General features: G+C 31.0%; 47 protein-coding genes and 2 riboswitches. Of the genes, 6 read left to right on the top strand and 41 right to left on the bottom strand.

The window, feature by feature from the left end; translation table 11 throughout:
* Nucleotides 1-772 precede the first annotated feature (772 nt).
* The 23 genes from eno to Q326_RS0107415 all read right to left on the bottom strand — a co-directional run bounded on the left by eno (nt 773) and on the right by Q326_RS0107415 (nt 27,323).
* Nucleotides 773-2,065, bottom strand: a complete 1,293-nt coding sequence (gene eno, locus Q326_RS0107540) for a phosphopyruvate hydratase (protein WP_026894825.1) — start codon at nt 2,063-2,065, stop codon at nt 773-775.
* Nucleotides 2,066-2,081: 16 nt separating this feature from the next.
* Nucleotides 2,082-3,611, bottom strand: a complete 1,530-nt coding sequence (gpmI, locus tag Q326_RS0107535) for a 2,3-bisphosphoglycerate-independent phosphoglycerate mutase (protein ID WP_026894824.1) — start codon at nt 3,609-3,611, stop codon at nt 2,082-2,084.
* Nucleotides 3,612-3,643: 32 nt separating this feature from the next.
* Nucleotides 3,644-4,390, bottom strand: coding sequence for a triose-phosphate isomerase (gene tpiA, locus Q326_RS0107530; protein WP_026894823.1), 747 nt, complete (start codon nt 4,388-4,390; stop codon nt 3,644-3,646).
* A gap of 12 nt (nt 4,391-4,402) precedes the next feature.
* Nucleotides 4,403-5,596, bottom strand: coding sequence for a phosphoglycerate kinase (locus Q326_RS0107525; RefSeq protein WP_026894822.1), 1,194 nt, complete (start codon nt 5,594-5,596; stop codon nt 4,403-4,405).
* Nucleotides 5,597-5,675: 79 nt separating this feature from the next.
* Nucleotides 5,676-6,689 carry a type I glyceraldehyde-3-phosphate dehydrogenase gene (gene gap / locus Q326_RS0107520; RefSeq protein WP_026894821.1) on the bottom strand — a complete coding sequence of 338 codons (1,014 nt, stop codon included), beginning with the start codon at nt 6,687-6,689 and terminating at the stop codon, nt 5,676-5,678.
* A gap of 54 nt (nt 6,690-6,743) precedes the next feature.
* Entirely contained in the window at nt 6,744-7,781 is a 1,038-nt protein-coding gene (locus Q326_RS0107515) for a sugar-binding transcriptional regulator (RefSeq protein WP_051531297.1), read from the bottom strand.
* Nucleotides 7,782-8,115: 334 nt separating this feature from the next.
* Nucleotides 8,116-9,501, bottom strand: a complete 1,386-nt coding sequence (gene rpoN / locus Q326_RS0107510) for an RNA polymerase factor sigma-54 (RefSeq protein WP_026894819.1) — start codon at nt 9,499-9,501, stop codon at nt 8,116-8,118.
* A 266-nt stretch (nt 9,502-9,767) separates the two neighbouring features.
* Complete coding sequence (locus Q326_RS0107505; protein ID WP_026894818.1) at nt 9,768-10,694, bottom strand: ABC transporter permease; 927 nt, start codon at nt 10,692-10,694, stop codon at nt 9,768-9,770.
* The gene (locus tag Q326_RS0107500) at nt 10,684-11,823 is read right to left on the bottom strand and encodes an ABC transporter permease (RefSeq protein WP_026894817.1); all 1,140 of its coding nucleotides are present in this window, start codon (nt 11,821-11,823) and stop codon (nt 10,684-10,686) included. The genes Q326_RS0107505 and Q326_RS0107500 overlap by 11 nt, the downstream gene beginning before the upstream one ends.
* Complete coding sequence (locus tag Q326_RS0107495; protein WP_156936269.1) at nt 11,813-13,318, bottom strand: ABC transporter ATP-binding protein; 1,506 nt, start codon at nt 13,316-13,318, stop codon at nt 11,813-11,815. Before Q326_RS0107495 ends, Q326_RS0107500 begins: the two co-directional genes overlap by 11 nt.
* 118 nt (nt 13,319-13,436) lie before the next feature.
* Nucleotides 13,437-14,531, bottom strand: coding sequence for a BMP family lipoprotein (locus Q326_RS0107490; RefSeq protein WP_026894815.1), 1,095 nt, complete (start codon nt 14,529-14,531; stop codon nt 13,437-13,439).
* Between the two features lie 116 nt (nt 14,532-14,647).
* Nucleotides 14,648-15,826, bottom strand: a complete 1,179-nt coding sequence (gene grdD, locus Q326_RS0107485; protein WP_034601544.1) for a glycine/sarcosine/betaine reductase complex component C subunit alpha — start codon at nt 15,824-15,826, stop codon at nt 14,648-14,650.
* Between the two features lie 11 nt (nt 15,827-15,837).
* Complete coding sequence (grdC, locus tag Q326_RS0107480) at nt 15,838-17,376, bottom strand: glycine/sarcosine/betaine reductase complex component C subunit beta (RefSeq protein WP_026894813.1); 1,539 nt, start codon at nt 17,374-17,376, stop codon at nt 15,838-15,840.
* Between the two features lie 101 nt (nt 17,377-17,477).
* Complete coding sequence (gene grdB / locus Q326_RS0107470; protein WP_084489574.1) at nt 17,478-18,788, bottom strand: glycine reductase complex selenoprotein B; 1,311 nt, start codon at nt 18,786-18,788, stop codon at nt 17,478-17,480.
* Nucleotides 18,789-18,832: 44 nt separating this feature from the next.
* Nucleotides 18,833-19,309: a glycine/sarcosine/betaine reductase complex selenoprotein A gene (gene grdA / locus Q326_RS0107465; RefSeq protein ID WP_084489573.1), complete on the bottom strand. Its 477-nt coding sequence runs from the start codon at nt 19,307-19,309 to the stop codon at nt 18,833-18,835.
* Nucleotides 19,310-19,338: 29 nt separating this feature from the next.
* Nucleotides 19,339-20,625: a glycine/sarcosine/betaine reductase component B subunit gene (locus tag Q326_RS0107455; RefSeq protein WP_026894809.1), complete on the bottom strand. Its 1,287-nt coding sequence runs from the start codon at nt 20,623-20,625 to the stop codon at nt 19,339-19,341.
* 42 nt (nt 20,626-20,667) lie between these two features.
* Nucleotides 20,668-20,988 carry a thioredoxin TrxA gene (trxA, locus tag Q326_RS0107450; RefSeq protein ID WP_026894808.1) on the bottom strand — a complete coding sequence of 107 codons (321 nt, stop codon included), beginning with the start codon at nt 20,986-20,988 and terminating at the stop codon, nt 20,668-20,670.
* A gap of 57 nt (nt 20,989-21,045) precedes the next feature.
* Complete coding sequence (trxB, locus tag Q326_RS0107445; RefSeq protein ID WP_026894807.1) at nt 21,046-21,993, bottom strand: thioredoxin-disulfide reductase; 948 nt, start codon at nt 21,991-21,993, stop codon at nt 21,046-21,048.
* A 59-nt stretch (nt 21,994-22,052) separates the two neighbouring features.
* The gene (locus tag Q326_RS0107440; RefSeq protein ID WP_026894806.1) at nt 22,053-22,412 is read right to left on the bottom strand and encodes a GrdX family protein; all 360 of its coding nucleotides are present in this window, start codon (nt 22,410-22,412) and stop codon (nt 22,053-22,055) included.
* Nucleotides 22,413-22,584: 172 nt separating this feature from the next.
* Nucleotides 22,585-22,687, bottom strand: a riboswitch (glycine riboswitch).
* 141 nt (nt 22,688-22,828) lie between these two features.
* A complete protein-coding gene (locus Q326_RS0107435) occupies nt 22,829-23,938 on the bottom strand; it encodes a DUF362 domain-containing protein (protein WP_026894805.1) in 1,110 nt (369 codons plus the stop codon).
* 186 nt (nt 23,939-24,124) lie between these two features.
* Entirely contained in the window at nt 24,125-25,726 is a 1,602-nt protein-coding gene (locus Q326_RS0107430) for a Na/Pi cotransporter family protein (protein ID WP_026894804.1), read from the bottom strand.
* Between the two features lie 138 nt (nt 25,727-25,864).
* Entirely contained in the window at nt 25,865-26,335 is a 471-nt protein-coding gene (trmL, locus tag Q326_RS0107425; protein ID WP_026894803.1) for a tRNA (uridine(34)/cytosine(34)/5-carboxymethylaminomethyluridine(34)-2'-O)-methyltransferase TrmL, read from the bottom strand.
* A gap of 169 nt (nt 26,336-26,504) precedes the next feature.
* Entirely contained in the window at nt 26,505-27,323 is an 819-nt protein-coding gene (locus Q326_RS0107415; RefSeq protein WP_026894802.1) for a Cof-type HAD-IIB family hydrolase, read from the bottom strand.
* 184 nt (nt 27,324-27,507) lie between these two features.
* Here Q326_RS0107415 and proB point away from each other — a divergent pair, with 184 nt between their 5' ends.
* From proB to cobT, 3 genes are all read left to right on the top strand, one after another.
* Entirely contained in the window at nt 27,508-28,299 is a 792-nt protein-coding gene (gene proB / locus Q326_RS0107410; protein WP_245592071.1) for a glutamate 5-kinase, read from the top strand.
* Nucleotides 28,300-28,314: 15 nt separating this feature from the next.
* Nucleotides 28,315-29,568, top strand: a complete 1,254-nt coding sequence (locus tag Q326_RS0107405) for a glutamate-5-semialdehyde dehydrogenase (RefSeq protein WP_026894800.1) — start codon at nt 28,315-28,317, stop codon at nt 29,566-29,568.
* Between the two features lie 9 nt (nt 29,569-29,577).
* A riboswitch (cobalamin riboswitch) is annotated at nt 29,578-29,766 on the top strand.
* A gap of 99 nt (nt 29,767-29,865) precedes the next feature.
* On the top strand, nt 29,866-30,912 hold the full coding sequence (cobT, locus tag Q326_RS0107400) for a nicotinate-nucleotide--dimethylbenzimidazole phosphoribosyltransferase (RefSeq protein ID WP_026894799.1): 1,047 nt from the start codon (nt 29,866-29,868) through the stop codon (nt 30,910-30,912).
* Nucleotides 30,913-30,938: 26 nt separating this feature from the next.
* Here the strand turns inward: cobT and Q326_RS16970 are convergent, their stop codons facing one another.
* The 9 genes from Q326_RS16970 to Q326_RS0107355 form a co-directional block, all read right to left on the bottom strand.
* On the bottom strand, nt 30,939-32,234 hold the full coding sequence (locus Q326_RS16970) for an esterase/lipase family protein (RefSeq protein WP_051531295.1): 1,296 nt from the start codon (nt 32,232-32,234) through the stop codon (nt 30,939-30,941).
* 200 nt (nt 32,235-32,434) lie between these two features.
* On the bottom strand, nt 32,435-32,965 hold the full coding sequence (locus Q326_RS0107390) for a methylated-DNA--[protein]-cysteine S-methyltransferase (RefSeq protein WP_250160322.1): 531 nt from the start codon (nt 32,963-32,965) through the stop codon (nt 32,435-32,437).
* A complete protein-coding gene (locus Q326_RS0107385) occupies nt 32,965-33,645 on the bottom strand; it encodes a DUF2225 domain-containing protein (protein ID WP_026894797.1) in 681 nt (226 codons plus the stop codon). Before Q326_RS0107385 ends, Q326_RS0107390 begins: the two co-directional genes overlap by 1 nt.
* Nucleotides 33,646-33,654: 9 nt before the next feature.
* Nucleotides 33,655-34,005: a G5 domain-containing protein gene (locus Q326_RS0107380; RefSeq protein ID WP_026894796.1), complete on the bottom strand. Its 351-nt coding sequence runs from the start codon at nt 34,003-34,005 to the stop codon at nt 33,655-33,657.
* Complete coding sequence (locus Q326_RS0107375; RefSeq protein WP_026894795.1) at nt 33,989-34,990, bottom strand: VanW family protein; 1,002 nt, start codon at nt 34,988-34,990, stop codon at nt 33,989-33,991. The genes Q326_RS0107380 and Q326_RS0107375 overlap by 17 nt, the downstream gene beginning before the upstream one ends.
* A gap of 112 nt (nt 34,991-35,102) precedes the next feature.
* The gene (locus Q326_RS0107370; protein WP_026894794.1) at nt 35,103-37,085 is read right to left on the bottom strand and encodes a cell division FtsA domain-containing protein; all 1,983 of its coding nucleotides are present in this window, start codon (nt 37,083-37,085) and stop codon (nt 35,103-35,105) included.
* A 20-nt stretch (nt 37,086-37,105) separates the two neighbouring features.
* The gene (gene nth, locus Q326_RS0107365) at nt 37,106-37,738 is read right to left on the bottom strand and encodes an endonuclease III (protein ID WP_026894793.1); all 633 of its coding nucleotides are present in this window, start codon (nt 37,736-37,738) and stop codon (nt 37,106-37,108) included.
* A gap of 38 nt (nt 37,739-37,776) precedes the next feature.
* Nucleotides 37,777-38,058, bottom strand: coding sequence for a DUF503 domain-containing protein (locus Q326_RS0107360; protein ID WP_026894792.1), 282 nt, complete (start codon nt 38,056-38,058; stop codon nt 37,777-37,779).
* Nucleotides 38,059-38,264: 206 nt separating this feature from the next.
* The gene (locus Q326_RS0107355) at nt 38,265-40,001 is read right to left on the bottom strand and encodes an ABC transporter ATP-binding protein (protein ID WP_026894791.1); all 1,737 of its coding nucleotides are present in this window, start codon (nt 39,999-40,001) and stop codon (nt 38,265-38,267) included.
* A 136-nt stretch (nt 40,002-40,137) separates the two neighbouring features.
* Here Q326_RS0107355 and Q326_RS0107350 point away from each other — a divergent pair, with 136 nt between their 5' ends.
* Nucleotides 40,138-41,310: an MFS transporter gene (locus tag Q326_RS0107350; RefSeq protein ID WP_026894790.1), complete on the top strand. Its 1,173-nt coding sequence runs from the start codon at nt 40,138-40,140 to the stop codon at nt 41,308-41,310.
* A gap of 186 nt (nt 41,311-41,496) precedes the next feature.
* Here Q326_RS0107350 and Q326_RS0107345 read toward each other — a convergent pair whose 3' ends face one another.
* From Q326_RS0107345 to glnA, 9 genes are all read right to left on the bottom strand, one after another.
* Complete coding sequence (locus tag Q326_RS0107345; RefSeq protein ID WP_026894789.1) at nt 41,497-43,065, bottom strand: Na+/H+ antiporter NhaC family protein; 1,569 nt, start codon at nt 43,063-43,065, stop codon at nt 41,497-41,499.
* A 254-nt stretch (nt 43,066-43,319) separates the two neighbouring features.
* A complete protein-coding gene (locus Q326_RS0107340; protein ID WP_026894788.1) occupies nt 43,320-45,158 on the bottom strand; it encodes a hypothetical protein in 1,839 nt (612 codons plus the stop codon).
* 19 nt (nt 45,159-45,177) lie between these two features.
* Entirely contained in the window at nt 45,178-45,390 is a 213-nt protein-coding gene (locus Q326_RS0107335) for a hypothetical protein (RefSeq protein ID WP_026894787.1), read from the bottom strand.
* Between the two features lie 65 nt (nt 45,391-45,455).
* On the bottom strand, nt 45,456-48,788 hold the full coding sequence (locus Q326_RS0107330) for a UvrD-helicase domain-containing protein (protein ID WP_026894786.1): 3,333 nt from the start codon (nt 48,786-48,788) through the stop codon (nt 45,456-45,458).
* Entirely contained in the window at nt 48,775-51,945 is a 3,171-nt protein-coding gene (locus Q326_RS0107325; RefSeq protein ID WP_026894785.1) for a PD-(D/E)XK nuclease family protein, read from the bottom strand. The genes Q326_RS0107330 and Q326_RS0107325 overlap by 14 nt, the downstream gene beginning before the upstream one ends.
* A gap of 125 nt (nt 51,946-52,070) precedes the next feature.
* The gene (locus tag Q326_RS16965) at nt 52,071-52,331 is read right to left on the bottom strand and encodes a DUF5320 domain-containing protein (protein ID WP_034601538.1); all 261 of its coding nucleotides are present in this window, start codon (nt 52,329-52,331) and stop codon (nt 52,071-52,073) included.
* Nucleotides 52,332-52,447: 116 nt separating this feature from the next.
* On the bottom strand, nt 52,448-52,915 hold the full coding sequence (locus Q326_RS0107315; RefSeq protein ID WP_026894784.1) for a DUF134 domain-containing protein: 468 nt from the start codon (nt 52,913-52,915) through the stop codon (nt 52,448-52,450).
* A 21-nt stretch (nt 52,916-52,936) separates the two neighbouring features.
* Nucleotides 52,937-53,506 carry an ANTAR domain-containing response regulator gene (locus Q326_RS0107310; protein ID WP_026894783.1) on the bottom strand — a complete coding sequence of 190 codons (570 nt, stop codon included), beginning with the start codon at nt 53,504-53,506 and terminating at the stop codon, nt 52,937-52,939.
* A gap of 141 nt (nt 53,507-53,647) precedes the next feature.
* Complete coding sequence (gene glnA, locus Q326_RS0107305; RefSeq protein WP_026894782.1) at nt 53,648-54,985, bottom strand: type I glutamate--ammonia ligase; 1,338 nt, start codon at nt 54,983-54,985, stop codon at nt 53,648-53,650.
* A 262-nt stretch (nt 54,986-55,247) separates the two neighbouring features.
* On the opposite strand from glnA, the gene Q326_RS0107300 reads away from it, so the two are divergent.
* Nucleotides 55,248-57,332 (top strand): ATP-dependent helicase, encoded by a 2,085-nt coding sequence (locus Q326_RS0107300; RefSeq protein WP_051531293.1) that lies wholly within the window; start codon nt 55,248-55,250, stop codon nt 57,330-57,332.
* Nucleotides 57,333-57,441: 109 nt separating this feature from the next.
* Nucleotides 57,442-57,671, top strand: a 230-nt coding sequence (locus Q326_RS0107295) for a transposase (protein WP_026894780.1), incomplete at its 3' end; no start/stop codon positions are given.

The following is a 57,671-nucleotide window of genomic DNA, read 5'->3' as shown; positions in this document are numbered from 1 at the left end:
TAATATCATTAAACTCAGATATATTTCTAGCTTGTATTTCTGAATAGCATTTATGTTAATGCATAAAGTAAGAAAAACACTTCTAATCCTTTAGCAATAAAATCTCTAATAGCAATTTCTTGTGGGTAAGTTTAAAATATCATTTTGACACTGCCTAAGCTTGTACTAATCTTTTCTATTATAGTTACAATAATTATTTTTTCTATATATTTCTAAAAATGTAATGTTTATCTTGTTTAAAGAATAACATTTTTTTACTTTATATGTCAAGTATTGTGAAATATATTTAATTATTCATTTTACTATAACTATTCATTTATTTATATTAGAATAATATATGTTTTTTATACATAAATATCATGATTACTACTTACCGACCCCTACCAATAATATGAGTAAAAGTCCTTTAATGATTCTAAAAGCCTCCTGTTACATTTAATTTAATCCATCTAAAAAACTTCGCAATATTTTCATATTTATCTTTACTTAAAATAAGACCAAATACAGGTTTCCATAAAACCAGCAAATTATGAAGTAAAAAAGACAAAAGGTATAAATCTGTTTTAAGTTGAAATTTTTACTTTGAATTTTATATACTTTATTGTAATTACTTTAAATTGCTTATAAATCAATAGAGTATCGCCCTTAAAAATTTTAAAATGCTAAATATCTATTAGCTACTTTAAAAAATATAATTCCTATAACCATAAAAATAATGAGGGCATCGACCCTCATTATTTTTATTCCCATTTATGATATTTTATATAACCATTTATTTCTTTAAATTATAAAATACATCCATTCCATTATATTGAGATACAATATCCAACATATCTTCTATCCTTAATAATTGATTATATTTAGCTACCCTATCAGTTCTTGAAGGAGCTCCCGTCTTTATCTGTCCTGCATTTGTAGCTACAACTAAATCTGCAATTGTAGTATCTTCAGTTTCTCCAGATCTATGGGATATAACTGCAGTATATCCAGCTCTCTTTGCCATTTCTATTGCATCTAATGTCTCTGTTATAGTGCCTATTTGATTTAATTTTATTAAAATAGAATTAGATATATTATTTTTTATCCCCTTTGATAACCTCTTAGTATTAGTTACAAAAAGGTCATCTCCAACTAATTGTATCTTCTTGCCTAATCTGTCTGTTAATTCCTTCCATCCTTCCCAATCTTCTTCATCTAGTCCATCTTCTATAGATATTATAGGATATTTTTCTACTAATTCCTCATAAAAATCTATCATTTCACTAGATGTTAACTTCTTATTTTCACTGGCAAGATTGTATACCTTACTTGCCTTATCAAAAAGTTCAGTAGCGGCAACATCTAATGCCAATGCCACATCTTCACCTGGTTTATATCCCGCCTTATTTATTGCTTCAACTATAGTAGACAATGCCTCTTCATTTGATGCAAGATTTGGAGCAAATCCTCCCTCATCACCTACTGACGTATTAAGTCCCTTTCCTTTTAATACTTTTTTAAGATTATGGAATATCTCCGAACCCATCCTCAAAGCTTCTTTAAAATTATGGGCACCTACAGGCATTATCATAAATTCTTGTATATCTACATTATTATCTGCATGTTCCCCACCATTTAAAATATTCATCATAGGTACAGGCAATACCTTTGCATTTACCCCACCTATATATTGGTATAAATCTAATCCTAAATAATTTGCTGCAGCTTTAGCTACTGCCATAGATACTCCCAATATAGCATTTGCCCCTAATCTGCCTTTATTTTCAGTTCCATCTAAATCTATCATTAATTTATCTATAGCTACTTGATTTAATACATCCATACCTATTATTTCTGGTGTTATTATTTCGTTTACATTTGTAACAGCTTTAGTTACCCCTTTTCCTAAATACTTTTGATCATTGCCATCTCTAAGCTCTACTGCTTCAAAGGCTCCTGTAGATGCCCCAGAGGGAACTGCCGCTCTACCAAATGCTCCACTTTCAGTTAATACTTCAACCTCAACAGTTGGATTACCTCTAGAATCTAATATCTCTCTTGCATATACATCTGTAATAATACTCATCTAAAAATTCCTCCTTTTATTTTATTATAAGGGACTTTCCTGTCATTTCCCGGGGAATACCTAATCCCATAATATCAAGTATTGTAGGTGCTAAATCTGCCAATATACCTTCCCTAAGTGTAATATTGTCTTCACCTACCAATATACAAGGTACTGGGTTTGTAGTATGGGCAGTTATAACTGAGCCAGTTTTTTCATCTAACATTTCTTCTGAATTTCCATGGTCAGCTGTAATAATAGCCTTGCCATCAAACTTTAATATCTCATCTATTACTTCTCCTAAACATCTATCTACAGTTTCTACTGCCTTTACAGCACTATCTATTACACCAGTATGACCAACCATATCGGAATTGGCAAAATTCAATACTATAAAATCATATTTATCTTTATTAATTCTATCTATTAATTCATTCTTTACTTCTATAGCACTCATTTCTGGCTTTAAGTCATATGTGGCAACTTTAGGTGATGGAATAAGTGCCCTGTCTTCTCCAGGATTTGGTGTCTCTACTCCTCCATTAAAGAAAAATGTAACATGGGCATATTTTTCAGTCTCAGCAATTCTTAATTGATTTAACCCATTTTTGCTCAAATATTCACCTAGAGTATTTTTATATTTTTGAGGTTTGTATGCGATTACCACATTTTTTATAGTCTTATCGTACTGAGTCATAGTTACAAAATATGTGTTTACTTTCTTTGTTCTTTCAATATAATCAAATTCTTCATCGACAAAAAATCTAGTCAACTGTCTTGCCCTATCTGGTCTAAAATTAAAAAATATTATGGAATCCCCATCTTCAACAGTGGCTATTGGGCTTCCATCTTTTTTTATAACAGTTGGCACGATAAATTCATCGGTAATATTTTCTGCATAAGAATCTAAAACAGCCTTTTCCGAAGAATCAGATTCTCTACCTATTCCCATGGTTATGGCATCATATGCCAGTTTAGTTCTATTCCATCTTGTGTCTCTATCCATAGCATAATATCTTCCTGATATTGTGGCTATTTGCCCAATGTTTAATTCCTTCATCTTGTTTTCAAGTTCTATTATATCACCTTTTCCTGCATTGGGAGATACATCTCTTCCATCTAAAAAGCAATGTACATACACATCTTTTATTCCTTGTTCTTTGGCAGTTTCCAACAATCCATATAGATGATCAATATGACTATGAACCCCTCCATGAGATACAAGCCCCATCAAATGAAGACTTTTTCCATTTTTCTTTGCACTATTTATAGCTGCTATGAATTCTTCTTTTTTCTGAAATTCTCCATCTGCTATAGCTTTGTTTATTCTAGTCAATTCTTGATATACTATCCTACCAGCTCCTATATTTAAATGACCGACCTCTGAATTCCCCATTTGTCCTTCAGGTAATCCAACAGACAATCCACTGGCAGTTAATTTAGTATGGGGATATCTTTTCATAAATCTATCAAAGTTTTTTGTTTCAGCTAATTTTACAGCATTTCCCTCATACTCTTTACCTAATCCCCAACCATCGAGTACTATTAATGCCACTGGTTTTTTCATTTATATCCTCCTCACTTATGAGCCAATATGGATCAAAAGTCCACAAGTTTTCTAAAATCATCAGCCTTTAAACTAGCTCCTCCAACTAATGCCCCATCTATTTCAACTTGATTCATAATTTCTGTTACATTATTAGGTTTTACACTGCCACCATATTGAATCCTAATCTCCTCAGATATCTCTTCTCCATACTTTTCTTTTATTATATTTCTTATATATCCTATCATCTCATTTGCATCTTCACTGGATGCTGTCTTTCCAGTCCCTATTGCCCATATGGGTTCATAAGCAATAACTATATTCTTTAAATATTTCTCTTCCACACCATCTATTCCTTTTAATATCTGATTTTTAACTATCTCCCTCTGAATCCCTGATTCTCTTTGCTCCAATGTCTCTCCCACACAAACTATAGGATTTAAACCATGAATAAATGCAGATTTTATCTTTTTATTAACCGTTTCATCGGTCTCATTAAAATATTGTCTTCTTTCTGAATGTCCAATTATAACATAGTCTACGCCTATGTCCTTTAGCATAGTTGGAGAAATTTCTCCCGTATAGGCACCCGATTCTTCCCAATGCATGTTTTGAGCTCCTAATTTCACATTGGAATCTTTTAGTATTTCACTTACACCTACTAAAGATATAAAAGGTGTACATACCACTACCTCAACATCAGTATTATTTGCCACATCTTTTATCTCATTTACTAATTCTATGGCATCAGTAACAGTCTTATTCATTTTCCAATTACCTGCTATTAAAGGTATCCTCATTTTAAATCCCCCCTATTTATCATCAACTGCATCTATTCCAGGTAACACTTTGCCTTCAAACAATTCTAAAGAAGCTCCTCCTCCAGTAGATATATGGCTCATTTTATCTTGGAATCCTGCTTTTTCTACAGCAGAGGCACTATCTCCTCCTCCAACTATTGTAGTTCCTTGAGATTCTGACATAGCCTTGGCTATACTATTGGTACCTTTAGCAAAGTTAGCCATCTCAAAAACTCCCATAGGCCCATTCCATATTATAGTTTTACCAGCCTTTATCTCATCACTAAATAATTTTATGGTTTCGTCTCCTATATCTAATCCCATCATATCTTCAGGTATATTTTCAACAGATACAGTTTTATATGCTGTATCATTCTTAAATTCCTTAGCAACAACAGTATCTGTAGGAATTAAAAGCTTAACTCCCTTTTCTTCTGCTTTTTTCATTAATTCTTTTGCTAATTCCAGTTTATCTTCTTCTAATAATGACTTACCTATACCAAATCCCTTTGCCTTAATAAAGGTATATGCCATACCACCACCTATCAGCAAAGTATCTACTTTATCCATAAGATTCTCAATAACTGCTATCTTATCAGAAACCTTGGCCCCCCCCAATATGGCTACGAAGGGTCTTTCTGGGTTAGCCATGGCCTTTCCCATAACATCCATTTCAGCCTTTACAAGATATCCCATAGCTGAAGGTAGGTACTCAGCTACCCCAACATTTGAAGCATGGGCCCTGTGTGCCGTTCCAAATGCATCATTCACAAACAAATCACCTAGTTCAGACAATTCTCTTGCAAAATCAGCATTATTGTCCTTTTCTTCCTTTCTAAATCGAGTATTTTGTAGTAAAATTACTTCTCCCTTATTCATTTTAACAACCATATCTTTAGTTTTATTCCCCACAACCAAATCATCGTCAATAAAATTGACCTCTATTCCCAATAATTGAGATAACCTTTTAGCTACTGGTTCTAAGCTATATTTCATATCTGCCTTTCCTTTAGGCCTTCCCAAATGAGACATCAATATAGGCATACCACCATTATCTAATATGTATTTTATAGTGGGTAATGCACTCCTTATTCTTCTATCATCAGTAATATTTAATGCTTCATCCATTGGAACATTAAAGTCACATCTAACTAATACTCTTTTACCTGTCATGTCCACATCTTCTATAGATTTTTTATTTAGCATATATTTTTCACCTCTTTAAATCAATGTATTTCATTAAATACCGGCCTTGTATATATTACAAAGCCGGTATTTATGTTGATTATTTCCACTGATTAGCCATATATTTAGCAAGATCTACAACTCTTGCAGAGTATCCCCACTCATTATCATACCAGGATACTATCTTTGCCATATTTCCAATAACCATAGTTGACAATCCATCTATTATAGATGAATTAGGATCTTTTCTATAGTCTATAGATACCAATGGTTCATCAGAATATGCCAATATACCCTTTAATTTTCCTTCTGCTGCATTTTTTAATGCATTATTTATTTCTTCTGCTGTAGCTTCTTTTTCTAATTCAAATACGATATCTACTACAGACACTGTAGGTGTAGGCACCCTCATTGCCATACCATCTAATTTACCTTTAAGCTCTGGTATTACTAATCCTACTGCCTTTGTAGCTCCTGTTGTTGTTGGAATTATAGATTCCGCAGCTGCTCTTGATCTCCTTAAGTCTTTTTTATGTCTACCATCCAATATCTTTTGGTCATTAGTATAAGAGTGAACTGTTGTCATAAGTCCTTTTTTGACACCAAATTCTTCAACTATAATCTTAGCAAAAGGTGCAAGGCAATTTGTTGTACATGATGCATTAGATATAATTGTATGTTTATCATGGTCATAATCTTGCTCATTAACTCCCATTACTACAGTTACATCTTCTCCCTTTGCAGGGGCAGTAATCAGTACTTTTTTAGCTCCAGCTTTAATATGCTTAGACGCACCTTCTCTATCTCTAAATGCACCTGTAGCTTCAATTACTAGATCAATCCCTAACTCTCCCCATGGTAAATTTTCTGGGTTTCTATCTCCTAATATCTTAATTCTATGACCATTTACTATCATATGGTCTCCTTCAACTTCTACAGTACCTTGAAACTTTCCAAAACATGAATCATATTTAAATAAATGAGCCAAATTTTCAGGCTTTCCTGAGTTATTAATAGCAACTATTTCAAAATCCTTAACATCATTTTCCATAGCAATTCTCATAGCATTTCTTCCAATTCTTCCAAATCCATTAATCGCAACTTTCATAGTCATTTAAAACTTCCTCCCTTATTTATATTTAGCTACTTTAAAGTATATGTAGCATTTTTAACTATTTTTCAATATAGACATTGCAGCACCTTCATCAGTAACCAATATCATATTACTATTTAAAGAAGATATTGCCATTATAGCCTCTGCTTTTTTCCCTCCACAGGCAACTCCCACTACAGTATGTATATTCTTGAAGTCGTCAAGGGAAATCCCCACAGTCTTAGATGTCCTTACAATATTGCCTTTCTTGTCAAAATAATATCCAAAGGCTTCAGCTACAGCTCCATTATTCATTAACTCTGATATCACATCAGCAGGTAATTTTCTCCTTTTAGCCATTTCGTCTGCCCTGCCCATTCCAAATATAAGTATATCCATATTTTTTATAGAAGTTATAAGTTCTTTTATTTCTTCAATCTTCATAAGTGTTTTTAATGCCTCTTTACTTATATTATCAGGCACATGTAAGAGTTTATAGTTTCCTTTTAATCTTTGTGCCAATTGAGCTGCAATATTATTGGCTTGTATTTCCACATTTTTACCTATTCCACCCCTAGCAGGCAGTACTAATATACCCTTATCTTTTTTTGCACTGGGCATCTCTTGGGCTACTTTAGCCATAGTAGTACCCCCAGTTATACCTATTATAGACTTATCTTGTATTAAATGCTTCATATAATTGGCTGTAGTTTTGCCTGCATCCTTTAAAACATACTCTTCATTGTCACTATCTCCTGGGACTATTATAACTTTTTTCACACCTAGTTTTTCCTGTAATCTTTTTTCTATCCCCGTTAATCCTCTCATTTTATGTATAAATTCGTTTAATTGCTCTATTATTTTTTTTCCATCTTCAGTTATATTCATACCCACAGTTTTTATTTCTAATAATTCTTGTTCTTTCAATATGTTAACTTCATTTCTAATTATTCTCTCTCCAATTCCCATAATATCTGATAATGTTCTTCTGCCTACAGGCTGATGATAATTTACCTGTCTTAATATATTATATCTTTTTTCTAATATTTCAAGCATCTCTGGTATCACCTTTTGCTGCAATTTCAAAATGTCATCTATAACATTTTCATCCATAAACATACTCCCTTCACAGACTCAATAAATCCCTGATACACAATTAGAGTCCCTGCTGATTAAGATAAATGGTTGTTTCCCAGTATTGTTCTTTTTAATTATATATAATATTATTAAATTAAGTATATATTAATATTCACATATTGTTATAATACTTTGGGACTCAAAATGTCCCTGTAGTTTAAATCAGTCCCATCAAAGACAAAAAAAATTATCTGTTACGTATATTATAAGATAATCAATGTAAAATATCAACCCTTTAAAGGTTTTAATTGGTAATAGATTTATATATTAGATTAGTGGTTAGCACTTGGCAGATACTAACCACTATTTTTTAAGAGAATCTCCTTCTACCTGTTGAAGAAGGTATATTAAGCTCATCTCTATATTTAGCTACGGTCCTTCTAGATATTTTTATATTTTTCTTTTTTAATAAATTTGCTATATTTTGATCGCTTAATGGCTTTTTAGAGTCTTCGTTATCTATTAAGTCTTTTATCATATCTTTTATACTAGTAGATGCAATGCCACCACCTTGACTAGATACTCCACTGGAAAAGAAAAATTTCAATTCATATATACCTACAGGGGTCTGAATATACTTGCCATTTGTAGCTCTACTCACTGTAGATTCATGGACGCCTATATCCTCCGCCACATCTTTTAATGTCAAAGGTTTTAACGCCTTTTTTCCATCCTTAAAAAATTCCCCTTGAAATTTCAATATAGATTTAACTACTTTATATATAGTCATTCTTCTTTGCTCTATACTCTTTATTAACCACATTGCAGAGTTTAATTTACCATTTATAAATTTAGATGTATTATTGTCTTCTGAATTGTTTAACATGTCTTTATAAAAATTACTAATAGTTAATCGAGGTGCTGTTATATCATTTATTATTATTATATACTCTCCATCTACTTTTTGTAGCACCACATCAGGAGTAACAAATTTTATATCATCACCTTCATCAGGAAAACCTCTTCCTGGTTTGGGTTCTAAAGACTTAATTAAGTCACATATCCATTGGACTCTCTTTACAGATATATTTAGTTCTTTAGATATTTTGCAAAGTTTATTACGAGCTATATCTTCCAGATATGAGTCTACAACTTTATATACATTTTCATCTTTTATTTCCTTTGACTCCAATTGTATTGTTAAACATTCTCTAATATCTCTACTTGCTACTCCTAAAGGGTCAAATGTCTGTATTGTTTTTAAAACTTCTTCAACCTCTTCTAAATTTATATTTAATTGTGTTGCAATGTCTTGAACTGAGTTATCTAAATATCCATTCTTATCCACACTCTGTATAATCATTTCTCCTATTTGTTTCTGGCTTTTGTCAAATATTGTCAAGTCCAGTTGCAATAAAAGATGATCTCGTAAAGACTCCTGTGTAGAAATAAAATTTTCAAAAGAATATTCCTTTTCCTTGTAGTTAACTGCCCCTCTATATCCCGAAGAATATTCATCATGTTTAAAATACTCTTTCCAGTCTATCTTTTCAAGCTTATCATTATACTCATCCACGCTCTCATGATCATTTTTACGATCCATAACCTCTAGTAATGGGTTTGCCTCTGTCTGTTTGTCTATATACTCCCAAAGTTCTTGACTATTGAATTGAAGAAGCTTTATAGCTTGTCTAAGCTCAGGTGTCATTATTAATTTTTGTGCTTGTTCTAAAGAAAGATCAAAACCCAACCTCATACACTTCACCCCAAATATTTGTTTTTTCAAGCAATATTTATTCCAATTTTAAAAATTGTAATTTAGTATAATTTCAAATATATGTCTTTTATTAATATTTATATGATAGTTCCTACTGTTATTATACCAGATATTTGTACTTTACTACAAATATAATAGAGATTATTCGACATATTTTTGTTAATTATTCTTAATATATTTTAGGGCAAAATAGGTCTTTAGTCCTATAATTTGTACAAAAAAAAGGATGACATTTGATGTCATCCCTAATTACCATCTTTCTCATATGCCTCTCCACTGGCCGCTGGTGCAACTGATTTTCCTACAAATCCCATTAGTATAATTAATGTTAATAGATAGGGTATCATAGCCAATAGCTGAGAAGATATTGCTATACTTGTACCTCCCAAATATATGACTAGTCCTTGCGCCGCTCCAAACAATAAGCATGCAAACATAGCCCCTTGGGGTTTCCAATTTCCAAATATCATAGCCGCTAAAGCAATAAATCCCTGTCCCGATATAAGAGTAGGCCTAAAATTTGAAACAACGGCTATACTCATTGCAGCGCCTCCAAACCCAGCAAAAATCCCTGACATAATAACTGCAAAGTATCTTATTTTATATACACTTATACCTAATGTATCTGCCGCTTTGGGATGCTCTCCTACCGATCTTATTCTAAGTCCCAATTTAGTCTTATACAACAGATACCATACAATAGCTACCAATACAAATGCTAAATATACCGTTGCATACTGATTAAATATCTGATCCAAAAATGAATTTCTAGGAAACACACCATTCAACGGTCTAGGAATTTTAAACTCTATAGATTTAGTATCGGTGGCACCTTGGAAAAATATACGACTTAGAAATAATGCCACTCCAGGTCCTAAAAAGTTTATTGCTACTCCAGAGACTACTTGATCTGCAGCAAATGTTACCGATGCCAATGCATGGAGTAATGCAAAAAAACCTCCTGCTAAACCCGCACATAAAAAAGCTATCCAAGGATTTCCTAGATAATATCCCACTGTGGCACCAATAAATGCCCCTATGGTCATCATACCTTCCAGACCTATATTAACGACTCCAGAATTCTCAGACATTACACCTCCTAATGCTGTATATATGAGAGGGGTGGAATACATAAGTGTAGTCCCTAATATAAAACCTAAATCATTTAACATCCTTATCACCCTTCTTCCTTTTTATATATGCAGTAGCCATAATAATTAATTTAGGTATAGCCACAAAAAATACTATAGTTCCTATAATTATATTAATCATCTCTGTGGGAGCATGGAGGATCGGTTGTATCTTAGGGCCTCCATATTTAAGGGCTCCAAATAAAAATGCAGCTAATACACATCCTATAGGACTATTGCCTCCGATCAAAGACACCGCTATACCATCAAATCCATACCCTTCCATAAAAGCCAATGAACTTACACTTTTCGATACCCCTAATACCTGTAATGCACCTGCTGAACCTGCCAATATCCCTGCTATAAACATTGACATAATTATGCTTTTCTTTACTCCTATACCTCCGTATTCAGCTGCATATTTGTTTAAACCTACTGTCCTTAATTCGTATCCTAATGTAGTTTTGTTTAATATATACCATACAACTATTGCCAAGATAAAAGCAAATATTATGCCTAAATTTATAGGTGCCCTCAATATATCCTTTATTATTTCATGATTAGCCAGCCATGCCCGTCCCTCTTCTGACCTCTTCCAACCTTCTAATAGCATTATACTGGCCGAATCCATTATCTCATGAGAAGACTCACTCTCTCCCCTTCTAAATCCTTCTGTCAATACTATATAATTATTTGTATAAAAGGCTATCCAATTTAGCATTATAGTTGCTATTACTTCGTGAATACCAAATTTGGCCTTTAAATAACCTGCTATTGATCCCCACAGGCCCCCTGCCAATGCTGCCAAGAAAAACACAACTATAAAGTGTATTAATGGAGGCAATTTCAAAAAATATCCTGCTAATGTAGCAACTAGTGCACCTATGATAAATTGACCCTCTGCTCCTATATTAAATAATCCTGTCTTAAACGCAAAGGCTACAGATAATCCAGTCATGATAAGAGGAGTAGAATATATTACTGTCCATGCAATATATTTAGGTTTGCTAAATATACCCTTAATTATTATCTTATAGGCTTCCAATGGACTAAATCCTGATATCTTAAGTGCTATACCTCCTACTAAAAGCCCAATAATTATTGAAAAAAAAGTAAACCCCAATTCCTTTGATATAAAATTCTTTTTTATTTTTACTTTATTATTTTCCACTGTTCACACCTCCTCCTGCCATCATCAAACCTAAGGTGTTTTCATCTACATTCTTTGCATCAACTACTCCAACTATTTTTCCTTCATATATAACAGCTATTCTATCGGATACATTTAATATTTCATCTAATTCAAAAGAAACTAATAAGACTGCCTTATTTCTATCTCTCTGTTTAACTAAAGATCTATGCACATATTCTATGGCTCCTACATCTAATCCCCTAGTTGGTTGAGCTGCTATGAGTAAGTCTGGGTCATTTGAAACCTCTCTAGCTATTATTGCCTTCTGTTGATTTCCACCTGATAATGCCCCTGCCTTTTGATTTTCATTCCTTGGTCTAACATCAAATTTATCTATAAGTTCTATGGTATATTTTCTAATCTCTTCATACTGTAATATACCATTTTTAGCAAAGGGAGGTTTATTGTAATTCTCTAATATCATGTTTTCTGATAAAGAAAAATCAAGTACTAACCCTCTTCGTTGTCTATCTTCTGGTATTGTAGATACCTTACTATCTATTATCTCCCTAGGTGTCTTATTAGTTATGTCTTTGCCATTAATATAGACTTTTCCTGATTCCACATGTCTAAGCCCAGTGATTCCCTCTATAAGTTCGCTTTGACCATTTCCATCTATCCCTGCTATTCCCAATATCTCCCCAGCATGTACCTCTAGTGAAAGACCTTTAACTGCATCTAAATTTCTATTGTCTTTAATTACTATATTATCTATTTTTAAAACAGATTTTCCCTTTTCCTTATCCTCTTTTTCCACTTCGAAGTTTACTTCTCTACCTACCATCATAGAGGCCAGTTCCAATTCAGTAATACTATCTACTTCCACTGTATCTATTTTCTTCCCCCGTCTGATAATGGTACAGTAATCTGCCGCCTTCTTTATTTCCTTCAATTTATGAGTGATTATTATTATAGTTTTACCTGTCTTGGTCAAATTTCTAATGATTTCAATTAAATCATCTATCTCTTGAGGAGTTAATACAGCTGTAGGTTCATCTAATATAAGTATTTCTGCCCCCCTATACAATGCCTTCAATATCTCTACCCTCTGTTGCATTCCAACAGATATATCTTGTATCTTTGCCATTGGATCCACATATAACCCATACTTTTCAGATATGTCTTTTACATGTTTAATTGCCTTATTCATATCTATATATCCCATCCTATTGGTTGTTTCCATTCCCAATATTATATTCTCAGTTACAGTAAAGGGTTGTACCAACATAAAGTGTTGATGTACCATACCTATTCCCTTTTTTATGGCTACATTGGGATCTACTATATCTACCTTTTGGCCTTGTATATGTATCTCTCCATAAGTAGGTCTATAGAGACCATATAATACATTCATCAATGTTGTCTTTCCTGCTCCATTTTCTCCCAGAAGGGCATGGACTTCTCCTCTATGTACTGTCAGGTCTATGCTGTCATTGGCAGTAAAGTCTCCAAACTTTTTAGTTATGCCCTTCATTTCCACGACTTTTTCTCCAAAATCAATATTGCCCAACAAAATAACCTCCAATCAAGTAAGAGTTAAACAGCTCAGACAAAGTGCCTGAGCTGTAACTTAATATATTTATATTTTGTTATTATTTTAATGTTTCAATATATTCTTCATACTGGTCTTCATTTTCAGGCACTACTATCTCGCCATCTATAATCTTTTGTTTAAGCTCTTCTACCTCTGCCAATATCTCTTCAGGTACATGTTTGTCAGATGTTGGAGCAATACCTACTCCACCTTCCTCAAGACCATAAACTATGGTACTTCCACCTTCATATTTTCCTTCTTTCAAATCTTCTACTACATGATATATACCATTACCTACAAATTTCATTGCAGAAGTTATAACATGATCAGGGGCCTTATCATTTTGATCCCTGTCAACTCCTATGGCATATTTATCTTGCTCCTTAGCAGCCTCTATTACACCTATACCAGCTCCACCAGCTGCATGGAACACTATATCTGCTCCATCTTGATACATCTTAGTAGTAATGGCCTTAGCTTTTGCTGCATCACCAAAAGACTCAGCATATTGTCTCATGATTTCAACATCAGGATTTGCATATTTAACTCCAGCTTGATAGCCATAATCAAATCTACTTATAACTACACCTTCCATACCACCAACGAAACCAACCTTATTAGTTTCTGTCATTTTACCTGCTATATATCCCACTAGGAATGAAGACTGTTGATCTTTAAACACAACCCCCAATACATTATCGGGAGTTTTATCACCATATGTAAAGTCAACTATGGCATATTTTTGGTCTGGATTTTGCTCAGCTGCATCTCTCATAGTATTTTCAAACTTATATCCAATACCCCAGATCAAATCATAATCTCCATCTAATGCAGTGTCTAGATTTGGCGCATAATCAGCCTCTTGATGTGATTCTATATAATCGGCTTCTATTCCTAAATCTTTTTCAGCCTTTTGTAATCCTTCCCAAGCAGATTGGTTAAAGGATAAATCATTAACTCCACCTATATCTGTTACCATAACTACTCTCAATGGATCCTCAGCTGATTGATCATCACCTTCATCTGGTTGTTCTTGTTCTTCACCATTTTCTGTTCCAGGATCATTGTCATCAGTTGCACCACCGGAACACCCCACAGCCATTGTTAATACTAAAACTACACTTAGTATTAAAGCTAAAAATTTCTTAAACATATAAACCCTCCTCAAAATATTATATTCTCTGGACTAAATTACCAGTAATAAGTACTATATTTCGATATTTTTTCTTAAAATCCTTCTTTTTTAAAGTTTAAGATTTTAAAAATATTTTAACAAATATCATTGTCTTTAGCTGTATATCCTTTGTTATTCAATATTTCAGTTGCCTTAATCAATTTTTGGTCATTGACCATTATTATAGGTCCTGTGCAACCCATACCGCTTTCAGCATATATTCCTTCATTCAAAAGTTCCTTGACGGCATCTTCCAATTCCATTATATCTATACCTGCTATAGAAGCTGTAACAACCTCCTTATCTGGCATTTTATCAGTATTATCTATTTCTCTACCTTTTTTCTTAGTTGCTTCTACTAATAATTCATTTATACCAGCATTCTTGGAACTTTCAAATTCCTCTTTAGCCACTTTAGATATATTGCCCTTGGCTACTTCGGCAGCAAATTTTAATGCATTAGCAACAACTGGTATGCCAGATGCCCTAGATAGAATCAATATATTTCTATTATAATTTTCTCCTATTCCTGGTCCATATCCATATCCTATAGATTCATAACTCCCTCCAGTAGTATATGCAGAAAACATCTTTATAAGAAGATTGCCTGTAAGGCTATCAGTTACCATAACATCTGGAGTTCCCAATAATAAATCATTGCCTCTCATTATATGTCCTCCATCAGACCTCATAGACTCTGCCAATTCCATTTTATAGCCACTATCTTTTAATGATATTAATATCCTTTCTACTTGCCTTGCTCCATCTACATTCAATATACCTACTTTGGGGGCAATAATTCCTGTACTTTTTGCTGCTATAATACCATATATGGCATTCTTAACCATGGCTTCGACCCTATTAGATGAAGATGTCCCAGTAGTAGTAGCTATAAACATATCTCTTCCCTTTCCAGGCGTTACAACCCTTCCCACAGTAGAAACTCCAATGGGAAAATTATAGTGCATAGTTACTGCACCTTGGATTATATTTTCATCTAACAATTTTTCCATATTTTGATGGGCCTCTTTTAGATCCTTTGCCTCTATAGTTTTTAAACTAGAATTGTTTGGTGGACCTATCAAAAGAACTTCTAGATTATCATCCTTTTTCTGAGCCATTTCAGCCCCAGCTATTATATTGTCTATACCATGTTCACTCTCTAAAGTAGTTATGCCTATTTTAATATTCTTACCAGCATTACCAAATTCCAAATTATCTGCTATTTCATTCAACACATTTCCAATTACTTTTTTCATAATTTTTTCATCCATTTTTTTCACCCCTATTCCTCTAGTAGGTGTGATGCTATATCTCTCATCCCCTGAGCTATAATCCTTTTTATTTCATTTTCCGAAACCTCTATACCATCTTTTTCTTTACCATCGTTCTTTTCCATTATTATAGACACTCCATCAAACAGATTGGTCATTCTACCCAAAAATAGACTGCCCTTACCTACTATCATGGCCCTCTTTATATTTCCATTTTTCATATCATCAATAGCAAAACCAATATAAGGCACACCTGATGGTATATGGCCTTGAGTTGGAGCCCATCCGCATAGACCATGTTTCTTTACAAAATTCATCAATTCTTTTCTCTCTATTTCTTTTCTCTTTACTCCCAGTGCTCCAATCATTTTATAGTTAGAAAGGGGCACATCTCCTGCTCCAGCAGGTTTTGTTACATCAGGGTTCTGCATCTCAACAGAGTATTTATCTACATCTGTTATTTTTAACTCCCCTTTATCTAATGGCGCAGTAATCAATGATGTAATTACTGCTTGAGGAGATGAGCCAGTTCCCACAGTATGCCTTCCCACTAAATCTGTTCTCAATATTGGACTTTCACCATCATTTTTACTTATTAATATAGCAAATCCACCTAATACATCCTCAAGTATAGGTATAGATTTTTTCACATGATCTTTACCATTCATGCCTAATTTAGCTGTAGCTCCACCAGCAGCAACTATTACATTGTCATAGACACCTGCTTTAACTAACGCTGCTGCTTCTATCAATGCATGGGTAGGAGCTGCACAGAATCCTCTGATATCGGAACCTGTAGCATTTTTACAACCTGCTATTTCCGCTATAGCCTTTGCAAAGTTTCCTCCACCTCTCTGATTCATGTCTCCACATGCTTCTTCTGAACACTCAATTACATAATCTATATCCATAGGATTTATATTATTTTTATTAAAGAGGTTTAATAGCGCTAACACTCCCGATGCCTTTACAGATAGATTTTCCATAATCGTATGGGCATTTAGATTAAAATCTATGTCATGGGCCCTTTTTATACAACCTACTAAGACATCATTACTATAAAGGGGTTCTGCATTTTGTTCTTTTATATATTTTTTTATAGTTTCTTCCTTTTCTCCTTCCTTTAGCCTTTCTATTAATCCATTATCCATTAATGGATGATCACTAAACTTTTTCTTTATCTCCTCTGTAAAATCTTCTTCCAATAACACTAGATCAAATACATCAGAAATTTTAATTAATCCATAAAACTCATCTTGAGGCATGATCTCCCCTAATTTCCCATATCTTTTGGCATTTTCTACAACCTTATCATGCCAAGGCATCTCATATTGAGCTAAATCTTCTGGAGTAATATTGCCTATATAGACTTGATTAGGAGGGTACTTCATAGCTTCATCAAAGCTTCTCAAAAATTCTGGTAGTTTTTTTAGGTATTCTGAAGTCGGATTTATAAGTCTTTCTGAAGTTTGCGTCGTACCATTGTGTACTACTAAATCTGGAGTATGAGCCAAGATATAGCTAGCACCTTTAACTACTGCATAGGACATAAACACACCCCCACACTATTTTTTTGTTTTTCCATGTTAATTAGTTAAATATAAAGGGTGACAAAAATATCACCCTTTATATTTTATCATATATTTAAAAATCAATCTTCAAAAACTGTCTGACCATCAACTTCTGTTTGTAAAGCCTCTAAAGCATTTTCTACTAATTTTCTCCTCAATGACTTTTCTTCTTTAGCATCTAAAGAAGGATTGCCCAATGGATGAGGAATTGCTATTGTAGGCACTATTCTGTTAGCACCCACTGTAAGGGAAATAGGCACAACAGTACACATATGCACCACAGGTATACCTGCCCTCTCAATTTCCTTTACCATCGTTGCACCGCAACGAGTACAGGTGCCTCAGGTAGACGTCAATATAACCGCCTCAATTCCATCGGCAACTAATTCTTTTGAAATCTCTTCTGCAAACCTTTTCGCATTCGCTACTGAGGTTCCATTTCCAGTAGTAGTATAAAAATATCTGTGTAATTTTCCTATTACCCCTTCTCTTTCTAAATCCCTCATTACATCTACAGGTAATACCCTATCTGGATCTTCGTTGGCATATACTGGATCATAGCCTCCATGGGCCGTTTCATGAGTTTTATCTGTTAAGTCTTCAAACTGAGATATATCATATTTCCCATATTTAGAGGCACTAGAAGATTCTATCCTATCTGGATTTCCCTTTGGAACAATCCCCCCAGAAGTTACAAGGGCTATTTTAATTGACTCCAATCCTTTAATTGGATGATTGGGAGTTACCCTATCAAAGTCTGGCATAGGGAATTCTGTTTCATATGGTTTCCCATTAATCTTTTTAATCAACATATCTACAGCCCTTTGAGAGCCTCTATTTTGGGCAAAATAATTTCTTCTTATACCTCTAGAAATATATCCTTCTTCTTTAGGGGTTAATATTTTTTCATTTTTTACAATTTTCATTCCCAATTTAACCATGTTTTTAACTGCTTTTCTCATACCCGCAGCATTATTCTTAGTTTCTACAATGTATACCTTCTTTTTAAACATGTCTGCTCCTGGATTTTCAGGAAACATTCCCGTTATTACAGGTATATTCAACTGAGATTGAACCTCTTCTGATATTGCACCACAAGCAATACCATATCTTCCCGCATTAAATGCAGGTCCTGCTATAAAAAAGTCTGGCTGATATTTTTTTACCATCTCTATTATTTTTTCTTTAGCTTCATCCATATTTTCATTAAAATATGAATCTCCACATATTACAGTAGCTACTATATCTCCATTATCTCCTAACCTCTTATTAAATTCCATTCCTGGTCCTACAAAACCTTCTCTTATTTCTGGCCCTATATCCGCCTTTTCTTCACCACCAATACCTGCAAAAAATTGGTTGATATAGTGCACAACTCTAATTTTATCCATCATTTCCCTCCCCTCTATATTGTAGGGAACTACTTTAACATATACTAATCATTAAATTTGCAAAACTCATCCCTAATATCAGTCATTTCTTCTATTATTTCATCTACTTCCAACACCATTTCCATCATACCTATTTGTTCATCATATACCTCTGAATCTACCTCATCTTTAAATTGAGGCTCTACTGCATGATATACTCTAAGTCCTAACTGGACTCCTGCCAATGGACCTGCAAAAGTAGGGTCTCCTGCTGTAACTGTTTCCGCCGCTAATCCTGCAGCTTCAGCTTCAGCTGCGCCTAAAACTACTACTACATTTTCAGCGCCATGCTTCTCTGTCATTTCTTTTACCCTTCTTTGATTTTCAAGATCCATTGCCCCTGCAGCAGTTCAGACAAAACACTCTGTAGAAGAAAATACTACATCTGCTTCAGTAGATTTTAAGCACTCTTCTATGGCAGGACCCGGTATACCATCTCTATCGCCTATGATAATTACCTTTTTGTTATCATACAATCCCATTATTACACTTCCTTTCTTATTTTTATTTTCTAATAACTCTTAGCTGATAATTTATTGAATCCCAGTTCATTAGTTGCTCCAGTTATAGCTTGAAGCTCAACTACTATGGAACCATTATCTTTTAAACTTCCCTCAAATCCCCCTGCAATCCTATCTACATAATCTATATGGCCAATTATCTTTTCCATTGGAGGAAGTTCTATAGTTTCATTGGCATTTCCCCCAGTAACAACTGCATCGGCCTTTGAATCTGCATCAGCCAATGACTGGGAACCTCCATCTCTTCCAGCATACTCATCAGTTACTATAACTGTCTTTATACCTTTTTCTTCTATTTTTTTGCAATTCATTATTAAATCTGTATCTGGATTTCCAAATCCCTCTTGAGATATAATAACTCCATCTACTCCTAAATATTCAGCTAATCTAGCTGTCCAATTAGATGATCTCTCCTTATCTGCCAAATATACATTTTCATTTGTTATAATAGCCCCTACAAAGTTCAATTCTTTTCCATGCTTTTTATATAAATCATGGACTATAGGATTATTTAAATGATGATATGTTGTGTTCTTATCACAAGCAGATACACAATTTCCACTAATTATTGCACCATCCATAATCTCAGTAGGTGATATTATAGTTGGCACTATATTTTTCACATCTACTCCATATACATATGTGTCATGTAATAACCCTTGACTTTGGAGCATTAATACATATGCAACTTTGGGAAGCTCAGGATATTTAGATATTGAATCTAAAAGTGACAAAGATTCATAGGTTAATACCTCATCAGCATCCACATCTTTGGCAAACTGTGCTAAATATCTTGATGCTTTCAGCCCTGCCATTCTTACTATTTTTTCATGTTCATGCTGCTTTATTCCTTCTTTAGGTTGACAAACCAATACAACATTATTTAATTTAGAAAAAGGTGTATAGTCTGCACCTGTCCCTGCCATATCTATAATTCCTTCTTGAAATCCTACTATCTTACCAGTAGTTACAACAGCTGCTCCCTTTAAAACATTGGTTCTTCCACTGCCTACAGTATCCACCTTTGATAGTATGCCAGGAAATATCCCCCCTGGGCCATTGACCTTTACCCTAGGTTCAATTACATCTTTAACAGGTGTAATTCTTACACTTTCCCCTGGTCTTGCCAAATGAATTTCTACATTTGCAACATTGTCATCTTCCATAATAAGTTCCTGCAATTCATTTTTATTTACATAAAGCACACCTTCTTTTACCTCGGTACTTTCTGCAAACTGGACATCCTTTATGAAAATATTTCCAATTTCAAGACCCATATTAATTCACCTCCCCTAATTATTTAAAAATTTATATTGATTTTATTGAGCATACTTTTTGATCATACTTTCAATATTTTCAGCTGTAGCATCATCTTTAGTCAATTCATCTATTTTTTCTCCATTATTATAAATAGCTATAGTTGGCAATCCCAATACCTTTTGTTTTATAGCTAATCTTCTAGCAGCTGATGTATCTAATTTGCAAAATTTCAATTTGCTGTCATACTTTTGTGCCAATTCTTCAACATGGGGCATCAATGCCTTACATGGTTCACAACTTTTTCCCCAAAAATCTACCAATACATAACCCTCAGCGTTTAACACTTCTTCCTCAAAAGTCTTTTTATCTACTTCTATCATTTTAAAACCTCCCTTTTTATTTTATTAAATTTTGTAATCTATACTTACTAAATCATACTATTCCTCAAAATTATCTTCTATATATTTTTCAGCTTGGGTTGCAGCTATAGCTCCATCTGCACATGCAGTAACCACTTGTCTTAAAGATTTAACTCTACAATCTCCTACCGCAAAAACTCCATCTATATTTGTATGCATATTTTCATCAGTTATTATATACCCTCTATCATCCATATTTATAACATCTTTAAATAAATCTGTTTGGGGAATATATCCTATAAATACAAATATTCCAAAAGTCCCATCTTCTTCATTTGCTCTAACAACTACATTCTCCCCTGTTTTCTTATTTTTAAGTATCATTTCTTCAACAATACCTTCACCTTTTATTTCCTCTACTATTGTATCCCACATAAAATCAATTTTTTCATTCTTAAATGCCTTCTCTTGAATAGATTTTGCCGCCCTCAATTTATCTCTTCTATGAACTATAGTTACCTTTCTAGCAAATTTTGATATATATATAGCCTCTTCAACTGCAGAATCTCCTCCCCCTATTACATATACATCAAATCCTTCAAAAAATGGTGCATCACATGTGGCACAATATGAGATACCCTTTCCTGCAAACTCTTTTTCTCCAGATATCCCCATAGGACGTGGTTTTGCTCCTGATGATATTATTATAGATTTGCATTTATATTCACCTTTTTGTCCTTTGATTATTTTAATCTTATTATCTAAATTTACTGATATAACAGTATCTATTACTTGCTTTACACCAAAACCCTCAGCTTGCTCTACCATTCTATCTACCAAAGCTGGTCCTGTAGCATCCTTCATTGCCCCTGGATAATTTTCTACATCCTCTGTAGTTACTATCTGTCCACCAGCTCTTTCTTTTTCTATTAATAATGTATCTAATCTAGACCTACCAGCATAAATTCCAGCACTAAGACCACCGGGTCCTCCTCCTATTATTATCAAATCATAAATTTTTTCCATGATATCATCTCCTCTATATTTTTATTTCTTAAAAATCTTTATACCCTCTTCCACTCTTTTTAAAATTTTTCCGATATTATAGTATAGTCAATAAATTTAAAATCCTCTAAAATTTCATCAGAGTAGCACTTTATTTCAGAATTTTTTAAAAATTTAGATGCTACACTAATACTATTTTCTATTACTTTTAAGCCATTTATATCTAGCTTTCCCTTATCTTTTGAAATAATTATAGTCTTATAGGGATTTTCATTGGGTTTTACACTACTAAACAATGGATGAGATATTAATTTATGACCTTGATGAACTCTATCTCTAGCTAAAATTAATATATCCATTATATTTACATCATAGTACAATATTTCTCCATTGACATAATCCATATTCCTTATCAATGGATTATTAGTTATTATAATCATAATTTATCACAACCTAATTTTTTTATGAAAATGATTTCTTTTAACGGTAAATAAAAAAACAGAGAAACAAGCACTAGAATTCCAGTGCCTTATCTCTGTTTTAAACCTGAGAGTTTCTTCTTTAATAAAACCTCAAGAATTGCCCCTTCGGTGCTTTCGCTCTTCAGAGTACTGTCCAAATACGGTCCTTTTGCCTGAGAGTATCATCACAGGTCGGCAATACCTCTGATTTACTCCTTCGGCGCCAAAACTTTGAACTCTCCCGCATTTTTCCTCCAGTTATAATTTATTCAATTTATGTATAATTCTTTAGTACTATTATAATATAGAGTGTGCTATTATACAATAAATCTATAATTGTTTTTTATTAAATTTTTTTATTATTTATATAACAAAAATAACCTACATTAACAAAATTACAACTCTATTAACTCATATTCCCTAGATCCCATTCCTATGCTTTCAGCATATTCTAAAACCGTTCTTCCATTTTCTCCTGAAGGTAATCCTCCAAATTTATCTTCTCCTGCTCCATGATTGCATTTCAAATTACTATTACTATGGCCAATTTGTGCATCTATAAGGTCTAAACTTGCCTGATCTATTGCTACAGGATCATAAGATGCCAAAATTCCTACATCATTAATTATAGGCTCATCACTCCATGGTACACAATCACATAATGGTGTTACATTCATAACAAAATTAAAGTATACTACCTTATTTTTTTTATTCTTTATGGCACCATAGGCAAATTCAGCCATTTTCTCTAAAAATACAACTCTATCTGTCTTCCACTGTACTTTTATAGCCCTTTTAGGACAGACAGTAACACATTCTCCACACCCTATACATATTTCAGGACTTATCTCTGCCTTTCTTTGGTCCAATGTTATTGCATCTACAGGACAGTTTTGGACACAAGCACTACATCCTACACATTTCTGTTGATTAACCTTTGGCTTTGCATCTGAATGTTGCATCTGTTTTCCTGCCGCACTAGCACAGCCCATAGCCAAATTCTTTATAGTCCCTCCAAATCCTGCCAACTCATGACCTTTTACATGGCTCAATACTATCATAGAGTTGGCATTATATATCTCTCCTGCAATCTTAACTTCATCAAAGTGCTTTAAATTTACATTTACACCTATAGAATTTTTACTATATAATCCATCGGCTATAATTATGGGAGCATTTACCACTGGATATGCAAATCCATTTTCTATAGCAGTCTGAATATGGCTTATGCTATTGGTTCTACTTCCAGTATACAATGTATTTGTGTCAGTCAAAAATGGCTGTCCTCCTACTTCCTTAACCTTACCTACTATCTGTCTTACAAATATAGGGTTTAAAAAAGTATTCATCCCTTTTTCTCCAAAATGTAATTTTATAGCAGTCATATCATTGTCTTCTAAAATCTTATATGCTTCTACCTTGTCAAAAAGCCTTTTAATCTTATTGGGAATATTATTCTTTTTACTCCCTGTCTTAAAATCAGTAAAAAATACTTTGCTTGCCATTCTATAATTCCCCCTTTTATATTAAATATTATACTAAAAAAATAGATATAAAATAAGGGAGAAAATCATTAGAATTACATTGCTATTTGCAACTCTATTTTCTCCCGACTCTACAATCTTAAAAATATTAAAATTCTTAAGGCTTATATAGTAGATTAACAATAAGACTATGTTTATTATAATAATCTACTTTAGCGCATCAAGTATGGTTAGTGCTATATTAGACGAATGGTCTGCTATTCGTTCAAGGTTACTTATAATATCTAAAAATATTACCCCTGATGTGGGCTCACATGACATAATATTTAATCTCTCTATATGATTAGATCTATATTTCTTTTCTAACAAATCAATTTCTTCTTCATATCTGATAACATCTCTGGCTATATCTCCATTGGCACTTTTAAATGCCACCATAGATGCCTTAAAGGCATGTTCCACATTTTCGAACATATTTTCTAATTCTTCTATAGCATCTTCAGAAAAATCTGAATTATCATCTATACTGTATTGGGCCAATTCAGCTATATTATCTGCATGGTCTCCTATTCTCTCTAAGTCATTTATAGTATTAAACAAGGTCTTAACTGTTTCATTCTGTCCCTTAGTCAATGGTGCATTAGAGAGCTCAATTAAGTACTTAGTAATATCCTTCTCTAGTCTATTTATATTTTTTTCCCTTTCAAAAACCTGTTTAATTAAATTTTCATCCTTTTTCAAAAATGCATCCCTCGATATTTCAAAGGAAGATTGTACTATCTTTCCCATCCTCAATACTTCTTTAGAGGCTTGACCTACTGCTATTGATGGTGTTTCAATTATCCTTGAATCTAGATATTTTAATCCTTGAGGTTCTGGCTCATCTCCTGGTACAAGTCTCTTTGCAGCCATTACTATAAAACCTGCAAATGGAAATTGTATAGCAACATTAGATATGTTAAAGAATGTATGTGCATTTGCTATCTGCCTCTGAATATCATTAGGACTTAACCGCTGCACAAGGGATTGTATTGGGTACCTCAATATAAACATAAATATAGCAGTTCCTATAAGATTAAATAATAAGTGCATTATAGCTGCCCTTTTGGCAGTTGTACTTGCCCCAATACTAGACAATAAAGCAGTTACACATGTCCCAATATTATCTCCAAACAATATTGGAAGGGCCATATCTATTGTTATAAAACCTTCACTGGCTAATGCCAATAAAAGAGCCATGGAAGCACTACTACTTTGTACTGCAGCAGTAATACCAAATCCTACTAAAATCCCTACAAAAGGATTTTTAAGACTAATCATAATATCCCTAAATACTGGAGAAGTTCTTAAAGGTTTTAACGCCCCTGACATAAAACTCATACCTATAAATAATATACCAAAACCTATTAATATTTCAGCCATTTCTTTGTGTTTCTTTTTTGAAGAAAATAACCATATAGCCACACCTATTGCGATTACCAGTGGTGCAATATCTGTTAATTTAAATGCAATAAGCTGTGCTGTAACAGTAGTTCCTATATTAGCTCCCATTATAACCCCTATAGCTTGGGATAACTGCATCAATCCTGCATTAACAAAGCCCACTACCATAACTGTGGTGGCACTACTACTTTGAATAATCATAGTGACAACAGTACCAACTAATACTCCCATAAACCTATTATTAGTTAGAATTTCTATAAGTCTTTTTAATCTTTCACCAGCAACTTTTTGGAGACTCATCCCCATAAGATTCATTCCATAAAGAAATAAACCTAGACCACCTACTACACCAAAAGCTATGTCCATTACAAATCCTCCCATGTTTTCTTGTTTTAAAAAACACATACCAAAATGCGCACAATAAATATAATATAATAATTTTTATATACTTTTGTTAAATCCATGTTAAATAGTTCATATATATTTAATATTTTTTTGGTGTCCTCATACAAGGTTTGGAAACTTTATTTGTCTCAATGCTTCATATATAATTATCCCTGCTGAAGTAGCCAGATTTAATGATCTAGCATCTTTGTTTTCTATCATAGGTATTCTCATACACCTTTCCTCGTTGGCATTTAAAATTTCCATAGGTATACCTGCTGTTTCTTTTCCAAACACTAAATATGCATCATCGAAAAAATCCATGCTTGTATAAAAATTCCCTCCTTTCGTTGTAGCATAAAAAAATTTTTCTTCCCCTACTTTATTTAATAATTGCTCAAAATTATCATAATAATTTATATCTAATAAATGCCAATAGTCAAGCCCTGCTCTTTTTAAATACTTATCATCTACAGAAAAACCCAAAGGCTTTACCAAATGTAAAGATGTACCTGTTGCTGCACAAGTCCTTGCTATATTCCCTGTGTTCTGAGGTATCTCTGGCTCAATTAAAACTACATTAAGTGACATAATAACATCTCCTACCCTTCATCGAATATTTCTAATAAAATTTCCTAAGACAGTGAAAAACCATGGAATCTTTCAAAATACAAATTCTCATATTTTCTCCATGGATTTTAAAATTTCTATATTTTCTCTAAAAATACTTTCAAAAAAATTATACCATATTTTTTGTTTTCTAAAATATCTTTTCAATTATTTTTGCAACTCCATCATTATCATTTGTATCAGTAATTATATCTGCAAAATCCTTAACCATTTTTTCTCCATTACCCATAGCTACACTCATGCCTGCAAACTTTAACATAGATAAATCATTCTCGTTATCTCCTATAGCCACTACTTCCTCAGGTTTTATACTATATAAATTACATAACTCCTTTAATGCATTACCTTTAGATACGCCTTTGTTCATTATATCAAGACTGCCTCTCCAAGAACTTACTATTTCTATGTCTTGATTAATAGAAAGTTGTCTTCTCACATCCTCTAATTTATATTCCTCTTTATCCATTGTAACTATTTTATAGACATCTAATTCTTTATTTTCTAAAATTTCCTCAATTTTATCTATAACCTTTATTTTTATTTTATCCTCTTTAGGTTGTTTTTTATTCCAATTATAGTACTTTAATGCATTATATTTTAATTCTTTGGCATAAAAGGTATCACTATCATAAAAGTGATAATACATATTTTCTTCTTCAAAACAATCTAATATTTGTTTTAAATCCTCATAATCAACTGGATTTTCGTATAATATCTTTCCATCCTCATGGGATTTTATATATGCACCATTACACGCTATAATGGGAGTTTTAATTCCCAGTATTTTACTATAGTGTAATGCAGATGTAAAGATTCTTCCTGTTGATATTACCACATCTACATCTTTCTTAGATAATTCCTTCAATACAGTCTTATTCCTTTCAGATATTTCATTGCTACTACTAAGTAGTGTTCCATCCATATCAATGGCGACCATTTTATAATTCAATTAAATACACCTCATTTTTTTCTAATATATCCTACTGTATTATACCTTAATACTAATTGAAATTGAATACAAGATTTATTTATGATATAATCCTTTTAAAATTACAATATTAATATATTTTAATAAAATGGAGGGAAATGCTGAAAATCAGTTATTTATTATGACTAATTCTAGAAAAAAATATTTGAAAAATATAAAAAAAATAGTAGTAAAAGTTGGAACTTCTACTATAACACATCCTACAGGACTTTTAGATTTAAATCGTATGGAAAGTATAGTACGCCAATTGGTCAATATTCATAATCAAGATATACAAATTGTACTGGTCAGTTCTGGTGCCATAGGTGCTGGAATGGGAAAATTAGGATTGAAAAAAAGACCTAAAACCATACCTGAAAAACAGTCTATAGCAGCTGTAGGACAGGGGATACTTTTGCATATGTATGAAAAACTCTTTTCAGAATATGGTAAAACTATAGCTCAAATCTTACTGACAAAGGACGATATAGATCATCAAACTCGTTTTTTTAATGCTCGAAATACATGCTTAACCTTAATTGATAAGCATGTTATTCCCATCGTAAATGAAAATGATGCAGTGGCTGTAGATGAAATCAAAGTAGGAGATAACGACACTTTATCAGCATTAGTAGCTAAATTGATTGGAGCTGATTTACTAATAATTTTATCTGATATAGATGGTCTATATGACTGCAATCCTAAAGAGTATGATGAGGCTTGCCTTATTCACTATGTAGATAGAATAACTCCTCAATTAGAGGCTATGGCTGGTAATCCTGGTAGTATTTTGGGTACAGGTGGTATGGTTACCAAAATCAATGCAGCAAAAATAGCTACATCTGCTGGTGCTTCTATGATAATTGCCAACGGTTCCATTTATAATGTGATCAATTCTATATTAGAAGGCGAAGAAATAGGAACTTTATTTGACGCAGATTGTAAGATTTTAAAATAAAGAAGGAGGGTTTCTGTGGACATTAAAAATTATGTATTAGAAAAGGCTAAGAAAGCTAAAAAGGCATCAAGAATACTTGCCACTATGGATACCAATACAAAAAATAAGGCCCTTTTAAAGATGTCCGATGCACTTATTAGAAAAATGGATTTCATTTTAGAAGCAAATAGCAAAGACATAGAGGCTGGTAGACATAAAGGATTATCTAAATCTCTAATTGACAGATTGCTTCTTACAGAAGATAGAATTAAAGACATATCTGATGGATTACGAAAGATTGCCGACCTTAAAGATCCCATAGGAGAAGTAATATCTATGTGGAAAAGACCTAATAACCTTAAAATAGGACAAGTCAAAGTACCTTTAGGGGTTATTGGTATGATTTATGAAGCTAGACCAAATGTCACTGTGGATGCTGCTGCCTTATGTCTTAAGTCAGGAAATGTTGTTATTTTACGTGGTGGGTCAGAAGCAATCAATTCCAATATAGCCCTATCTAATATTATAATTGATGCTGCTATTTCTTCAGGCCTTCCCGAGGGATGTATTCAATTATTAGAAATCCCTGACAGAGAAGCAGTTAATGAAATGATGAAATTAAACAAATATATTGATATTCTTATACCTAGAGGTGGCGCTGGACTTATACAAAATGTGGTAAATAATTCAACAGTTCCAGTTATACAAACTGGTGTTGGTAACTGTCATATATATATAGATAATTATGCAGATCTAGATATGGCAGAAAAAATAGTTATAAATGCTAAAACTCAACGCCCTGCTGTTTGTAATACTATGGAAACTCTTTTGGTTCATAAGGATGTGGCAAAGGATTTTTTACCTAAAATATATCACTCTCTAACTAACTTAGATGTAGAGATACGGGGATGTGAAAAAACTAAAATTATAATTCCTGATGTTATTGATGCCAATGAAAAAGATTGGAATACAGAATACTTAGATCTCATACTAGCTGTTAAAGTGGTAGATTCTATAGATCAAGCTATAGATCATATATATCAATATGGTACTGGTCATTCAGAAGCTATAATAACTGATAACTACACTAATTCTCAAAAATTCTTATTAGAAATAGATGCCGCTGCTGTCTATGTAAATGCATCTACTCGTTTTACAGATGGAAGTAGATATGGATTTGGTGCTGAAATAGGCATAAGCACTCAAAAACTTCACACCAGAGGACCAATGGGATTAGATCAATTAACTACTATCAAATATATAGGATATGGTGAAGGACAAACTACTTAATTTAAGTGAAATTAAATTTTAACTATAGGTGCCTATGATATTATAGGTGAAAAGGGAATGGAGTGAAAGTCTCCAGCGGTCCCACCGCTGTAATGGTGAGTTCTGTTATGTTAAAACCACTGTCTTATTCATAAGATGGGAAGGTATAAGAGAATTATGACCCAGAGCCAGAAGACCTGCCTTTAGTTATTTGTTTTTAACGAATGATGGAAAAGTTCGTGGTGTTTTTGTTATACAAAAACACCACGAACTTTTTTTATTATAAACATATCTTATAAAAAATGAGGAGGTCAAAATATGGAACTTTTAAATCAAACTATCAATAATATTAAAGATTTAGACTCAAAAATGATGAAAAAATCAAGAGAAAGGGTAGATAATTTAATAAAACCTATAGGAAGTCTAGGTAAACTAGAAGATATCCTTATACAGCTTTGTGGTATTACAGGTAAATTATATCCAAAAGTAGATAATAAAGCTGTAATAGTTATGGCTGCAGATCATGGTGTTTTTGAAGAGTCTGTAGCATCTACTCCCCAAGAAGTGACTTATATACAGACATTAAACTTTGCTAGAGGAGTGACAGGCGTATGTGCTTTAGCTAAACAAAACAATACTAAGGTAATCCCTGTAGATATTGGTGTTATAAGAGATATAGATTCCTCTAAAGTTATCAATAAAAAAATAAGGTATGGTACTGCCAATATGACAAAAGGACCTGCAATGACTAGAGACGAGGCCATAAAAGCAATAGAAGTAGGGATAGAAATTGCTCAACAAGAAATAGATAATGGAATAAATTTATTAGCTACTGGAGAAATGGGGATAGCCAATACCACTGCTAGCACAGCTGTTTTATCTGTATTGGCTAGCTTAGATCCCAAGACAATTGTAGGAGTTGGTGCCAATCTCCCTGTAGAGTCTCTGCCAACCAAAATCAATGCCATAAAAAAAGCTATTGATAAAAATAATCCTGATCCATTAGATCCCATAGATGTTCTCCATAAAGTAGGTGGACTAGATATTGCAGGTATGACCGGTGTAATGTTAGCAGGTGCCGCAAATAGAGTTCCTATAGTCATAGATGGTACTATAGCTACAGTCTCTGCTATAATAGCTTCTAAAATAGCTCCTAAATCATTAAAATACTTTTTCCCATCTCATGCATCTGCAGATAAAAGTGGATATGCCGCCTCTACAATATTGGGCCTAGAACCTATGCTCCATATGAATATGAGACTAGGAGAAGGTTCTGGTGCAGTTTTAGCATTTAATATTATAGAGTCATCTACTTTCATGAATAAAGAAATGATAACATTTGAAGAAGCAGGAATATCATTATAATAAAAACTATGGCATAAATATTATAATTAGTGGTACAATACTGTTTTATAAGAATTGATTGAAGTTTTTTCCAATATCTTTTTTACACCTTCAAACTCTTTTTTGTAAACAACTATTGTACCTTTTTCATTTTCTATATAATCAATAAATATATCAACAAATTCCATATTACCTTCTTCTATCATTATCCAATAATCATTTTCGCTTAATTTTTTAAATAATATCTTCTCACTTTCTATATCTCCTTTTCCATTACATATATTCATATTTATATTATTTAATTTTATATTTATGTTTTTTGCATTCTTTATTATTATGCTATATAAAGGAGATATTCTATTTTTCATATTAGTCATAATAGCGTAAGGTGAAATTGGTCTATTCAATATATCTCTAATAATAGGCAAACTGTCATATAATATATCTGTATGATCACTCTCCAAGAAATGTTTTCTTCCACACATATTACATGCACTTTCTATGGTCACAGTTCCATCTCCAAAAATAGTATTTATATTATTATATGGCTGGCCATCCCACCATTTCTCCTCGGTGTTACTTTTACTCACTTGTATATATTTATTAGTTTTTTTGTCTGTACCACATATTAGATCTGTTAAAACTCCATAGCTATGGCTTAAATCTTTATATCTATTTAATATATTTAAAAATGTATTTTTACATTTCATACTATTTATAGGCACAAATGTACTAGCCCCTTTAAATATTAAATAATCTCCATATTCTTCTGATGGTAAAAGCTCTTTTACAGATGGAAATTCACTGTGCAATATACACATATCATCCTTTTTTTTCGATGCTTTTAAATACCAAACAAATCCTTTCCACAACATATTTAAAAATGGATTATCACCCACTGTACTTTCAGGTAACTGTCCTCCTTCCCAAAAATAATATGCATTAGCAGACCCTGCATTGGGAGTCGCTATCATTATAATTTTATCTATATCATACATATATAATTCACTTTGTATATATGCCCTAGCCAATAAGCCTCCCATACTATGACATAACAAGTCTACATTTTCTACTCCTGTTCTTTCCTTGGCTTTTTCTATTATGGGCAGTAAATATTGCTTTGCAGAATACCTATTTTCTTTTCTCCAATCATAAAAACATATATATAAATCCTTTTCCTCTTCATACCCCATATTTATAAGCCCTTCTATAAAGGGCCTATAAATATATTCTGCAATCCCAAAATCAAATTTCCCATATCCAGGTATAATATCTTCTCCCAATGACCCTAATATACCTGGTATAAAAATTAATGGTTTATTTACATATTTATAATAACCCATCAAATCACATCCTAATAAAAAATATAAAGTATATATTATCTATATGCAAAACATAAACTTTTAGAGACTTATAAAAAAAGTTAGTATCTATTAGTTAGTGGTTAGCAGTTAATGAAAAAATCCTATAGATTTTATCATTGAACTACTTACTACTAACTATTATCTACTAACTCTTTAATAATAGTTAAAAGAAAAGACTTCTATCCATCTATATAAGCTATCCCATTTCTACTATATTTTATTTTATGGCCTTCTAATTCCAAAAGTTCAATCTTGTATTCCAGTCCCCCACTATATCCTACAAGTTTTCCATCCTTTCCTATAACTCTATGACAAGGTATTACTATAGGTATGGGGTTCTTGCCATTTGCCATCCCTACTGCCCTCATAGCTTTAGAATTACCTATTTTTTCAGCAATATATCCATAACTTCTAACTTCTCCATAAGGTATATTTAAAAGTTCACTCCAAACATTTTTTTGAAACTTTGTTCCTTGCATGAATATAGGATATGTAAATTTTATCTTTTCACCTTTTAAATAACGGTCCAGTTGATCTGTAAAATATATGTCTTCTTTCTTTTTTTCTACTTTATTAAAATTATCATTGAGCCAAACCAATAGCTTGTCTTCATTTTTCTTATTTAATTCCAAAGCTACCAATTCATCTCCATTATATGCAATAAGCATATCACCTAATACAGTTTTAACGTCCCAATATTTTATATTCATCAGATTGCTCCTTTTAGCTCCCCTTTAGTTATCTGCCATTGCTCCCTTGCCATTTTTTCCAATCTGGGGTTATTTCTTATTCTCCTATCAGATACTATATTGCCAAACCATTTAATAGATTCATTCTTTTCTCCCAACCGTCTCAGTATTTCACCTATTAGATATCCTACCGTTAATTCGTCCATTCCACCATAAGACAAGTCTTCATTAGAGTATGCATCTTCATATAAATCTAGAGTGTATTTTAAAAATCTATTCTCATTCTTTTCTTCATGCTTCAATCTATATAACCATGCTATCCTTAATGTTATACCTCCAATCTCATATTTTTTATAATTCAATAGTTCCCCACAATATAACGCAAGTTTATACCCTTCAATCGCCGCACCTAATGTCCTTTCATTACAATAATTTTTGCCTTTCCAACGTGCAAAAACTTTTTCTTTTATAATATTTATATCATTAAAATTCATAGATTTGAACCGCTTATCCATAGCTGAATATCCACAATTTGGGCATACATTTACATTATATTTTATAGGATTTTCTCCTTTATAATATTTCATAAAATCTGTATCTATTTTATCTACCCTAGCCCTTGACCTTTTTACTTTTAATGTCTTAAATTCATTTTTACATACCGGACAATTTATCGTTTTGTAATATAATTCTTCTAGCATATTTTCCTCCTACTCCTGTTCTTTACCTACTTTTATTACTTCTTTTCTTCCTTTATATACATCTTTAGATATAAGTTCCTTAGATAGTATATCTTTTCCTTGTTTTATGATTTTATATGTATTTACTTTATAGCCCCATCTTCCCTTTTGAATTACTTTCCTTTCCCCTGCTTTCATATTGGGATCAACAACAACCTCTTGCTTTGGTTTTATGCTTTGGACTACACTAGGCACTATCTCTATATCTTTCTTAAGTTTTTCATTACCATATATATTTATCTCCATTTTTCCTTTTTCAGATATTGCTTCAATATATATTGCCTCAGGCAAAGAATTTTTAAACTTAAAGTCTAAATACATCGTAAACCACCGTAGCATCTCTACCCTTTCCTATATAAGATAATGGCAAGGAATGATTATGCCTTTCTAATATGTCTAATCCTGACAGCAATACTGCATTATATAATGTAGAAGATACCTGACATACACCACCACCTACCTCTGGCACTAATTCTCCATTTATAATTACAGGGGCTTTTTTATACCCATTATCTGAATTTCTAACACCAGTTGCCTTATTGAATGAAAATTTTTCATTCGGCATCAATATTTTATTATTTATAGTATTGGTAGCCTGAACAATATTATTAACCCTATTTTTTTTACTTGTATTATATCTAGTAACAAAGCTGCCTAGAACACTATTTATAGTTTCAATATCTTTCTCAACTATTGTAGGGCTTTTTTCCATTACAGGTATATCTATAATACTATCTTTTCCTATACTATTTATTAATATCTCTTTCAAGCTATCGCTATCCACTTTTTTACCTATTATCTCAGGTACAATATCTATTCTGTCATTATCGATTTTCACACTGGCATTTTGGGCTTCCGAATTTATATCTTTCTCCATAGATTTTACAAACTCTTCAAGTTTAGATATATCATATGTATACTCCATATCATAATCCCTCTCATTAATCAAGCCAGTTAAAAATGTCTTTATTTTATTTATATTTGTTTTCGTGTCTATATCTTGATAAATTTTTTCTATCGTCTTGTCATAATCATAATTTATTCCTAATTTTTCATAATCATGTACATATTCATCTTCTTTATATTTTAACTTAATATATCTATCTTTTAATTTATTATGTAATTGATCCCTCAAATGTTTCTTTGCTTCTTCTTTATTCATACCCTCTATTGATATACCAGACACATTTACTCCATTAATCATATCATCTATTGATAAAATATAGATTACTGTTACAGCGGTCATAATAAAAAAAATTATACATATGTATATAGCTAATTTAGTTCTTCTATTTGAATTTGGCATACTATATTTAATCCTCCTTTAAATATACATACAGTTATCTTTCCCTATATTAATTAATATTACTAGTACATAGGAATATTACTGAGTATATTTACAGGAGGTTATTTTTTTTCTATTTCCAATAAATTTTAACATTATCTCCACTATTAAGTTTTTGATAATAATCGGCCTTTAAGTCATTAACTAAAAGCACCAAAGAACCTTTAGGTTTAGACAAATCGAAGTTTATATAATTAAATATATCTATAAATACAAATTCGTCTTTTTCATATTGAAAAATCTTTTCTTCCCCATTGATATATAATTTTATACTATTACCTTCAAAATTATCTTCTCCCATATCTATATTATTAAATGTTATAATATCATCATCTTTTATTGGAGTATCATTGCTTGCTAATTCATTGTTTTTATAGACATTTACACTATTTTTTATGTCCATATATTCCAATAATTCTTTTATATTAGTTATTTCAATAGTTTCTACACTATCTCCATCATTTAATTTTGTATTCTCATCTGCAATATCTCCATTTATTTTTATAGCCCTTATAGTCTTTATTTTCTTTCCATTAACAAATACCCTTTTATCAGTATTTATTATCCTTTTTATATTACATGAAGCATCTTCACCTACAGTAGCTTCTATAATTTTAATTACATCTTTATTTTTCAAACTACATTCTAAACTTTCAAGTTTATCATTAACATATATTTTAGCTGGCTCTCCTATTTCCCCCTTTATAATTTCTTTTTTTCCATTTATTGTAATTGCTAAGCCTTTTCCCCTTTTAGGAATTAATTTCCTCGGGTTAAATCCCATAAGTACTAGTGCATCGGATACCTTCATACTCTTTGAATTAAACAATTTAATCTTTTTATTGTTTACATTAACCTCCAAAAAATCTTCTTTTTTATTTTCTGCAGCTATTGATGCAATTCCTATTACAGTTATCGAATGGGGACCTATCATCTTATTTTCAAGACCCTCTACTCTATCTATTATATCTACATTTCTTACTACTACCCTTTCTTTAGGTAATTCTAATTCTTGGGCTATGTAGTCTGTAATTCTAGGCACTTGACTCCCTCCACCAATTAGAAACACCGCACTGGGAGGTCTCTGATTATTTTCTATTATTGCCTGAGATATGCTCTTAGCAAGGGATATTATAGCTTCTTCTATGCTATCCAATATATCTTTAGTATCCAATTCATGCTTTATTCCTACCACATCATAGAATACATGACTATCCTTTTGATTCAATTCCTTTTTTAATTTCTCAGCAGTATCATAATCAAGCAGATAAGTCCTCGCCAACTTTTCTGTTATCTCATCTCCTGCTACAGATGTCATACCGTAGGCTACTATAGCTCCATCCTTACTTATTGCTATATCTGATGTTCCTGCCCCTATATCTACTAAGGCTAAATTAAGGAGTCTCAAGTTCTTTTTTATAGCCACATTAATAGCAGCTATAGGCTCCAATGTAATATTTGAGATTTCTAATTCCAATCTATTCATAACTGTATAAAGGCTATCTACTACCATATGAGGCAAAAATGTAGCTATTAAATCAACGCCTATTTTATTTCCCCTATGCCCCTTTAAACTATCCATAAAATTATCATCCAAATAATAATTCACTACAGTATGTCCTACACAATAATATTGTGCCTCATTTTGTTGCCTTTTTTCCTCTAACATCTTTTGAGCCTTTTGTATTCCTTCCATCTCTAAACTATCTACCAATCTATTATCTATTTCCATAGTAATATCTATTTCTCTATCCACTTTAACTCTATATGTCTTTAGTGCTCTTCCAGCAGCTGCTATGGCAACCCTTTCTAATTTTATTCCTAATTTATCTTCCAGTTTATGTTTAACCTTTTTAACTGCTAAAGAAACACCTTCAATATCATGAATTTGGCCATCATACATATATCTCTGTTCATGTTCAACTATTTCACTAGCCAATATCTTGAATCTATTATTTTCACATATAGCTACTATTCCCAATACCGTTTTAGTTCCTATATCAAGGGAAAAAATTAAATTCTCAGTGTCAATCTTTAAACCTTCATCATATCCCATTTTAAATCCCCTCCTAGATACTACAAAGATTTATAATACTCACAATAATTCGTTAAAGGACAATTATCACAATTGGGTTTTCTCGCTTTGCATACCCTTCTACCATGAAAAATTAGCCAATGATGGGCATCGGACCATTGAAATTTAGGTATATTTTCCATTAAATCTTTTTCTGTATCGTCCACATTATCACTATGGGCTAATCCGATTCTATTAGACACTCTAAAGACATGGGTATCTACAGCTATGGCATCTTCACCAAAGGCATTACTCAATACTACATTGGCCGTTTTCCTTCCAACCCCGGGTAATTCCATCAATTCTTTCCTAGTCTTAGGAACCTGAGAGTTATGTTCTTCTACTAGTATTTTACATGTTCCCAATATATTTTTACTCTTATTTCTATAGAAGCCACAACTTTTTATCAGTACTCCCAATTCTTCTTCAGTTAATTTCAAAAAATCCTCTGGAGTTTTATAAATTTTATATAATTCCCCAGTAATTTTATTCACTCTTACATCCGTACATTGAGCTGATAAAATAGTTGCTATCAATAGTTCAAAGGGATTTGAAAAATTCAATTCTGACTTTGCCTTAGGATATGTCTCTTCTAATATCTCCAACACTTGCTTTATATCCTGTTTATTTAACATACTTATCTACTCCTTTTATTCATAGTAGAATATTGAAATTAGGAAATATCTATATCATGATTAAAAATTTCCACTCTACTATCTCTTTCAATAAATTTCAATATATTAGATATTATGCTATTGGCATGCTTAGTGTCATTAGTAACACAAGCAAACCCTATAATTGTCCTTTGCCATTTATCATTGTTCCCTATTTCAGCAATGGATACATTATATCTTGACTGTATTTTACCTATGATACTTTTAATTACCTGTCTCTTATCCTTTAATGAAATAGCATCATATACCATAAGCTCTAATTCACAAGTACCAACAATCATTTTTTTACACCTCTTTATAGTATCTGTCTATTATTTCATATATTATTTTCCTATTGTATTATATCATATACACTGGTAAGTTTTAATGATATATAAAACAAGTTAGTAGTTATTAGTTTCATGATGAAATCCATAGGACTTCCCCGATCAACTAATCTACTAACTACTTACTTCTAACTGTATCTACACTCTTATGCATTTATCATTCAGTGAACTTCATCGGGTATATAGCCTTTAAATTGAGATTTGTATAGTTTAGCATATAAATTATCCTTCTCCAATAATTCTTTATGTGTACCCTTTTCTTGTATACCTTTATCTGTGAGCACTACAATATCATCTGCATTCTTTATAGTAGATAACCTATGGGCTATTACAATAGTAGTCCTTCCCTTTGATAACTGTTCCAACGCATTTTGTATCTTTATCTCTGTTTCATTGTCAAGGGCTGATGTTGCTTCGTCTAATATTAATATACTAGGATTTTTTAAAAACACCCTTGCTATAGATATCCTTTGTTTTTGGCCTCCTGACAACCTTACCCCTTTTTCACCAATATAAGTATCATAACCATCTGGTAATGTTTCTATAAACTCATGTATATTGGCATTTTTAGCAGCATTTATAACTTCTGCATCTGAAGCCTCTGGGTTTCCATACAATATATTTTCCTTCACTGTACCAGTAAACAAGAATACATCTTGTTGAACTAATCCAATATTTTTTCTTAAAGATTTTAACTTTATATCTTTTATATCTTTACCATCAATCAATATAGCGCCCGAATTAACATCATAAAATCTGGGAATCAAATGACATAAAGTAGTTTTACCTCCTCCAGAAGGACCTACTAAAGCCAATGTCTTTCCTTCATCCACCTTCAGATTTATATTTGAAAGAACCGTCTCATTTTCATCATATTGAAATGAAACATTCCTCATCTCTATATTCCCTCGAATATTTTTTAATTCTATTGCATCTTCTCTATCAATTATATCAGGCTCTATATTTAGTATTTCCACAAATCTTTCAAACCCTGTCATTCCCGATTGGAATTGTTGTGTAAATTGAGTTAATCTCCTTATGGGCTGTAAAAAAATATTCACGTATAATAAATATGCTACTAAGTCTTCCATAAATATTATCTTTTTATATACAAAATATCCTCCAACTCCTATAACCAATGCATTTAATAAGTTAGATAAAAAATTTATACCTGTAAAAAACTCCGCCATGGATTTAAATGCCCATTCCCTTGATTCTTTAAATTCTATATTCCCTATATCAAATTTATCCATTTCATATTCTTCATTTGTAAATGACTTAGCAACCCTTATTCCTGATATACTATTTTCCAATTGGGCATTTACATCTGCTACTTTTTTTCTTACAGTTCTAAATGCATTAATCATCTTTTTCCTCTTTATAAACGTAAAACATATCATTATAGGAATAAATGAAAATATTATAACGGTGAGTCTCCATTCAACATTTAATAATATCACAAATGATCCCATCAACATAACTACGGAAAGAAACAAGTCTTCAGGTCCATGATGTGCTAATTCTGATATCTCTCTAAGGTCATTTACTATCCTAGACATTATATGACCTGTTCTATTCTGATCAAAATAACTAAAGGATAGGGTCTGTAAATGAGAAAATAAATCTTTTCTCATATTATATTCCATTCTTGTCCCTACTACATGTCCCCAATAATCAACTATATAATTAAAAACTGCTCTTATAATATAGAGTACTATCAAAACTGATATCATTATATAAAAAGTTCCCATCTTGCCATTGGGAATAATATCCTTCATAAATGCCCTAGTTACCATTGGAAAAACTAAGTCTATGGCAGCAATTAAAAAGGCACATATTATATCCAGTATAAACAGCTTCATATGAGGCCTATAATAAGAAATAAATATTTTAAGCATATATATCACTCCTTCTCTTAGCTCTTATCATTATATTCCAAGAATTATATTCTTTACATATTGTATCAAAAAATGAAAATACATGCTATAATAGTTTAAGCAACAGAAAAATAGTCAATTTTTAGGAGGTTTGATTTTGAATATATTCTTAATACTTGTTACTACTTTTTTGATTCAATTTATTATATACCTTGAAATGAATTTTATAAACCCACTTATACCTTATATTTCTTCAATTTTTAATATAAATGAAAGCAGTGTAATATATTTAAATATAGGCTTTTCCATAGTGGGACTACTTGTACCTCTATTGGGGATATGGGCAGACAAATATAGTAAAAAAAGAATCTTAATTTTTTCAATGTTTTCTTTTTTATTAGGTACAATACTTTGTGCTATTGCAAAATTCCCATTGATATTTGCAATAGGTCGCACATTCATAGGATTAGGTAATTTTACACTAAATGCATCTGTCATATCTTATATAAGCGACTTTGTTCCCTACAGTAAAAGAGGAAAGGCATCTGGTTTTATAAGAATAGCATTTGCTTTAGCTATCTTATTAAGCCCCATATACGGAACAATAATGTCTAAATTTTCTGGTTTAAAAATTATATACTTTCCCTTATCTCTTTTATCCTTTATTATAATCATACTTTGCTTTATGCTTCCTGAAACCAACGGAAATAATTCTGCTGAAATTCAATCAGCTAATATAGAAGATTTTCAATCTATGATTAAAAATCCAATTACATTGAAATTTTTAGCAATTGAGTTTCTAATAGTCTCTTCACCTATATTGACATTAAACTATTTTTCCATATGGTTAAAAAGAACCTTTAGTTTAAATCAATCTGAAATAGGAGTTATGTATACATTTACTGCACTAGGTACTGTATTTGGAGTATTATTATATACAGCTATAAGTCATAAATTGAGCGATGTACTTTATTCAAAAATAAGTTTTATTATCATGACTGTTTCTCTTATATTTATACCATATATGGGTTCTCCATATACTGTTATACCTCTATCTTTTTTATTTGCCATGGGGCTTGACGGTGGTTGGACTGCATTTCAAACCATATGTTCTGAAGTATATCCAAATAATCGAACTACTTTTATGACCCTTATATTTTTTACAAACTCATTAACATTTATTATATTTACATCATTGGGACCTACTCTATTTGAAATTGGTGGTTACAGATTGGTAATGGGAATAGCTTCTTTAGAATGTCTAATCTCTCTATTTATATTTAGAAATGTATTCAATGATCCTACAGTAAGAAAAAGATTGAAGATATAAAATAGAAGTTAGTAGTTAATAACTACTAACTTCTATTTTATTCTTTTAAACTTTTAACTCTATCAATAAGGGACTCTCACCAAATTTTTATTACGGTTTGGTATGAATCCCTTAGTCCATCAACTACGAGCTATTAACTATTCTTATACCTTTGTCATTAGACTAAACCATCTAATGATTGTATCTTTATACTGCTCTTTTAGTTCTAGAATCTATACCATATTTTTTCTCATAATATCCTGAAAGTATATAATGCATAACTAACATTAACACTATTCCTATTGGAATTAAGATAATTGGTCCTAATCCTGCAAAGGAATATAATAAATACATTAAAAATGATATTACTGCTACTGATAATGCATAGGGGATTTGAGTAGACACATGATCTATATGGTCAGCCCCTGAAAATATAGATGCCAATACTGTTGTATCTGAAATAGGTGAACAGTGATCTCCAAATATAGCCCCTGAAAATACTACACCGGCCATTGAAACTGATAAATTTATATCTCCTGTCAATTTATAAGCCAATGGTATAGCTATTGGAGTAAGTATTGTCATAGTTCCCCAAGAGGTTCCAGTGGCAAAGGCTACAACCATACCTATTATAAATATAATACCAGGTAATATGGCAAATGGAGTGTTCTCTCCTATGGAATTAACTATAAAATCTGCCAATTGCATATCTCCAGTAACTCCACCTAATGACCATGCCATTACTAATATTACAGATGCCAAAAGCATTAATTTAAATCCATTTATAAGTGTATCCATAGCCTCTGACAAATTCATAATTTTAGTAGTTAATGCCATAATTATACCTGTGATAGACATTGCAAAAGCTCCCCATAACAGAGCTGTGGCTGGATCTGAAGCTCCTAGTATCTCCATTAAATTCCCTGCTCCCCTACCTGTCCACCAAAATCCAAACAATGTTACCACTACTAATACAATCAACGGTGCAAAGAATGTTATTATCATGGGTCTAGTCTTTATAGGTTCTCCTAATTCATATCCTACATCCATCATAGGTTTAGCTCCATCCCTTACTATCTTTCCTTCAGATATAGCTCTATGTTCAGCCTTGAGCATAGGGCCAAAATCTTTTCCTGTTATTACTACTATGCCTACAAATAATACTGCAAATATACAATATAGATTCAAAGGAACACTCCTTAAATATCCCTCAAATGCACTCATAGAAGTAATATTAGCTGTATCCATTCCCGATTTTACCATACCTATTTGAAATGCTATCCAATCTGATATGAAAAAAGTAGCAACAGGTGCAGCAGTTGAATCTAATATATAAGATAATTTTTCAGTGGAAATCTTTTGCTCTTCACTTATATCTCTAAAGACATTTCCCACAATAGCTGCATTTACATAATCATTAAAAAACACTATTATTCCCAATAGCCATGCTCCTACCCCTGCTGACTTTCTACTCTTTATTTTATCCCTTGCCCATACTGTCAATGCTTCACTACCACCCAATTTCCATATAAATGCCACACCTGAACCCATGATTAAATTAAATAACAATAACCTTGCATTATAATCATCAGTCATAGACGTAACAATTTTATCTAGTGAATAAACTACTCCTCCAAAGGGATTGCCTCCAGAAATTATAATTCCACCAGTAAATATACCAAGGAATAAAGAAACCAACACCCGTTTAGTAACAAAAGCTAATATTATAGCTATCAAAGGTGGTAATACTGCTAAAACACCATATCCGCCTTCCATTATCAATTCCCCCTTATTTTTGTGATAATGTTTTCCTTAGTTTTACATTAACTTTTACGTCATAATTTATTCCCCCTTCAACATTAAATGAAATGCAATTTTTTTGCCAATTTTCATTTAATTTATTTATATGTTTATTTTTTACATTAAATGCTTCATTTTCCCTTCATTTCGAATATTGGTATTTTTAATAATATTTTAAATATTTGGATTATATTGAAAAGTTTTCTTTCTCTTTTGCGCAAATTTTTTTTCTAATTGATTTTAAATGTATGGTCTTTCATCTGCATATCTATCTTATAAGTTAAGTAATATGTGTTTATATAAAAAAAAGTAGTTACACCTGTATCATTTAGTAATAAACTAAAAAACATTATTACAAAAAAACTAATATCTATATATGACAGATTTATATGTTGTTTATAACTCTTTCTATATAAATTCAATATAAAAAATATATGTACTAAAAATGTTATACTCCAAGGAGGAACTATAATCATAAACAACACTTGTTTTGCTTTTATTATAACCATGTCTACTATTTCTTGAGACCCTATCTCTTTTATTCTCGATATAAATCTTCCCATATATCCAATATCATAAGATATATAATCTAAATATATATTTACAAAAACCAATATCCCCACCAATATAATTAAAAAAACAATACTTGATATCTTATTCCTTCTTTTAAATATAAACTTAGATATCACAAAAACAGTTGAAAAAATAGCTGTCAAATATCCCCCAAAATTAGCACCAAATCTAGAAGACAGTGCAATATAAATAATGGCAATATAACATATGATTATCATTTTAGAAAAAAATTTATTATCTATATATTTTTTTATATAAAATATAGTTATAATTGATGTCCCTAATAGTACACCTAAGATATCATTATTTAATCCATAAAATCTTCCCCCAGCCAATATATTGTTATAACCAATAAAAGATCTGTATAGCATCTCTATATTGAAAAATACACCATATAATATAATGAGATTTGTAAAAACAGATAATAAATCAAACATATTTCCTATAGATCTTCTGCTGTAAAATGACCAACCTATAGATACAAAAAAAACTGTACTTAAATATATATATATATCAAGGTTTTTGATAATAATTCCCATAACCAAAGAAATAAATATAGCCATTTGACATGTATTCACCAAAAAAACATCTATATATTTGTATCCATTATTCAATAGATATCTTACTATAACAGTGCTTTGAATAAATACAAATACTCCATATATTATATATTTTATAATATTCATACCTACACTATTTAAAAATATACTTTCCCATCTATTAGGATTTCCTTTTATTGTATATATTGGACTTCCTCTAGTTATATTAGTAGTAGATATGCCCATATTTTTAATAATTGTTGGAAATAAATCCAGTATAGATATTATACCTATCCTTTTAGTAGAATCGCTAGTAAGTATCCCCCCTTCTTTATGTTTATCTATATATAATACAGGTACTATAGTCTTGTTAAATCTCACTCTAAATTTCTGTGGTACTCCTTGGGATATTATCAGAATATTGGCTCTTCTATTATATATAGATAAAATATCTTTAAATACTTCTTTTCTTTCTTCAATATTATCAATATCAAGGTCTACAATTAATAAATCTCCATCATGAAAAAAATTATCTATTTTCTCTATTAACCATTCTTTTCTATATATTATATCCAAACCTTCCTTTTCTTCCATTGATATATAATCTTTATCTATCAATATTGAGGATTTACCCTTACCTATATATTTCAATTTCTTATGATTTGCATTACATATTTTAGACAATGTCAGTATATTATCTAGCTGCCTCTTTGCTTTTATTTTCTCCCCTGAAGCTATAGTCATGAAATATGAATCTAAATCTATATCTTTAAAATAGTTTTCTATACAAGCATTCATTAAACCTATGGAACAATTATAGTCTACAATTAATTCATTTATAATTTCATAATCAATATTGTCCAATACCAGCAACATATTTTTATCATTATTTGCAGCATAAGATTTATTTTTAAAACAAATTATTATAATAACTATTAATATGATTTTTTTAAGCAATTTTCAAATCCCACTTTCCCTATGAGCTAATAACTAGAACATGACTTAATATAGTAAAAAGTCCCACTATAAATGAGAAAATACCTATTATTAATTTAACTTCATAATAATTATCCTTCTCAAAGGTTCTTTTAATAATTTTTTTATTTAATAAAGTATTCTTATAATCATAAATATCATTAGTTGCCATAAAAAATCCCCAAAAAATAAAAAATATCCCTTTAATCATCATAAAAACCCCTCCATAAATATTCTGGTCAATTATATTGACTAATATTCTGGAGGGGAATAAAATCCTTAATATATCTCACATATATAGTTAAATTTACAATATTTGCACCCATAACTCCTTTTGTGATAGTCTTTTATATCTCTATGGGTAGTTACAAATTCTATAAATTGTTTTATATTATTTAAATTTTCTTCTATTTTATTATTTGAAATATCAATATTTATTTTTTCTCCTGTCTCCAATAATAATATACTGGCACTATCCACTACAATATTAGAGATATCTTGGAATGCCTTGGCATATAGCCTCAACTGTGGACCATATTGTTTTCTCAATTTACTTTTGGTATTTCTTACACTATTGGTCTTATAGTCTATTATCTCTGCCCTCCCATCCTTTATATTTATTCTATCTATTATTCCATAAATATTTTTCCCAAATATATTATAATAAAATTCCTTTTCTTTGTAACATATATCAAAATCTTCATGATAATAATATATATAATTCTTTATATATACCATTATTTCATCTATATATGCTTTATCTAAAGGCAATCCATACTTATATAATTCTTCTTCTATCATATGCCGTGCATCCATTCCATCAATATATCTTTCACAGATATTATGTACTATAGTTCCTCTAGTAGCACTATCTATCAGTATACTACTTTTCTTTTTTTCAATATAATAATCATTTGCAATAGGAATTCCCTTATAATATGTCATATAGAAATATCTGTTACAATAATTAAATACCATATATTGAGTTATAGTAAATCTATTGAAATTTTTATTATTATTATAATTATCATATTCCATTAATTCTATAGATTTTTTATTTGAATTATCAAGCATTATCTTTTTAGGTATATGCACTGTAGTAAAATCAGTTGTATTTTCCAATTCAATATCTGCTGTAAATTTGCACTTATCCTTAGGAATATTATTTCCTATTATTCCCTTAAAGCTATATTTAAATTTATCTATAGGCTGTAAACCCATAATAAGCCTTTTTTCTGCCCTTGTCATCGCCACATATAATACTCTCTTATTTTCTTCTATATCATTTCTTTTTTGTACTTCATTTAATTTAGCATATATAGGTGATATATCTTTATCCAATTTTCCTAAATCATTTGGGTGCTTTATTCCTATTCCAAAATTTTCATTGAAAAGTATGGGCCCATTTATCAAATTAAATCTTTTTGCCATTTGAGGAATAAATACAACTGGAAATTCTAATCCCTTCGACCTATGTATTGTCATTATCTTTACAATATTATCTGTCTCTGACTGAAGTTGTTCCTGCTCTTGAATGGCCCCATTGGATATCAAATTATCTATATAATCAATAAATTCATTTATTGTGCCATTGTTCTCCTTTTCATATCTTTCTGCCAAATCTATAAATGAATATATATTTGCTATCGATTGTTTTCCTTCCTTTTTCAACAATAAAATCTCCATATAATTAGTCAAATCAAGAATTTTATTGATTAATTCCTTTAATGTCATGACATATTTAAAACCATTGAGACTATCTATAATCTCATATGCCTTTTTTAACATCTCTTTCTGTTCTACCTTCAATTCTTCAATTTCTGTATCCATAGACTGTATAATATAGTCATCTGTGTATTTTCTAAGATAATATAGGGTTTCATCAGAAATACCAAATAAAGGACTCCTCAACACTCCCAGCAAAGATAAGTCATCATATTTATTGTTTATAGTCTTTAAACAATTGATGATGTCTATTATCTCTTGTCTTTTTAATAAATCATTTCCTACAAGGGTGTAATACGGAATTTCATATTTGTGTAAATATTTTTCATATATATCTATATCTGAAGAAGACCTAAAAAGTATGGCAATATCGTCATAATTATAGCCTTCTTTTATCAATTTTCTTATTCTTTTAGCAATTAAACTTGCCTCAAATCTTTTTTGATAATCTCCTTCAGATTGTCCCTCAAATACTTTTAAATCCTCGTTTGTAAGAAATTCCACATCTATACTATTTGCAGATCTACTATTATATCTTAGTGGAGTATATTTGTTAGACATTATATTTTGAAAAATATCATTTATAAAATCCATGACAGTATCTACTGTTCTAAAGTTATCTTTTAAAACTATTGTTTCATTTCCATACAATTTATTTATATCTTCCATAACTTTATAAAATACATCTACATTAGCCCCTCTAAATCCGTATATGGATTGCTTAGGGTCTCCAACTACGAAAAGATTTTTCCTATCTAGAGGCTTTAACTTACTACATAATTTATATATTATATTCTTTTGTAATTCATCAGTATCTTGAAACTCATCAACCATTACATACCTAAATCTATTGTGGTATCTAGCTAATATATCATCATCTTCAAAAAGTTCCAAAACCTTTATCTGCAAATCTTCATAATCTAATAGCCCTAATATTCTTTTCTGATTGCTATACTCTATATCTAATTCTATCAATATGTCTAACAGTATTTCATAAATCTTTTTATAATATTTCTCTCTAATCATAATTACATTATTTACTGATTGACTTAATTCATCTACAATATCTTGATATTTCTTCATTTTGCCAATATAATCAGACAGATATATTATTTCATCAATCAGATTGACATCAATATTGGATATATCTCTACTTCTAAATCTTTCCCATACAATATCATCTTCTAATTTTTTATATTTTGATCTCTTTGAGCCCTTTTCTATTAAAAACGAAAAATTTTTTCTTATCTTGTTTATTTCACTGATATCAACGGTTAAGCCTTCAATATTTTTTAACGTTATATCTTTAATCTGTATAAATTTCTTGCCTGTAGTTCTAATCTTTTTATATATAGATACAATATTTTCTATAATACTTAGGGTGTAGATGGAGCCATCTAATGAATCGGGGGTAAAATACTCTATAAAATCATATATTTCACATCCCTTTTTAATTCCATTATTAATTATTTTTTTAGTTATATTTGATAATAATTCTGTAGATTCATGTTCATCAAGCAGATTAAATCTAGATGGCACATTACTTTCTATGGGATTTTCTTTTAATATCTCAGTACAAAAGCTATGTATTGTAGAAATATTTGCCCTATCCAAATCATTATACAGCCTATTCCACTTTATATCTTTATCCTTTAACATCTTAATAGAATTTCTTACCCGTTCCTTCATTTCTGCTGCAGCTTTATTTGTAAATGTTATGGCTACTATGGAATCAATTTCTTTATTTTCTCTAAGGCTACCCCTTTTCAATATATTTATATATCGTTCTACCAGAACTTTCGTTTTCCCAGAGCCTGCCCCAGCATTCACTGCCATATTTGTATCTATAGTATCTACTGCTATTTGCTGACTATCAGTTAATTTCATCTCCAGACTCCTTTCCATTTATTCTCTCTATATCATATCTACATACATTTTTATATGGACAAAACACTGTGCATTCCTTGGGATTAAGTCTAAAATCTCCTGTATAAATGCCCTTTAAATATTGATCAATATATCTTTTGGTTTCATAAAAAAGCATGTCCCATTCTTCTTTATCTAATCCCTTTTTAGATTTAAATCTATCCTTATATTTATCTCTTAAAATACTAGTATACATCTCTCCATCTTTTATCGTTATATATCCTCCACCAACCACATCTTTCCCTAAACTTTGTTGATACAGTATATATATGGGAGTCTGAAGAGATATGCCCTTTAACATATCATTAATACCCTTTCCTTTGGAAGTTTTATAGTCATATATAATAACCTTTCCATCTAATTCGTCCACATCTATCCTATCTATTTTCCCTATAAAACTAGCTGTTCCATTTTCTAATTTTAAAACAAAATCATCATTATATCCAAATCCCAATTCAAACTCTCTAGGTATCATTTTGTATACTTTAAGTCTCTCCACATCTTTTTTAATTACATTTAATAGTATTTTTGACATATGATTTTTTCTTAAATCCCAGAGTCTCTTATCTCTAATTTTCATCATGCTATATATTTCACTATCTAAAATCTTCTTTAGTTCTTCTTTCGTTTTTTCTACATTTAAAATTCCATTGTTTATTATTATCTCTCTTAATTTCAAACTATTTTTTCTATAATATTGGGCTAAAACTCTATGATATATATCGCCCTTGTCCATAGGAGTAAAATCATCTATATCCTTTTCCAGTGGTTTTATCTGCAGTATGTATTCAAGTAAATATCTAAAGGGACATTTCCCATAGGTTTCCAACTGAGTTATACTCATTTTTTCTTGTGAAAATCTTTCATATATTTCATCCTTAATAGATTTCTCATCCATTACTCCATCATATTCGTTAAACCCTTTTTGATATCTTTTAAGTTCACAAGATAGTTTGTTTACTATATCATTAATGGTATCCACATACGCACTGGGAATATGCTTAAATATATCCCCCTTTCCATTTTTGTAGTAATTATATATGACACTTTTAATTAAATCACTAGTCGTAGTTACTGTATCTAGATCGTCCTTTATTATATAATCCTTATCTACATATAATATTTTAATCTTGTCTTCTATTTTCTCGCCTTTAAAAACATCTATAAATTGCTCCAAAAATGGAGACGATATAAGTGCTTTGCCACTGTTATCTTCGTTGCAATAACTAAAATACAACTTTTTTCTCGCCCTAGAAATAGCATTTGCAAATAAGAGTTTTTCTTTGTCCAATCTATCTTGATAACTCTTAAAATCTATTCCCATATTTTTAAATATTTCTATATCCTCATCTCTAAAAAACCAGCTCTTATTTATAACATTGGGATATTCCCCTTGTATCATTCCCATAATAAAAACTGTGCTAAATCTACTGCCCCTTGCAGTAGATGGCGTCAGTACATTCACACATCTTTCTGGCAAATTATTTAAATATATACTTTCATTTTCACATAATCTTTTAATTAGCCTGTATAAATCCTCCAATGCTATACCTTTCCCATATATGGGTTTACATATCTCTTTCACCTCATTAAGTATCTCTTTAAATCTACTTATAGCAGATAAATCTCTATGCAAAATAGAATAATCCTTAGTAGATTCATATAAAATTTTTATTCTATCTGTTATATCATAAAATTCTATAATTTCCATATATTTATCTATAATTTCATCTATAGGACCTACTTTTTCCATTTCTGATACTTTGTCAAATAACAACTCTAAAATGTATTCTAAATTAGATAAATCTTCCATGAAATTTTCTATTCTGTTTGGATTTTCACTATTGCCCTTAAGTAGTCTCAATCTATTCTTTTCTTTACCAATAGCATGAGTCACTTTATCTTTTGTACATCTCTCATCTAAATTTAGTATATGAAATACATATTCCATTTTATCCTTATCATTTCCATCACATACATCCATGTATCCTGACTTCAAGGCCTTTAATAATGTTATTTTATTATAATTAGTCAGTCTCAGTTCCAGTATATTTATCAACTCTTTTACCAAGGGAATGTCTATTAACATCTTTTCTTCCCTCAACGATATAGGTATATTTTCTTGATTAAATATGTCTATTACTAATTCTCTATACTTATTATCATTTCCCAATATTAATGCTATATTATCTAGGGAAATATCTTTGTTTTCTTTTTTTATTAATTCACATACCTTTTTTATTTCTAGTCTCCTTGTATCAGCCTTTATCAATTTTATATCTTCATTTTTTTTATACGAACTACTATTCAAGCCAAAGTCATCGTTACCAATTTTAGTAAAAAAGTCTTTATCTTCACCTTCAATATTTGTAATCTGAAATCCCATATTTCGAAGCTTCTCTATTATATTTATCACTGTATAGCTTTCTTCTTTAACCTTATAAGGTATATTCATATATATATCTATATCAGACAATGCCATAGCCTTCAATATCTCTAATTCTTGAGGTCTAAAATCAAAAAATTCATCAATTATTACAAACTCAAGATTATTAAATAGGGTATTAGAACTCTTTATTTCCTCTAATGCTTTAATAAAGACCTCTTCAGTATCTAGCATATTTTTCTCTGTAATAAATCTTTGATAGCAATCATATATCAATCCCATTTCTTTGAATTTATCCATATATGGTATCTTTTTATGGAATTCTTCGGGAGTAATCAGTGACCTTTTTATTGTTCCTAATATATAACTAATATCCTGTATAAACCCTTCTGATTCTATCTGTTTTTTATAATACTTCAACTTATCTTCTTTTTCTAATTTTTTTACAACTTTATATATAATAGTATCTTTAATAGGATCATCAATAAAGATATATTTTTTCCCATTGGCTATCATCTTTACTATATCGTCAAATGTTATAATATTTAAATCTAAAGTACCTTTAGTTGACTTCAAAAACATATTTCTATATTTATTCAACAGATTTCCACTGGGTAATATATAAAAAAACTTATCTCCTTTATTTTCTATTAAATATTTTTTAGCCTTTTCAATAATTTTTTCTTTATAGTTATTATTTAATGGACCGTAGTATACATCTTTAACAGACACAAGAATACCCCCAATTACTATTTCATATTTAAATCTATTGTATCAAAAAATCAAATTTTCATCTCATTTATGATTATAAAATAAAAAATAGAGTACGATTTTTTAAGATCGTACTCTATTTTTTACTATTCGTCCTTATTCAATTGATTGATTCTGTTTTCAACTTCCTCTAAACTTCTTTTAAGAATACCCTTCTCTTCTTCCAAAAAGCTTTTTTCTTCGTCACTAGATATACTTCTTATACCAGCACCAAATCCTCTTCTTCCAAAAAATCTCCTTCCACAACCTATTCTCCTAGAATCATAGGCATCTGTTCTACAATATCCTCTTCCCCATCCTGTCATTGGTCCTTGACCTACTGGACCTGTTCCATCCCTTCTTGGCATTATAATCATCTCCTTAATTATTGGCATATGCTCTTTATATTTATATTATAATAGAGTTATAGGCATATGTCAACAATCTTCCCTAAAAAAATAGACCCTTTTTTAAAGGGTCTTACTTATATTCCTCTATGTCTACACCGTCTACCACAAAATCTGCCAGTCTTTGGTTCATGACATGTGGTGTTTTCACTTCCACATTGGGGACATGAACTTTTTTCTTGTTCATATTTCCCCAAGTCTTCTACTCTATTTTCCCACTGATAACCGCATTTTTCACATACTAAAACACAAATGTTTCGCGTATAATTACCTCCCTTAATACTAATAGCCTTACCATTTATTAAGCTATCTGCCACCTTTTTCTTTGCGTCATTATATATCCTTTGAAATGTCTGTCTGGAAACCTTCATTTTTTCAGCACAAGATTCCTGATCCAATGCTTCTAAGTCTCGTAACCGTATGGCCTCTAATTCTTCCACCTTCAATACATTTTCTTCCAATTCACACGCAGGAATATTTGCAGGTTTAAAATATTTATATTGGGGGAGATTTTCTACCCTTCTCCATTTAACCGGTCTTGCCAAATTTCACACCTCCAATATTTTCTATGAATACTTTTCTATAATTTTTTGAGCAATAATTTCTATGGATACACATTGATCCATGCTTTTTTTTCTCAAGATTTTATAAGCATCATCTTCTTGAACTTTTAATCTATCCATGAGTATACCCTTAGCCCTGTCTACCTTTTTTCTACCTTCTAATTTATCTTCTAATCTTTTAACCTTTCTTTCTAAATCATCTATTTTTGAGGCACTCTCAATTGCAAATTCTACTATATGATATAATTCATTGGGATTAACAGGTTTAGTAATATATGCATATACCTTCATAGTTTTCATATGTTCAAATAAATCTACATTAGGATTATTGGTCATAAATACGACAGTAGAAAGATTTTCATCTTCTATTATATCTCCTACTTCAAAGGGATTCATACCCAGTAGATTGACATCTATTATAGCTAAGTCAATAGATGAAGTTCTAACTAATCTCAAAACACTTCCACCATCTGTGGCCTGATAAGTTTTTAATCCCCTCTGCATTAACAGATTACTTATATTTTTTCTGGACGATTGATTACTATCTGCAACCACTACACTATATTGCCTCATAAAACCACCCCAACAAGTTTATATATTAAGACAAAATCTGTAAATTTCAACTCCCTCAATAATACTTATATATATATTATACTATAATATTATAAAAAAATAAAAACGGCAAAATTTTGCCGTTTTTATTTTTCATATAAACTAAAATTTTCTTAAATATCGATCCAATTCCCATTGGCTTATGAACTTAGAGTATTCACTCCATTCTAGCAATACTGCATCTCTAAATCTATTATATACATGGTCTCCTAGACCATCTTTTATAACTGCATCCTTTTCCAATTCTTTTAATGCATCATATAAGTTTAAAGGTAAGTTCTCTATACCTTTTTCTAACAATTCCTCATCATCCATGATATATACATTACTCATAACAGGAGTTGGTGGCTCTATTTTATTTTTTATACCATCAAGTCCTGCCTTTAATGTAGCTGCTAAAGCAAGGTATGGATTGGCTGATGGATCTGGACTTCTAAGTTCTAATCTAGTAGAATTCCCCTTCTTTGAAGGCACTCTAACCAACGGACTTCTGTTATTAGCTGACCAAGCTATCAATATAGGTGCTTCATATCCTGGTACAAGTCTTTTATATGAATTAATAGTTGGATTAGTTATAGCAGTATATCCTTTGGCATGCTTTATAATTCCTCCTAAATAGTAATATGCTGTTTCTGATAATTGCATATCATTACTTGGATCATAAAATGCATTTTGACCATCTAATGTAGCCAATGACATATTTATATGCATTCCTGAACCACTTATTCCAAATTTAGGTTTAGGCATAAATGTGGCATGCAAACCATGTCTTTGAGCAATTATCCTTACAGCCATTTTAAATGTCATTATATTATCGGCTGTAGTTAATGCATTATCATATTCAAAATCTATTTCATGTTGTCCTGGTGCCACTTCATGATGTGAAGCCTCTATCTTGAATCCCATTTTTTTCAATGCTGTTATCATATCTTTTCTGGCATTTCCACCTAAATCTACAGGTGCTAAATCAAAATACGCTGCATTGTCATGGGTATCCAGTGATGGTTCTCCTTTTTCGTTTGTATTAAATAGAAAAAATTCACACTCAGGACCTACATTCATAGTAAAGCCCATTTCCTCTGCTTCTTTTAGTACATTCTTCAACACATTTCTGGGACATCCACAAAATGGCTTACCATCAGATTTATACACATCACATATAATTCTGGCCTCTTTTTGATTAGGAGAACCCCAAGGAAATATTTCAAAGGTATTAGGGTCTGGATACAAATACATATCAGATTCTTCTATTCTTACAAACCCATCAATGGATGAACCATCAAACATGATTTCATTGTTCAATGCCTTATCCAATTGCTCAATAGTTATAGATACATTTTTCATTACTCCCATAATGTCTGTAAATTGTAAATGAATAAATTCCACATTTTCTTCTTTAGCAATTCTTCTAATGTCATTTTTAGTATAATTTTTTCCCATAAGAGCTACCTCCCATATTTTTATTAAAATGATTAATTATGCACTGTTTCTACAAAAATAAAAAATAGCGTCCATAATATAGGGACTAATCCCTGTATTATTGGACGCCTTTGCCCAATTCAAATTTAGTTATAAAAAAATCACTTTTTTATTATATAACTATTTTTATATATATGCAAGGCGTTTCTATAAATTAATTTGAAATTTACACTACTTTTTTATTACAATATACTAGAGATATAATAAAATTAGGAGAATATATATGAAAAATAATCTATTTGATATTGTTAGAAAAAATCAAAATATAAGATTCAATACTACTCAAGAATCTGCTATAAATCATGTTTCTGGTCCAGCTTTAGTACTTGCTGTACCAGGGTCAGGAAAGACAACACTCTTAGTCTGTAGAACAGCAAATTTAATTATCAATAAAGGGGTCTCACCAAATAATATTCTATCTCTCACTTTCAGCAAAGCCTCTGAAAGAGATATGAAAAAGAGATTCAATGGACTCTTTGGAGATACTATAAATACAAAGTTTTCAACTATCCATAGTTTTTCTTATGGTGTAATCAATCAGTATTGTAGGATTAAAAAAATAAAATATACATTGTTAGAATCAAAAAAAGCATCAATGAACAAATATAATATTCTAAGGCAGATATACGAAAGGACAAACAGTTCTACAATAAATGAAGATAAATTAGAGGAACTAATAAATACTATAGGATATGTAAAAAATATGATGTATAATATAGGTGATTTTAGAGAATTCAATGATTTTGGCATAAAAAACTTCTCAATAATATTTAAAAAATATGAAGAATATAAAAAGATAAATAATTACATTGACTTTGATGACATGCTGACTATGACTTATTACATTTTAAAATCTAATGCCAATATACTAAACACATATCAGTCAAGATACAAGTATATACAATTAGATGAAGGTCAAGACACCTCAAAAATACAGTATGAAATTATAAAGCTATTGTCTAAATCTCATAATAATATATTCATAGTTGCAGATGATGATCAATCTATATATGGTTTTAGAGGTGCATACCCTGAAATTCTATTAAATTTTAAGGAACAATTTAAATCTGGAAGAATATTTTTTATGGAAGAAAACTATCGTTCTTCTAAAAATATTGTGTCAGTATCCCATAAATTTATTCAAAATAACAAGATTAGATACGAAAAAAAACTTTTTACAAAAAATAAAATACATAAGCCCATTGAAATTATGAAGTTCAAAGATGAATTTCAACAATTAGAACAATTGATAAAAAAATTAAAATCACTGAGTAATTACTCTGATACAGCTATACTGTATAGGAACAATATTTCATCTATTGCGCTTTCAAAGGCATTATTAGAAAATAATATACCTTTTTCAGTAACCGATAATAAATTCAATTTTTTTAATCACTGGATTTTAAAAGATATATCTGCTTTTATAAAGTTATCCTTAGATAATACAGATATAGTATCATTGGAGAAAATTTACTATAAAATGAATGGCTATATTCCAAAATCAGCAATCAATTTTATCAAAAATTCAAATGAAAGTAGGTCTGTATTTGATAAACTGTTATTATATCCAGATTTTAAAAGCTTTCAATTAAAAAATATTAAAAGAATCAATAAAGAATTTAAAATACTATCAAAATTATCTCCACTAAAAGGATTGGAACACATATTATCTAGTTTAAATTACAATGACTATTTAAAAGACAATTGTAAAGCCTTTGGTCATTCCTATGACAATATAAAATCTATTCTATCTGCTTTAAAAATTATAGCATTTTACTCTTTAGGTTTGATAGATTTTTTAAACGAGATACCCAGATTGAGATATGATATGGCAAATACAGTTAAAAAACATGATTCTAATAAGTTAAGGATGTCTACTATACATTCATCTAAAGGATTAGAATTCAAGAGAGTATTCATAATAGATTTAATCGAAAATGAATTCCCATCATCTACTAGTATTTCTCAACATCTAAATGGAAATGGAGAACTCCTTGAAGAAGAAAGACGACTTTTTTATGTAGGTATGACTAGAGCTAAGGAAGAACTATATCTACTAACTATACAGTCTAAAAACAATGAACCTGTTAAACAATCTACTTTTATATCAGAGTTGGAAGATATAGATTCATATAATATGCCTGAACATGATATAGTAGAAGGTGATAATATAGCACATATAAAATTTGGACAAGGTACGATTAAAAAATTAAAAGGAGATACGGCAAGTATCTGCTTTGAAGGCAAAGGCATAAAAAATATATCGATGTCAATGGCTATTAAAAAAAATATACTTAAGAAGATATAAATTTAGTAGCTAGTATTCGGTAATGTAAAAAAATGTGTGCTTTTGTGAAAAAAATTACTCCTTTCTGGCAATAATTAGAATAATAATTAAACCAGAAAGGAGTTTTGTTATGAGTACATTACCAAAAGAAGTTTTAAGAGATATGATTAAAGGGGGAAATTTAAAAACATCAGATGATCTCCATTCATTCCTTAAAGAAATGTTTAAGGATGCTCTACAGGAAATGCTTGAGGCTGAGTTAGATATAGAACTAGGATATGACAAAGGAGATAAGAAAAACAAAAGAACTAATAACCGAAGAAATGGTCACACACAAAAGAATCTAAAAACAAAGTTTGG

Origin of the sequence: Clostridiisalibacter paucivorans DSM 22131 (genome assembly GCF_000620125.1) — a bacterium.
Taxonomy (GTDB): domain Bacteria; phylum Bacillota; class Clostridia; order Tissierellales; family Clostridiisalibacteraceae; genus Clostridiisalibacter; species Clostridiisalibacter paucivorans.
This window is presented reverse-complemented; position numbering and strand designations above follow the sequence as displayed.

Excerpts from the sequence above, each read along its gene's own strand:
- eno (WP_026894825.1), bottom strand. The coding sequence starts at position 2,065 with ATGAGTATTATTACAGATGTATATGCAAGAGAGATATTAGATTCTAGA.
- gpmI (WP_026894824.1), bottom strand. The coding sequence starts at position 3,611 with ATGAAAAAACCAGTGGCATTAATAGTACTCGATGGTTGGGGATTAGGT.
- tpiA (WP_026894823.1), bottom strand. The coding sequence starts at position 4,390 with ATGAGGATACCTTTAATAGCAGGTAATTGGAAAATGAATAAGACTGTT.
- Q326_RS0107525 (WP_026894822.1), bottom strand. The coding sequence starts at position 5,596 with ATGCTAAATAAAAAATCTATAGAAGATGTGGACATGACAGGTAAAAGA.
- gap (WP_026894821.1), bottom strand. The coding sequence starts at position 6,689 with ATGACTATGAAAGTTGCGATTAATGGATTTGGAAGAATTGGAAGAAAT.
- Q326_RS0107515 (WP_051531297.1), bottom strand. The coding sequence starts at position 7,781 with ATGGATGAAAATGTTATAGATGACATTTTGAAATTGCAGCAAAAGGTG.
- rpoN (WP_026894819.1), bottom strand. The coding sequence starts at position 9,501 with ATGAGGTTGGGTTTTGATCTTTCTTTAGAACAAGCACAAAAATTAATA.
- Q326_RS0107505 (WP_026894818.1), bottom strand. The coding sequence starts at position 10,694 with ATGTTAAATGATTTAGGTTTTATATTAGGGACTACACTTATGTATTCC.
- Q326_RS0107495 (WP_156936269.1), bottom strand. The coding sequence starts at position 13,318 with ATGAAGGGCATAACTAAAAAGTTTGGAGACTTTACTGCCAATGACAGC.
- Q326_RS0107490 (WP_026894815.1), bottom strand. The coding sequence starts at position 14,531 with ATGTTTAAGAAATTTTTAGCTTTAATACTAAGTGTAGTTTTAGTATTA.
- grdD (WP_034601544.1), bottom strand. The coding sequence starts at position 15,826 with ATGGATGAAAAAATTATGAAAAAAGTAATTGGAAATGTGTTGAATGAA.
- grdC (WP_026894813.1), bottom strand. The coding sequence starts at position 17,376 with ATGTCCTATGCAGTAGTTAAAGGTGCTAGCTATATCTTGGCTCATACT.
- Q326_RS0107455 (WP_026894809.1), bottom strand. The coding sequence starts at position 20,625 with ATGGGTCTTGAAATTGGAAATATTTTCATAAAGGATGTCCAGTTTGCA.
- trxA (WP_026894808.1), bottom strand. The coding sequence starts at position 20,988 with ATGATAGAAGTAGATAAAAAGACTTTTGAGGAAGAAGTGTTAAACGCT.
- trxB (WP_026894807.1), bottom strand. The coding sequence starts at position 21,993 with ATGGAAAAAATTTATGATTTGATAATAATAGGAGGAGGACCCGGTGGT.
- Q326_RS0107440 (WP_026894806.1), bottom strand. The coding sequence starts at position 22,412 with ATGATTATAATAACTAATAATCCATTGATAAGGAATATGGATTATGTC.
- Q326_RS0107435 (WP_026894805.1), bottom strand. The coding sequence starts at position 23,938 with ATGGCAAGCAAAGTATTTTTTACTGATTTTAAGACAGGGAGTAAAAAG.
- Q326_RS0107430 (WP_026894804.1), bottom strand. The coding sequence starts at position 25,726 with ATGGACATAGCTTTTGGTGTAGTAGGTGGTCTAGGTTTATTTCTTTAT.
- trmL (WP_026894803.1), bottom strand. The coding sequence starts at position 26,335 with ATGTCACTTAATGTAGTTTTAATTGAGCCAGAGATACCTCAGAACACA.
- cobT (WP_026894799.1), top strand. The coding sequence starts at position 29,866 with ATGGAACTTTTAAATCAAACTATCAATAATATTAAAGATTTAGACTCA.
- Q326_RS16970 (WP_051531295.1), bottom strand. The coding sequence starts at position 32,234 with ATGGGTTATTATAAATATGTAAATAAACCATTAATTTTTATACCAGGT.
- Q326_RS0107390 (WP_250160322.1), bottom strand. The coding sequence starts at position 32,965 with ATGAATATAAAATATTGGGACGTTAAAACTGTATTAGGTGATATGCTT.
- Q326_RS0107385 (WP_026894797.1), bottom strand. The coding sequence starts at position 33,645 with ATGCTAGAAGAATTATATTACAAAACGATAAATTGTCCGGTATGTAAA.
- Q326_RS0107380 (WP_026894796.1), bottom strand. The coding sequence starts at position 34,005 with ATGTATTTAGACTTTAAGTTTAAAAATTCTTTGCCTGAGGCAATATAT.
- Q326_RS0107375 (WP_026894795.1), bottom strand. The coding sequence starts at position 34,990 with ATGCCAAATTCAAATAGAAGAACTAAATTAGCTATATACATATGTATA.
- Q326_RS0107370 (WP_026894794.1), bottom strand. The coding sequence starts at position 37,085 with ATGGGATATGATGAAGGTTTAAAGATTGACACTGAGAATTTAATTTTT.
- nth (WP_026894793.1), bottom strand. The coding sequence starts at position 37,738 with ATGTTAAATAAACAGGATATAAAGCAAGTGTTGGAGATATTAGAAGAG.
- Q326_RS0107360 (WP_026894792.1), bottom strand. The coding sequence starts at position 38,058 with ATGATTGTTGGTACTTGTGAATTAGAGCTTATGGTATATGATGCTATT.
- Q326_RS0107355 (WP_026894791.1), bottom strand. The coding sequence starts at position 40,001 with ATGCTTAAAATATTTATTTCTTATTATAGGCCTCATATGAAGCTGTTT.
- Q326_RS0107345 (WP_026894789.1), bottom strand. The coding sequence starts at position 43,065 with ATGGAAGGCGGATATGGTGTTTTAGCAGTATTACCACCTTTGATAGCT.
- Q326_RS0107335 (WP_026894787.1), bottom strand. The coding sequence starts at position 45,390 with ATGATGATTAAAGGGATATTTTTTATTTTTTGGGGATTTTTTATGGCA.
- Q326_RS0107330 (WP_026894786.1), bottom strand. The coding sequence starts at position 48,788 with ATGAAATTAACTGATAGTCAGCAAATAGCAGTAGATACTATAGATACA.
- Q326_RS16965 (WP_034601538.1), bottom strand. The coding sequence starts at position 52,331 with ATGCCAAGAAGGGATGGAACAGGTCCAGTAGGTCAAGGACCAATGACA.
- Q326_RS0107310 (WP_026894783.1), bottom strand. The coding sequence starts at position 53,506 with ATGAGGCAATATAGTGTAGTGGTTGCAGATAGTAATCAATCGTCCAGA.
- glnA (WP_026894782.1), bottom strand. The coding sequence starts at position 54,985 with ATGGGAAAAAATTATACTAAAAATGACATTAGAAGAATTGCTAAAGAA.
- Q326_RS0107300 (WP_051531293.1), top strand. The coding sequence starts at position 55,248 with ATGAAAAATAATCTATTTGATATTGTTAGAAAAAATCAAAATATAAGA.